Source organism: Calothrix sp. FACHB-168, from assembly GCF_963889195.1.
GTDB classification, from domain to species: domain Bacteria; phylum Cyanobacteriota; class Cyanobacteriia; order Cyanobacteriales; family Nostocaceae; genus Aulosira; species Aulosira anomala_A.
This window is the reverse complement of sequence record NZ_CAWPNJ010000067.1, coordinates 1-41,304: the sequence shown is the minus strand read 5'-3', so window position 1 is coordinate 41,304 and position 41,304 is coordinate 1. Positions and strand designations below refer to the sequence as shown.

At 40.9% G+C, this 41,304-nt stretch carries 39 protein-coding genes, 2 pseudogenes and 1 CRISPR repeat array; of the genes and pseudogenes, 26 read left to right on the top strand and 15 right to left on the bottom strand.

The window, feature by feature from the left end; genetic code table 11:
• Positions 1-318: 318 nt before the first annotated feature.
• Positions 319-2,949: a DNA polymerase III subunit alpha gene (locus AACW45_RS32470; RefSeq protein WP_190637188.1), complete on the bottom strand. Its 2,631-nt coding sequence runs from the start codon at positions 2,947-2,949 to the stop codon at positions 319-321.
• Between the two features lie 175 nt (positions 2,950-3,124).
• Here AACW45_RS32470 and AACW45_RS32465 point away from each other — a divergent pair, with 175 nt between their 5' ends.
• Positions 3,125-4,420 (top strand): dicarboxylate/amino acid:cation symporter, encoded by a 1,296-nt coding sequence (locus AACW45_RS32465; protein ID WP_190637186.1) that lies wholly within the window; start codon positions 3,125-3,127, stop codon positions 4,418-4,420.
• A gap of 24 nt (positions 4,421-4,444) precedes the next feature.
• On the opposite strand, the gene AACW45_RS32460 is transcribed toward AACW45_RS32465, so the two are convergent.
• Positions 4,445-4,624, bottom strand: a complete 180-nt coding sequence (locus AACW45_RS32460) for a hypothetical protein (RefSeq protein WP_190539347.1) — start codon at positions 4,622-4,624, stop codon at positions 4,445-4,447.
• A 225-nt stretch (positions 4,625-4,849) separates the two neighbouring features.
• Here AACW45_RS32460 and AACW45_RS32455 point away from each other — a divergent pair, with 225 nt between their 5' ends.
• From AACW45_RS32455 to AACW45_RS32445, 3 genes are all read left to right on the top strand, one after another.
• Positions 4,850-5,275 (top strand): DUF1636 domain-containing protein, encoded by a 426-nt coding sequence (locus AACW45_RS32455; RefSeq protein ID WP_190637183.1) that lies wholly within the window; start codon positions 4,850-4,852, stop codon positions 5,273-5,275.
• A 91-nt stretch (positions 5,276-5,366) separates the two neighbouring features.
• Complete coding sequence (locus AACW45_RS32450) at positions 5,367-6,107, top strand: cobalt-precorrin-6A reductase (protein WP_190637181.1); 741 nt, start codon at positions 5,367-5,369, stop codon at positions 6,105-6,107.
• A gap of 122 nt (positions 6,108-6,229) precedes the next feature.
• Positions 6,230-6,943: a Uma2 family endonuclease gene (locus tag AACW45_RS32445; protein WP_190637179.1), complete on the top strand. Its 714-nt coding sequence runs from the start codon at positions 6,230-6,232 to the stop codon at positions 6,941-6,943.
• A 412-nt stretch (positions 6,944-7,355) separates the two neighbouring features.
• Here the strand turns inward: AACW45_RS32445 and cbiE are convergent, their stop codons facing one another.
• A complete protein-coding gene (cbiE, locus tag AACW45_RS32440; protein ID WP_190637177.1) occupies positions 7,356-8,567 on the bottom strand; it encodes a precorrin-6y C5,15-methyltransferase (decarboxylating) subunit CbiE in 1,212 nt (403 codons plus the stop codon).
• 445 nt (positions 8,568-9,012) lie between these two features.
• On the opposite strand from cbiE, the gene cobG reads away from it, so the two are divergent.
• The 3 genes from cobG (at position 9,013) to AACW45_RS32425 (ending at position 11,871) form a co-directional block, all read left to right on the top strand.
• Positions 9,013-10,467, top strand: coding sequence for a precorrin-3B synthase (gene cobG, locus AACW45_RS32435; protein ID WP_277880455.1), 1,455 nt, complete (start codon positions 9,013-9,015; stop codon positions 10,465-10,467).
• Positions 10,468-10,536: 69 nt separating this feature from the next.
• Positions 10,537-11,163 (top strand): precorrin-8X methylmutase, encoded by a 627-nt coding sequence (locus AACW45_RS32430; protein ID WP_242045806.1) that lies wholly within the window; start codon positions 10,537-10,539, stop codon positions 11,161-11,163.
• 3 nt (positions 11,164-11,166) lie between these two features.
• Entirely contained in the window at positions 11,167-11,871 is a 705-nt protein-coding gene (locus tag AACW45_RS32425) for a precorrin-2 C(20)-methyltransferase (protein WP_190637175.1), read from the top strand.
• Between the two features lie 11 nt (positions 11,872-11,882).
• Here the strand turns inward: AACW45_RS32425 and AACW45_RS32420 are convergent, their stop codons facing one another.
• Together AACW45_RS32420 and AACW45_RS32415 are read right to left on the bottom strand one after the other, a co-directional pair.
• The gene (locus AACW45_RS32420; protein ID WP_190637196.1) at positions 11,883-12,068 is read right to left on the bottom strand and encodes a hypothetical protein; all 186 of its coding nucleotides are present in this window, start codon (positions 12,066-12,068) and stop codon (positions 11,883-11,885) included.
• A gap of 146 nt (positions 12,069-12,214) precedes the next feature.
• Positions 12,215-13,495 (bottom strand): GAF domain-containing sensor histidine kinase, encoded by a 1,281-nt coding sequence (locus tag AACW45_RS32415; protein ID WP_190637194.1) that lies wholly within the window; start codon positions 13,493-13,495, stop codon positions 12,215-12,217.
• A gap of 467 nt (positions 13,496-13,962) precedes the next feature.
• Between AACW45_RS32415 and AACW45_RS32410 the strand changes: the two genes are divergently transcribed.
• Genes AACW45_RS32410 through AACW45_RS32400 form a run of 3 tightly spaced genes read left to right on the top strand, consistent with a single transcriptional unit; the run spans position 13,963 to position 15,759 of the window.
• A complete protein-coding gene (locus tag AACW45_RS32410; protein ID WP_190637173.1) occupies positions 13,963-14,475 on the top strand; it encodes a DM13 domain-containing protein in 513 nt (170 codons plus the stop codon).
• Positions 14,476-14,507: 32 nt separating this feature from the next.
• Complete coding sequence (locus AACW45_RS32405) at positions 14,508-15,221, top strand: NADPH-dependent FMN reductase (protein ID WP_190637171.1); 714 nt, start codon at positions 14,508-14,510, stop codon at positions 15,219-15,221.
• Between the two features lie 49 nt (positions 15,222-15,270).
• The gene (locus AACW45_RS32400) at positions 15,271-15,759 is read left to right on the top strand and encodes a cupin domain-containing protein (RefSeq protein ID WP_190637169.1); all 489 of its coding nucleotides are present in this window, start codon (positions 15,271-15,273) and stop codon (positions 15,757-15,759) included.
• A 362-nt stretch (positions 15,760-16,121) separates the two neighbouring features.
• Here AACW45_RS32400 and AACW45_RS32395 read toward each other — a convergent pair whose 3' ends face one another.
• The 3 genes from AACW45_RS32395 to AACW45_RS32385 form a co-directional block, all read right to left on the bottom strand.
• On the bottom strand, positions 16,122-17,321 hold the full coding sequence (locus AACW45_RS32395) for a DUF4336 domain-containing protein (RefSeq protein ID WP_190637166.1): 1,200 nt from the start codon (positions 17,319-17,321) through the stop codon (positions 16,122-16,124).
• 1,011 nt (positions 17,322-18,332) lie between these two features.
• Positions 18,333-18,658: a CRISPR direct-repeat array (repeat unit 34 nt; unit sequence GTTTTCAATTCATCACCCCTCACGGGGATGGAAA).
• Between the two features lie 182 nt (positions 18,659-18,840).
• On the bottom strand, positions 18,841-19,632 hold the full coding sequence (locus AACW45_RS32390; protein WP_190637164.1) for an endonuclease/exonuclease/phosphatase family protein: 792 nt from the start codon (positions 19,630-19,632) through the stop codon (positions 18,841-18,843).
• Positions 19,633-19,726: 94 nt separating this feature from the next.
• Positions 19,727-20,167: a hypothetical protein gene (locus AACW45_RS32385; RefSeq protein WP_096643446.1), complete on the bottom strand. Its 441-nt coding sequence runs from the start codon at positions 20,165-20,167 to the stop codon at positions 19,727-19,729.
• A 394-nt stretch (positions 20,168-20,561) separates the two neighbouring features.
• On the opposite strand from AACW45_RS32385, the pseudogene AACW45_RS32380 reads away from it, so the two are divergent.
• From AACW45_RS32380 to AACW45_RS32370, 3 genes and pseudogenes are all read left to right on the top strand, one after another.
• Positions 20,562-20,772: pseudogene (locus AACW45_RS32380) on the top strand (3' terminal RNA ribose 2'-O-methyltransferase Hen1); the annotation flags it as partial.
• 109 nt (positions 20,773-20,881) lie between these two features.
• Positions 20,882-21,331 carry an ATP-binding protein gene (locus tag AACW45_RS32375; RefSeq protein WP_190637162.1) on the top strand — a complete coding sequence of 150 codons (450 nt, stop codon included), beginning with the start codon at positions 20,882-20,884 and terminating at the stop codon, positions 21,329-21,331.
• The gene (locus tag AACW45_RS32370) at positions 21,321-22,076 is read left to right on the top strand and encodes a tRNA(His) guanylyltransferase Thg1 family protein (RefSeq protein ID WP_190637159.1); all 756 of its coding nucleotides are present in this window, start codon (positions 21,321-21,323) and stop codon (positions 22,074-22,076) included. The genes AACW45_RS32375 and AACW45_RS32370 overlap by 11 nt, the downstream gene beginning before the upstream one ends.
• 354 nt (positions 22,077-22,430) lie before the next feature.
• Here AACW45_RS32370 and AACW45_RS32365 read toward each other — a convergent pair whose 3' ends face one another.
• From AACW45_RS32365 to AACW45_RS32355, 3 genes are all read right to left on the bottom strand, one after another.
• A complete protein-coding gene (locus AACW45_RS32365; RefSeq protein WP_190637157.1) occupies positions 22,431-22,820 on the bottom strand; it encodes a VOC family protein in 390 nt (129 codons plus the stop codon).
• Positions 22,821-22,955: 135 nt separating this feature from the next.
• The gene (locus AACW45_RS32360) at positions 22,956-23,450 is read right to left on the bottom strand and encodes an ureidoglycolate lyase (RefSeq protein WP_190637154.1); all 495 of its coding nucleotides are present in this window, start codon (positions 23,448-23,450) and stop codon (positions 22,956-22,958) included.
• A 13-nt stretch (positions 23,451-23,463) separates the two neighbouring features.
• Entirely contained in the window at positions 23,464-23,904 is a 441-nt protein-coding gene (locus AACW45_RS32355; RefSeq protein ID WP_190637152.1) for a DoxX family protein, read from the bottom strand.
• A gap of 376 nt (positions 23,905-24,280) precedes the next feature.
• On the opposite strand from AACW45_RS32355, the gene AACW45_RS32350 reads away from it, so the two are divergent.
• From AACW45_RS32350 to AACW45_RS32330, 5 genes are all read left to right on the top strand, one after another.
• Positions 24,281-25,351, top strand: coding sequence for a BMP family protein (locus tag AACW45_RS32350; RefSeq protein ID WP_190637150.1), 1,071 nt, complete (start codon positions 24,281-24,283; stop codon positions 25,349-25,351).
• Positions 25,352-25,429: 78 nt separating this feature from the next.
• Entirely contained in the window at positions 25,430-26,896 is a 1,467-nt protein-coding gene (locus tag AACW45_RS32345; RefSeq protein WP_190637148.1) for an ABC transporter ATP-binding protein, read from the top strand.
• Between the two features lie 38 nt (positions 26,897-26,934).
• Positions 26,935-27,138, top strand: coding sequence for a hypothetical protein (locus tag AACW45_RS32340; RefSeq protein WP_190637147.1), 204 nt, complete (start codon positions 26,935-26,937; stop codon positions 27,136-27,138).
• Positions 27,139-27,155: 17 nt separating this feature from the next.
• Entirely contained in the window at positions 27,156-28,196 is a 1,041-nt protein-coding gene (locus tag AACW45_RS32335) for an ABC transporter permease (RefSeq protein ID WP_190637145.1), read from the top strand.
• Positions 28,197-28,360: 164 nt separating this feature from the next.
• Entirely contained in the window at positions 28,361-29,278 is a 918-nt protein-coding gene (locus AACW45_RS32330; protein WP_190637143.1) for an ABC transporter permease, read from the top strand.
• Positions 29,279-29,320: 42 nt separating this feature from the next.
• Here AACW45_RS32330 and upp read toward each other — a convergent pair whose 3' ends face one another.
• Positions 29,321-29,968, bottom strand: a complete 648-nt coding sequence (gene upp / locus AACW45_RS32325; RefSeq protein ID WP_190637141.1) for a uracil phosphoribosyltransferase — start codon at positions 29,966-29,968, stop codon at positions 29,321-29,323.
• 188 nt (positions 29,969-30,156) lie between these two features.
• On the opposite strand from upp, the gene AACW45_RS32320 reads away from it, so the two are divergent.
• Positions 30,157-30,738 (top strand): pentapeptide repeat-containing protein, encoded by a 582-nt coding sequence (locus tag AACW45_RS32320; RefSeq protein WP_190637139.1) that lies wholly within the window; start codon positions 30,157-30,159, stop codon positions 30,736-30,738.
• Positions 30,710-30,841, top strand: coding sequence for a hypothetical protein (locus tag AACW45_RS32315; protein WP_277880454.1), 132 nt, complete (start codon positions 30,710-30,712; stop codon positions 30,839-30,841). The genes AACW45_RS32320 and AACW45_RS32315 overlap by 29 nt, the downstream gene beginning before the upstream one ends.
• A gap of 252 nt (positions 30,842-31,093) precedes the next feature.
• On the opposite strand, the gene AACW45_RS32310 is transcribed toward AACW45_RS32315, so the two are convergent.
• Positions 31,094-32,341, bottom strand: coding sequence for a URC4/urg3 family protein (locus tag AACW45_RS32310; protein ID WP_190637137.1), 1,248 nt, complete (start codon positions 32,339-32,341; stop codon positions 31,094-31,096).
• A gap of 52 nt (positions 32,342-32,393) precedes the next feature.
• Positions 32,394-33,653, bottom strand: coding sequence for a GTP cyclohydrolase II (locus AACW45_RS32305; RefSeq protein ID WP_190637135.1), 1,260 nt, complete (start codon positions 33,651-33,653; stop codon positions 32,394-32,396).
• Positions 33,654-33,928: 275 nt separating this feature from the next.
• Here AACW45_RS32305 and AACW45_RS32300 point away from each other — a divergent pair, with 275 nt between their 5' ends.
• The 4 genes from AACW45_RS32300 to AACW45_RS32285 all read left to right on the top strand — a co-directional run bounded on the left by AACW45_RS32300 (position 33,929) and on the right by AACW45_RS32285 (position 37,484).
• Positions 33,929-34,399, top strand: a complete 471-nt coding sequence (locus AACW45_RS32300) for a tetratricopeptide repeat protein (protein WP_096643428.1) — start codon at positions 33,929-33,931, stop codon at positions 34,397-34,399.
• Positions 34,400-34,432: 33 nt separating this feature from the next.
• Entirely contained in the window at positions 34,433-35,482 is a 1,050-nt protein-coding gene (locus tag AACW45_RS32295) for an ABC transporter substrate-binding protein (RefSeq protein WP_190637133.1), read from the top strand.
• Between the two features lie 355 nt (positions 35,483-35,837).
• Positions 35,838-36,605: an ABC transporter ATP-binding protein gene (locus AACW45_RS32290; RefSeq protein WP_190637131.1), complete on the top strand. Its 768-nt coding sequence runs from the start codon at positions 35,838-35,840 to the stop codon at positions 36,603-36,605.
• A gap of 24 nt (positions 36,606-36,629) precedes the next feature.
• A complete protein-coding gene (locus AACW45_RS32285) occupies positions 36,630-37,484 on the top strand; it encodes an ABC transporter permease (protein WP_242045805.1) in 855 nt (284 codons plus the stop codon).
• A gap of 764 nt (positions 37,485-38,248) precedes the next feature.
• Here AACW45_RS32285 and AACW45_RS32280 read toward each other — a convergent pair.
• Positions 38,249-38,542, bottom strand: a complete 294-nt coding sequence (locus AACW45_RS32280; protein WP_190637130.1) for a TRADD-N-associated membrane domain-containing protein — start codon at positions 38,540-38,542, stop codon at positions 38,249-38,251.
• Between the two features lie 232 nt (positions 38,543-38,774).
• Here AACW45_RS32280 and AACW45_RS32275 point away from each other — a divergent pair, with 232 nt between their 5' ends.
• Positions 38,775-40,214 (top strand): transcriptional regulator, encoded by a 1,440-nt coding sequence (locus tag AACW45_RS32275; protein WP_242045804.1) that lies wholly within the window; start codon positions 38,775-38,777, stop codon positions 40,212-40,214.
• Positions 40,215-40,348: 134 nt separating this feature from the next.
• Positions 40,349-41,304: pseudogene (locus AACW45_RS32270) on the top strand (hypothetical protein); the annotation flags it as partial.

Below are 41,304 nucleotides of genomic sequence, written 5' to 3'. Positions count from 1 at the left end.
GGGGAGATAAGACCAAAGATGGGGCGAAAGTCTCACCTGCGGCACTCGCCTGTGAGTACAGAAGCTCAGGGTGTAGCGAAGCGAAACCCTGAGTAGTTCACTTGAGTTGATTTATTAATTCTTTCACAAAAATCCAGCGCAAACAAGTAAACTGTGCAAATTGGAATAAATTGAGGCCACGGTGTCGAAACGGGAAAATAATACCAATGGAAGGATTTCACAGCTATGGCTGAGACTTTATAGCAGGAACTGAAAATCAGAAACTTAGGTTGAATTTTTGTGCTTTGAGAATTCAATATTAATTATTGGTATGAGTTCTTACGCTGGTAATCGCGGAACCTGTAACAAATCTAACCCCCGCTCAAAAATTTCATCAATCGCTAACATTTCCCCATCAGTAGTCATAAATTTGTGGTCTTTTGTCGCCCGAATTATTGAACCATCTTCTAAACAATATTCAAATACTTCTTGTTGACCGCGATTATGCCACTGTGCTACAGGTTGAGTATAAACATTGCCATTTTTATTAACACTATATACGCTACATGCCAATTGTTTCTCGACAATTTCCCCAATGGGAATTAAGCCATATTCTACTGTTAAAACTGGCGTATCATAGGTTAAACAATATTCGGCAAACTTCAACATATCGTCAAATAGCTTTTCAGCTACTTGCTTTTTCACGCCGTTTTTAGTCGCACCATCAATAAACTTTTCTTGCTGCTTTTGCATCTCGGAAACTTTCTTTTTACCCATCGCGCGACGCAATAAGTCAGCTTGTCCCAGGGAATAACCAGCCATATCTTGAGCAATTTTCATAATTTGCTCTTGATACACCATGATTCCATAGGTTTCATTTAATATTGGCTCTAAAATCTCCGTTTCATAGTCGATTTCTTCCCGTCCATGTTTGCGGTTAATAAACTTAGGAATCAAGCCTGCATCTAAGGGGCCTGGGCGATAAAGTGCTAAAATTGAGGAAATATCTTCAATATTAGAAGGTTTTAAATCTCTAACTATCTGCTTCATTCCTGAAGATTCTAACTGAAATACCCCTTCTAATTCCCCAGCTTCTAATAAATCATAAGCCTTTTTCACATCTTTAGGTAAGGTGGTATGCTCGCCTTTAGCTAATATCTTTTGCGCTTTTCTTTCTTGGGCTGTAATTTCATCAGGATCGATGGGATAACCTTTATTTTGTTCAATTAAATCTAAAGTTTTTTGAATCAAAGTTAAGTTCCGTAACCCCAAAAAGTCCATTTTTAACAATCCCATTGATTCCAAATCTTCCATGAAATATTGGGTAATCACGGAACCATCGTTATTTCTTTGTAATGGGACAATTTCATCTAAAGGATCGGCAGAAATGACTACACCTGCTGCGTGAACGCCAAAGGTTTTGTTAGTTCCTTCAATGCGCATCGCCATATCAACCCAATGGCGCACATGGGGTTCATTATCATATCTGGCTTTAAATTCTGGTTCTGGGGTTTCATCAGAAATCATCACTTTTAACTTAGTTGGTTTACCCCGCACCACCGGAATCATTTTTGCCATTTTATCTGATTCGCCATAGGGTATATTTAATACTCTAGCGACATCTTTTAACACTGATTTGGAAGTCAAACGGTTAAAAGTAATAATTTGCGCTACACGGTCAGCGCCATACTTTTCTGTGACATAATCTATAACTTGATCGCGTTTTTCAATGCAGAAATCCGTATCAATATCAGGCATGGATTTCCGTTCTGGGTTCAAAAAACGCTCAAATAGTAGCCCATGATGTACGGGGTCAATGTTAGTAATCCGCATGGCATAAGCTACTAAAGAACCCGCCGCAGATCCACGGCCCGGGCCAACAGGAATATTGTTATCTCTGGCAAATTTAATGTAATCCCAAACTACTAAAAAGTAGGTAGAAAATCCCATTTGCTGGAGCATTTTTAATTCATATTCCAGTCTTTCTTTATATATTCGGTCTACTTCATTACGAGATTTACGATTTAATCTTTCTAATAATCCTTGCCAAGCTACTTCTTCTACATAAGTATCGGCTGTATGTCCTGAAGGTATGGGATAATTGGGGATTCGCGGCTCACCCATAATTTGGTAAGGCTCGACTTTATCGGCTACTTCTTCGGTAGTGGCTACAGCTTCAGCAATGACATCATCGGGTAAATGATCGCGAAATAGCAGCTTCATTTCTTCGGCAGATTTGAGATATTCTGTGCCGCTATAACGCATTCGATTATCTTCACTAATTAGCTTGCCTGTTTGAATACAAAGTAAAGCATCGTGTGCTTCTACATCAAAGCAAGAAATGTAATGAGAATCATTAGTTGCAACAAATTTAATACCTAATTCTTTAGCAATTTTAATAATCTCAACATTGACGATTCTATCTTCTTGAGAACCGTGGTCTTGAATTTCTAAATAATAGTCATCACCAAAAACATCTTTATACCATTGAGCAACTTTACGGGCTGCATCTGGTCTACCACTGAGAATTGCTTGGGGAATTTCTCCGCCCAAACATGCACTAGTAACTATCAAACCTTCATGATATTCTTTTAATAATTCTTTATTGATGCAAGGACGAGAAAAAATGCCTTTTCCTTGTACACCTTTGAGATGGGAAATAGTAGTTAATTTGACTAAATTTTTGTAGCCTTTGGTATTTTTAGCTAAGACAATTTGATGATAACGGGGGCGGCGTTCTTGCTTTTCAATATCACCATTAATGATGTACATTTCGTTGCCAAGAATTGGCTTAATGTTCTTACTGCGACAAGTTTTGATCAGTTCTACTGCACCGTACATGACGCCGTGATCGGTGAGGGCGATCGCTTTCATCCCCAAGGCGATCGCGCGATCTACCAACTCTGGTAACTGACTCGCCCCATCAAGCAAGCTGTAGTCACTGTGAATATGCAAAGGGACAAAGGACATATTAATCTCCAACCACATACCAACGATAGCTCTTGAGGCTTGACCGTGACTTACCCCTTTGAGCAGGATTTTGCAAAGAAAGCAACGGGATCTTACATTAACCCGTTTGCGTAATTTTCACTTCCGCAACAGATGTTTAAATAAATACAGCCGTTGATTTAGCCCCTATTGAGACATGAGTGAACCAGATACCATAACTTCGCTGGAAACGAAAACCCGTCCTTGGTGGCTGCGTATCCCTCTGACATTACAAATTGCGATCGCCTTATTACTTGCTGTCAGCTTAGGAATCGCCCTTGGTGGAGGTAATCCCAGCCCGGAAAACGCTACATTCATCGCTAACCTAGCAATTCCCGCCGAATTAGTACTTAAAGCCCTACGCGCCCTAGCTACACCTTTAATTTTGGTCGCAGTACTGCACACCTTCATGACTACCACTATTCCCGGCACGGCTGGGAGAAGGTTAGCAGTTCTTCTGTTAACCAATACCACCATTGCCATTATCATTGGGTTAATAGTAGCCAACGTTTTACACCCTGGTAGGTGGGGAACTTTAGCCGCCCCAACAGGCGCAGAAGCAGTAGCCAGTCACAGTCTCGATCCTTGGGGTTTATTCAAAGATGCTGTACCTGATGCCATCCTCAAGCCACTAGTCGATAATAACGTTATTCAACTAATAGTTATTGCCCTTTCCTTTGGCATTGTCCTCCGAGCCTTAAAATCAGAACAAATTGCCCAAGGGAAAAATGCTTACCAACCTATAGAAGATGTCATCGCTATTTTATTTGAAGCAGTAATCCGCATTCTCAACTGGGTAATTGCCTTAGTTCCCTTAGCAGTGTTTGGTATTGTAGCGAAAACCGTTGCGGAAAAAGGTTTTGCGCCTTTCCAATCCCTAGCAGCCTTTATTATCGCCGTCCTCGTCGCCCTAGCTTTACAAGCTTGTTACTATCTCACTAGGGTACAATTCGGTTCTTGGGTGAATCCCATCAAATTTTTGATGGGTGGTTCCGATGCTTTTATGACTGCTTTTTCCACATCTTCCTCAACAGTGACAATGCCAATTACTTTTGAGGTATTGCAAACAAAAATCGGTTTAAGAGAATCCTCAGCTTCTTTAGGGGCGTTAGTTGGAGCCAATTTTAATAATGATGGTACAGCCCTGTATGAGGCAATGTCTGCATTATATATTTCTCAAATTATCGGACAACATTTAGATTTAGGACAGCAATTAATAGTTGTGCTTACCTCTATTTTTGCCTCGGTTGGCGCAGCCGGAATTCCTAATGCTGGACTAGTGACAATGACCTTAGTTTTTACTTCGGTTGGCTTGCCTACCCAATATATTGCCTTATTAGTCACAGTCGATTGGTTTTTAGATCGCTGTCGGACGGCGATTAATGTCATGGGAGACATGACAGTCAGCGCTTTACTGGATGGTAAAAAGCCTCGTACTCTAGACGAGGCTTAGTTTACACAATTCATTAATAATGATTTAATGCTGTTGCGGCCCCTTAGCATCACATTCTTTTGTCCAACACCGTTCTAAAAGCTGAATTCGCCAGATTGAAGCGAAAGTCCGAGGATTCCAGATTAATCTACTTTCACGGCTAAATAAAGGCTGATTGAGATAATGCCACAGAGGGAATTTAATTTTTTGATGTTTGGGAGCCATAGGAACAAATACTATAGGAGCTTGGTCGCTGTCTAGTTAAAGATTAAACAATGATAGATAACTTCGTCCTGGTGAAAATTGCGGAAAATTACTAAATTTTATTTCTGACGTAAGGACATCTATCATTAGTCAGTTTTCCTAGATTATTTTCCGTGTGTTGTTGTTCCAGTTCCCCGCCATTTCTACGGATTTTTAATTATTTTTTGTATACACCACGAGGTACGGATGACTGCTGCCGATAATGCTCTAAATAGTAACTCTGATGTATCGTCTCATACTCTATTTGTTTGCAAAACCTGTGCCAGCATTTGGCAAGATGGCAAACGTATAGGTGAAAGTGGGGGCGAAAAATTCCTGAAAAAACTGCAATTATTAGCACAAGAATGGGAATTACGAGAAAAATTCGCGATTCAGCCAGTAGAATGCATGAGTGCTTGTAACCGTTCTTGCGTAGTTGCTTTTGCTGCCCAAGGTAAAATTACGTATCTGTTTGGCGATTTAACAGTTGATGAAAGTGCTTCTGCGGTATTAGAATGTGCTAATAAATACTACAGTAAAAATGATGGAATACTGCCTTGGTCGGAAAGACCAGAAGCGCTGAAAAAGGGGATTTTAGCCAAGATTCCGCCGATTTTAGGGGCTAGGGGCTAGGGGTTAGGGAAGGAGGACAAGGAGGACAAGGGAGATAATTGTACAGACGCGATTCATCGCGTCTCTGACAAATGACAAATGACTATTTATCGTGAAACATGTTTTGATTTTGGGGGGAACGGGTGATGCAGCAGAATTAGCTGCGAGAGTCAATGGGATTCCAGGAATTGAGGCGATCGCATCTTTAGCCGGTCGTACTCGTCAACCCTCAATCCCGGCTGGTAATGTGCGTATTGGCGGATTTGGTGGGGTGGCGGGGTTGGTTAGCTATATACAAGAGATGAAGATTGATTTTGTCATTGATGCTACCCATCCTTTTGCTAATCAAATGTCTTGGAATGCGGCTGCGGCTACGGCAGAAGTTGGTATTCCCCGATTGTTGTTTAATCGTCCGGCTTGGGAACAGCAAAAAGGCGATCGCTGGATTGAAGTTGATAAGATTACAGATGCCGCCGCAGCTTTGGAAAATAAAGCAAAACGGGTGTTTTTAACCGTTGGTAGGCAAGAAATTAGCGCTTTTGCCCACCTAGATCATATTTGGTTTTTAATGCGGGTGATAGATCCGCCTAGCTCTGATAGCTTGGTACCGCCTGGTTTAATATTGTGCGATCGCGGCCCCTTTGCCTTAGAAAATGAACGAGAAATCTTGATTCAGCACCAAATCGATACTATTGTCAGCAAAAATAGCGGTGGTGATGCGACTTATGCCAAAATTATCGCCGCGCGAGAACTAGGGGTAACAGTCGTGATGGTAAACCGTCCTCCAGTACCGCCAGGAGAGCAAGTTAATAATATTGAAGATGCTATCACTTGGTTGCTGAATAATTTGTAATTAGGGCATGGGGCATTGGACATTATTTAAAAAAGTATAGAAAATAGTAATTGTTATTTATATTTATTAGCTTATTGATTAATTACAGCATAAAAAATCCACAATACTTTGAGTGATGTTATATGGTGAAAGAACAAGATTGGCAATTAAATATTCCTGAAAGTTCACCTCTAATTACACCTTTGGCAAGCGGAGAGAAATTATCGCGCTATGAATTTGAGCGTCGCTATCAAATTATGCCTAAACATAAGAAAGCTGAATTAATTGAAGGAGTCGTATACTTAGAATCTCCTCTCAGTTTTCTCAGCCATGCAGAACCACAGAGTAATTTAGTAGACTGGTTATGGAATTACCGCATTGCTACCCCAGGTATTAAGTTAGGAACGGAACCAAAGGTAAGACTAGATCAAGATAATGAACCTCAACCAGATGCGGTTTTGTTCATCGATAACAATTTAGGCGGTAATTCTCAATTAACACAAGATAATTATATAGAAGGCGCTCCAGAATTAGTTGTAGAAATTGCCGCTAATAGTGAAGATTATAATTTATCTGATAAAGAAAAGGTTTACCGACGCAATGGTATTCAAGAATATATTGTTTGGTATTATTTAGAAAATAAGCTCAATTGGTTTCAGTTAATTCAAGGTGAATATGTACCATTGAAACCAAATGAAGATGGAATTCTATGTAGTCAAGTGATGCCTGGTTTATGGCTAGCAATTTCCGCATTAATAGCAGGTAATATGTCTCATGTAATGACTGCGTTAAAAGCTGGATTAAATTCGCCAGAGTATACAGAGTTTGTGACTAGATTGTTAGAACATATTATGTAATTGATTAATAGATTATTCTGTGTAGCTTGAAGCACATTAACGCCCTCAGGCTAGAAGCCTGGGGCTATAAATACAAAGCCTGCCTGCGCAGGCTAAATTATCTACATTTTGATATTGAATTGGTGTTACAAACCTCGTCCATTTTGAAACCAGGAGTAGTGCGGGCAGCGTTCGACTGAGCGCTCACGCCGAAGTCTTGCCCGCTACTACCACCAGGGAGCAAGATGCTCCCACTACTTTTACAGCATCTTCCTGTAAATAGACCACGCTGTAGGGGCACGGCATCAGTAAAATTATTGTATGTACCAAAAGATTATCGGTGCCGTGCCCCTACGATAGATGTTGTTCAAATAGGTGAAAACTACTTTTAAAACTATGGTTCTCAAAATAGATGTGGTTTAAAATTAGAAAATTATAACTTTTGCGCCACCCATTGTGTTACCGGAGCCATCGCCCGCCAACCTAAAAATTTACCAATAGGTTCGGCACGTTGAATTGCAATGCGGGTGAAATTTCCCCCGACTTGTTCATACCATTTAAATAATGTTTGTTCGCCTTCAATGGTGACGACATTGGCAACTAATTTACCACCTGGTTTAAGTGCTGACCAACAAATATTAAATAAGCCTTCGGCTGTGACACCACCACCGATAAAAATCGCATCAGGTTGGGGTAAATCTTTGAGGGGATGTGGTGCTTTTTCCGCAATAATTTGTAGATTGGGTACGCCTAAAGCAGCTGCATTATCAGCAATGTAGCGCAATCTAGTAGAGTTTTGTTCAATAGCGATCGCTCGACAGCGCGGATCGGTGCGCATCCATTCTATAGAAATTGAACCACAACCCGCGCCTACATCCCAGAGTAATTGTCCTGGTGTGGGTGCTAAAGTGGCTAGGGTAATCGCCCTGACTTCATGTTTAGTTAATTGTCCATCGTGGTGATAGGCGTTATCTGGTAATCCTGGCACTCTGGGTAAAGAAACTACTCCAGAATCGGCAATACAATCAACTGCGATCGCATTTAAAGCAGCGATATCTGTTTCACTCCAAGTCGCAGCTGTACTTTCTCTCATCCGTTCCTGGGTTCCACCCATCCGTTCCAAGACCGTAATTTTACTGTTACCATAGCCTCGCTGTGTCAAAATTTGTGCCACAGTTGCGGGGGTGTCTTGGTTAGCGCTTAAAATTATTAGCCGCGCCCCAGGATAAATATAAGCTTGAATTAGCGCAGCTGGACGACCGCACAAGCTTAAAGTTTCTACTTCCGTTAAAGACCATCCTAGTCTGGCACAAGCGAGACTAAACGCTGAAGGTGCAGGAATAATTGTAATTTCAGATAGGGGAATTTGTCTGGTTAAAGTGACACCAATGCCGTAACACATGGGATCGCCACTGGCTAGAACACATACAGCTTTACCACGATTTTGGATAATTTCTGCAATTGAGGCGCTAATGGGGGAAGCCCAGGTAATTTTTGGGCGTTGATCGTCACTAGGAAGCATAGCTAAATGGCGATCGCCTCCAACAATAATTTCTGCACGATCTACTAAAGAACGAGCGATCGCGCTTAACCCCCCTAACCCATCTTCACCAATACCAACAATCGCCAGCCATTTATCTATCATTAAATGATTGTAATTAAGTTATGCCTTCTTCATATCAGGAATCTAATTTTAGGTTGAACAGTTGCATAGCTGCAAGGTATATCCAGACTGGATTTCGTTATGTATAGCTTGGTTAAAGAAATCTTAACCAGTTAATGAAAAATATAAACTATGGATAATTCTCACTCCCGACTCATGCTAAATTACTAAAGCTTGGGGTTGGGAAACACCGGTGAAATTCCGGGACTGTGCCGCAGCTGTAAAGCAGTTTTAGATTTTAGATAGCAATTTTGATGGTCGGGATTATGTTAGCAACCCGTGACTCAGACAAATCAGGAGTCAGCGAATTATCCAAAATTCAATATCCAAAAATCCAAAATTGAGTAAGTCAGAATGCCAACTTTCAAGCTGTTAAAGAACAGTGGTAATATACATCCCTGCGTTGCACAGGGAAGGAGTTCTAGTCTTGTTATCGTCTGGGTTTACTAAATGTCCTGGCTTATTTTACGCCACACCTGCTCAAGATGGTATATTATCTCGCATTAGAATACCTGGTGGCATTTTAACTAGTCAACAATGTCGCGCGATCGCAGAGATAGCTCAACAATATGGCGGTGGTTATATTGATGTGACAAATCGCGCTAATTTACAAGTGCGGGAAATCCATCAGGGGATCGATGGTGAAGTGTTACAGCGTTTACAGAATTTAGGTTTAGGTTGTAGTAACACAACTGTAGATCAAATCCGCAATATTATGACCAGTCCCACGGCTGGTATCGATCCCCAGGAATTGATTGATACTCGTCCTTTGGTAACATCTTGGGATAATTACATCACAGCGAATACCCAACTATCAGGACTTTCGGCTAAATTTAGCGTTTGCTTTGATGGTGGGGGAATAGTTTCGGTAAGCGATCGCATTAATGATATCGTGTTCGCGGCTGTGTTAATGGAGAATCAGGTTTACTTCCGTCTTTGTTTGAGTATCGGCGCAAAAGGTAAACCAGCCCAAGATACAGGAATTATTGTTACACCAGAACAATGTTTACCTGTTTTAATCGCCTTAGCAGATGTTTACCTAGCTCATATTCAGCCTAGTACTAAATACAAACTGCGTCTGCGAGAGTTATTAAACAATATCGGCTGGGAAAATTATCTGCAACAAGTCCAGCAAAGTTTAGATTTTCCCCTATCTAACCGTAAAATTGAAACATCCGTTGAGAAAACAGCAATAAATTATCACCATATTGGCATTCATCCCCAACGCCAGCCAAATTTATCTTATTTTGGCGTTGTTTTGCCTTTAGGTCGATTAGAAACAATGCAGATATTAGGATTAGCTGAGTTAGCCGAAAAATACGGTAGTGGAACTCTCCGCCTCACCCCTTGGCAAAATTTACTATTAACCGATATTCCCCAAATAGCGATCGCTGATGTACAACAGAAAATTGAAGCTTTGGGATTAGATTGTGCAGTCAGTAATATTAACGCTGCATTAGTTTCTTGTTCTGGCAAGAAAGGATGTGCCGCTTCTGCAACTGACACCAAAGGAGACGCTTTAACATTAGTAGCATATCTGAAAAATCATATTGCTTTAGATAGCCCTGTAAATATTCACTTTAGCGGCTGTAATAAATCCTGCGCTCAACATCATCAAAGTGATATCACTCTCCTTGGTGTCAGCATGGAAGAAAACGATAAAACAGTCGAGGGTTATCGAGTATATGTAGGTGTGGACGACAAAGAGCAAAAATTTGGTCGGGAATATCAATTTGTAACTGTTGCTAAATTGCCCGCTTTGATAGAGGAGATACTGCTAGTATATAAAACCCAACGCCTGAACCTGAATGAGACCTTTAAAGAATTTGCTCATCGGTATGATATGAGTCAATGGTCGATGGAGACAATGGAGACGCGATGAATCGCGTCTGTACAATTTTCATTGATCCTCCTTCCCTAGCCCCTAGCCCCTAGCCCTTAATCCCTACAAATGCCTGATTACATCCAAGATGCTAAGGAAATCTATCGTAATTCTTTCGCGATCATTCGGTCGGAAGCGAATCTAGAAATATTGCCGCCAGATGTAGCAAAGGTTACGGTGCGGTTAATTCATGCCTGTGGAATGACGGATATTGTCTCTGATGTGGGATACTCCCCCAGCGCAGTGCAGGCTGGACGGGTAGCTTTGGCAAATGGTGCGCCGATACTTTGTGATTGTCGCATGGTGGCGGAAGGCATCACCAGAAAGCGATTACCTGTGAATAATCCAGTTATCTGTACGCTGTATGATGCAGAAGTTCCAGAATTAGCGCAAAAGATGGGTACTACGCGATCGGCGGCGGCTTTGGAGTTATGGAGAAAGCATCTGGAAGGCTCAGTGGTAGCAATTGGTAATGCGCCTACAGCTTTATTTCGGTTGTTGGAAATGCTAGATGAAGGTTGTCCCAAACCTGCGCTAATCTTGGGTTTTCCTGTGGGGTTTGTGGGTGCAGCTGAGTCAAAAGCCGCCCTGGCAGAAGATAGCCGCAATGTACCATTTTTAACATTACATGGTCGGCGTGGCGGAAGTGCGATCGCCGCCGCCGCAGTTAACGCCTTAGCAACAGAGGAAGAATAATATATGTCTAAAAAAGGTCGGCTGTATGGAGTTGGTATAGGGCCAGGCGATCCAGAACTCTTGACTCTGAAAGCACTACGGCTATTACAAGCTGCGCCTGTCATCGCTTATCAATCAGCCACAGATAAAGAAAGTATCGCCAGAAAAATTATCGCCCCCTATCTTTCCGGGAATCAAATCGAAGTACTGTATCACCTCCCGCGCGCGTTGGAACCGGAAAAAGCCCAGTCAATTTATGATCAGGAAGTTGAACCGATTGCAGCACATCTCGAAGCGGGACGGGATGTGGTTGTAGTTTGTGAAGGTGACCCGTTTTTTTACGGTTCCTTTATGTATGTATTTACACGTTTATCTGAGCAATACGAAACCGAAGTAGTTCCTGGAGTCTCTTCCTTAATGGCTTGTCCGGTAGCTTTGGGCGTGCCTTTTACCTACTACAATGATATTCTCACAGTTTTACCTGCACCTTTACCCGCAGAAGAATTAATATCACAGCTATTAACCACCGATGCAGCCGCAATTATGAAAATAGGGCGTCACTTTACCAAAGTGCGGGATATTTTGCATCAATTAGGGTTAGCATCGCGGGCGCTGTATATTGAACGGGCGACAATGGCACAACAACGAATTGTACCCTTAGATGAAGTCGATCCGGCGGAAGTACCTTATTTTGCAATGATTATAATTCCGAGTAAAAGTAGGTTATAAATCAATACAGTTCAGTTAAGGATAAATGTAGGTTGGGTTGAACGAAGTGAAACCCAACAAATCGCCGAAAATGTTGGGTTTCGTTCCTCAACCCAACCTACTAGTGCTGCATGGCGTAAATAACCATACCATTTTATAAATTCATTTTGATAATCTAGAGTAGTGCGAGCATCTTGCTCGCGTTTGTCAGCGAGCAAGATGCTCGCACTACAATGGTATGCTCATTTCCGCCGACCTGTACTAGCTATTTCTTCTTCTCTCTGCGTCCTTGGCGTCTTGGCGGTTCATTAAAAAAATTGACTCGGATTTTTATAGATTCCCGACTTGTTAAAGAAGTCGGGGATCAATCGCCACTAACTGTAATAATAGGGAGTTGAACAGTTACAGTAGTCCCTGTTAATAGCTGAGACTGAATGCATAACTTACCATGATGAGCATTTACAATGCGTTTGCTAATAGCTAGCCCTAATCCAGTACCTTCAGGTTTGGTAGAAAAGAAGGGTTGAGATAGCTTGCAAAGAATTTCTGGAGGTATGGGGTTACCGCTATTATGAACATTAATTGTGACTGTATCAGTTAAAGAACTATCTATTTCTAACTTCACAATATCGCCGGGTTTAACTGCTTCACAAGCATTGCGAATAATGTTAATGAAAACTTGCTTGAGTTTATCGCGATCGCCTAAAATTTGCACTGGTGATAATGTCGGCAGAAATTCAATTTTTCTGTCTATTGCTTCCGGTATTTCACACATTGTTACCAGCAACTCGCCAATAAATTTATTAATCTCTAATTCCCTCAGTTGTAACACTTGCGGCTTGGCATAAAGTAAAATTTCACTCAATAGCCGTTCTAAACGACTAGCTTCGCCGAGTGCTAATTCTAAACGTTCTTGTGCGGCGGCAGTTAAAATAGTTTTTTGAAAATACTTTAATCCCATAATCATCGTAGTTAAGGGATTGCGAATTTCATGGACAATTATCGAAGAAAATTCCCCAATTGCTGCTAATCTTTCTTGTTCTAATAGCTTGGCTTGGGTTGTGCGTAATTCTTCTGTGCGTTTTTCAATTTCGGCTGCTAATATTTGATTAAATTGGCATTGCTGCTGATAAAGATGATAGTGGTCAATAGCTGTTGCTGCTCGTTCAGCAAATAGTTCGACAATTTGAATTTCATCGTCAGTAAATTTCCTTTTATGACGCTGAAAAGAGCAAATTGTCCCAAATACTTGACCTGCACAAGTTTGTAATGGTATGCCTAAATATGCTCGGTAACCTGATGCTGGTTTACCATATTTTGGATTAGCAATTGCATCTTCAACGGCTAAGGTACGCTTCATTTCTATGACTGTATTAGTCAACTGACCATGTAATGCGTAAATCCGGGGTGCATCTTCGGGAATTTCTATACTACTTGCTAATATAGTTTCAAATCCTTCTTGGCAATAAGTAACAACTGTCCAATCTATTCCTATCAGTTCGCTAACTCCACAGGCGATGTTATGTAAATAAGAATTAAGCTCGCCAGTACGGTAATTTAATGAAGAGAGAAGTTCTATTATCCGCCGTTCCCGGTGCCATTTTTGATTAGGGAATAAGATTTGACCATCTTTGGCTTGACTCATGAATGCCTGATACATGATTTAGTAAAAAAATTCAAAAATTGAATACTAAATTTTCTGTTTTATTGCGCTTCGCGAGTCATTTGTCAGTAGTCAGTAGTCAGTTGTTTTTGGATTAGTTTAATACCCCGTCTCCTTGTAGGCGATATATATTTCTTTGCCACTGACCACTGACCACTGACCACTGACCACTTAGTCTGATAAAAAGATTGTACTAGATATAGGTTTTTTCGTATACATTAATCTTGCGAGTTTCTCCTTAAAAAAATCTAAAATTAATTAACAATCGCAGAAAAATTAAATTTTGCTGAGAATTTGCTGAGAAGTTTATTGAGAAAATATCAGTTTGATTGATGTCAATTTTTAGATAGATATAATTTCCATTGGCATAAGTCAAGCAAGAATTAGTTAACAGCGCAGTTCCAGCGCGAAATCATCTTGCTAAGTTATGCATTGAGGAATATTAAGTCATGAAATTAGGAAATTTACTGATACTAACTACTGCGGCTTTAATTGCTGTTGGCTGTGTGGAACAGTTAGCCAAAAATCAAGCTGTTGTAAATGCATCTGTACTACCATCAGTGAATGCAGAAAAACCTGTAAATCAAGCTTTAATTGCTCAAAATGTGGCTATTCGGTCAGGATCTTTTGTTTCAGGGGAACACAAAACCCAAGGTGGCGTGAGGATTACAACGAAAGCAGGTAAATCTATTTTAGAGCTTGGGCAATCGTTTAAAACTTCTACTTCCGGCCCTGATTTAGTGGTAATTTTGCATCGTGCTGATAATGTACTTGCTTCAACTCAAGCACCATCTTATCCATTAAATAAGCGTGATTATGTGATTCTCGCGCCTTTACAAAAATATAGCGGCAATCAAAGTTATACCATTCCTAATAATATTAATTTGGCTGATTACAAATCTGTGGCTATTTTATGTCGCAAGTATAATGCTACTTTTGGCGCTGCAAAGTTGAATAGTTAATTATTAGTTGTAGATTTGGGGAGCGGAATATTATGCTAGATTCATCTTTATTTATTCCCGTAATTCTGGGTACTCCACGTAAAGGGCGTCAAAGCGAATATGTAGCGAGATTTTTGGTTGAGCAGATTTCGACACGCGATCGCCTGTATACTGAACTGATAGATATCAAAAATTTGGCGATCGCAACTGACGATGCTGGCGAATCCGTCAAAGATCCGCAATTTTCCGCCACAATGGAACGTGCTGATGGCTTAATCATCGTCGCGCCAGAATATAATCACGGTTATCCCGGTTTGCTCAAGCATGTACTTGATACCTGTTTAAAAGAATATATCCACAAAGCCGTCGGATTGTGCGGTGTTTCCGCCGGTTCCTTTGGGGGTACTAGGGTAATTCAAAATCTCTTACCTGTGATGCGGGAATTGGGATTAGTGACGATTTTTTACGATTTGAATTTTGCTAACGTGCAGCAATTATTTGATGAGTCAGGAAATTTAATTGATAAACCAACTTATATTCGCCGTATGGAAAGATTTATGAATGAGTTGATTTGGATGTCAACTGTTTTGAAATATGGTAGAGAAAAAGTTAGCTTAGATCAACAAAATAATCATCAAATTAATCTTCATGCTAATAAACCTTGTCCAGAAATAGCTACTCGCATGGGTACAGATGCAATGGATACTGTGTTGCAAGTTAGTCTATGTCCGGAAACTGGAAAGGTAGAAGCTACCCCAATGACCTAAGTGATATTTAAATATGATATCGGAAAACGTAGCATAGGAGGGAATAAAAATGACAGCAAATTTACAAGGTATATTACAGCAACCAGGACAAGGTAATTCATATTGGGTACTGGGGGATTTGTACACATTTAAAGCAATAGGGGAAGAAACCGATAAAACCTATGCTTTGATGGAAATTATTGTGCAACCACAAGGCGGTGCACCGCCTCATATTCATAGTCACGAAAACGAATCTTTTTATATTCAAGAGGGAGAATTGGAATTTCAAATCGGTGAGGAAATAGTAGTAGCAACTCCTGGTACTTTTCTCCATTCTCCCAAAGGTCAAATGCATAGTTTTATTAATAAAACTGACCAGCCTGTAAAATTATTATGTTGGGTAACACCTGCTGGTGCAGAAAAATTTTTCATGGAAATCGGTGTACCAGCAGTAGATATAATTAACTCACCTGGTATTAGTCCCACAGATATTGAAAAAGTCATAGCAACTGCGCCCAAATATGGCTTAGAAATTATTCCCCCACCTTCGCAAGGCTAAATTATTGGGAGCATCCCAAATGTGCAAAAACGCCCTCACCCTATAAGGGTGGGGCTAGAAATACCAAGCCTGCCTACCCTTCGGGAACGTCTTCGACGAACGCAGGCTATCAAACTTTTAGCAAAAGAAGGCAGGCTTTGTTGGTATAGCAATACCCTAGAAGGGTATTGCGTCAAAATTGGGAGGGACATCCAATTTTTTAAATACCCAATCAATTTGTAGTGCGAGCAGCGTTCGACTGAGCGCTCACGCCGAAGTCTTGCTCGCGGTTGTTCAAAAGCGAGCAAGATGCTCGCACTACGGAATATGGGTAATTTATTTTTTGTAAGTCCCGGATGCTCCCAAATTATTGGTACCATAATTTAAACTTTTGCTTTCGGCGGTGTAGCTATACCACGTTTTAGTAAATCGGCTTCAAGTTCTTGCATAAATTTTAAATCTGCTGCTGGGAGTGTGTGATTTACAGAAGAATTCTTCTCTAAAAAGGCGAATGCTTGACGGAATTGTTGAGGATTGGTTTTAATTAGCGAGTCAAAATGACAGCTAATAATTTGCTGAAAATCCCAACTTGCAACTTTATCAGCCCAGTCTAGTACGGCTTTTGGTGCTTGGGGAAGAATTAAAGTTTGCAAAATTGGCGCGACAAAGGGACGCCCATTACTGCTGAGGGCTGCAAATGTTTGTTGCCAATTTTCCCGCCATTTAAAGGGATATAATCCAAAATAAGCTTTTCTTGACCGATTTGGCGCTTGCAAAATATCGCGCCACATATCGCCCAAGCCAGTGATTTCTACAGCGCTAGGACGAAAGTATATCGCAAATAAGGAAATTCGCTGCCATCCTTTACGGCGGTTTACGGGATTATCGGCGATCGCATCTTGGGCGCTTTCCCTGGCATGGAATAATAAAGGATAGGGATCTAATTGGGCGATCGCAGGCGGTTCTTCAGATATAGAAAGTATGGTATCAGTAAGTAATAAAGTGCGCGATCGCTTGTGAAAAATTGCCACTTCGCCAAACGAACCCCTTCCCAAATTGATATCTAACACCGCATAGTCAAATTCATTTGCAAAGGGAACTTGGCTGTTGTCTTCCGGAATTTCCTGAGTACGTTTTTGGGGAAAACCCAGCCAGCTTAAAGGTAAATTTAGCGGAAAACTCCACTGATGAGGCGCTACAAATACCTGTGCTTGGGGAAAGCGTCTCGCAAAAGGCCCCACAAATACTTTATGTTCTAAACCCGAACTTGTGGGAAGTATAATGTATTTAATATCACCATGCTTTTCCACCAAATCATTAATTAAACGGATACATTCAGCAGTTGGGGCGACAGGTGCGTAAACCAATAAACCCCCAGCCTCTAGCTTAACTACAGTCATCCGAATCGGCACAATAGTGTAGAGAATGCCTTGCTGTTGATCGAATGTCCAAATAGTATCTTTTACTACTTCAGTGCGAATTGTGCGCCGTTTGCTATAGGGGTATAGTGGTACAGCCAGCCAAAACGGCCATGACCAATCACGCGGATTTGTCTGTAATTCTTGTGACCCCTGTGCATTCATAGTTATTTTACCGTTTAATGCTCCTTTTCAATTTCTACCATTAATGGGTTGACTGTTGACTGTTGACTGTTGACTGTTGACTGGTCAAAAGATTAAAGGTGTTGAATATACTTAAATGAGTAAGCAAATTGCGTTATGAGAAGGCAATATTAACTTTTGCTTGCTAAATATACTGAAATGAGAACTCAAACCCCAGTTTGAGAACTAAATATCAACTTTTGAGTGCTAAATATACTGAAATGAGAACTCAAACCCCAGTTTGAGAACTAAATATCAACTTTTGAGTGCGGAATACACTGAAATGAGAACTCAAACTCCAGTTTGAGAACTAAATTTGCAGTTTGAGAACTCAAACCCCAGTTTGAGAACTAAATTCTGCTAATGAGTAAGCTGTCGTAGTCGTAGGGGCACGGCGTCGATAATATTTTGGTACATACGATAATTTTACTGGTGCCGTGCCCCTACAGTGTGGTCTATTTACCTGAAAATAGCTGTAAGCGGTGATGCAAGAATTTATCGTTCGCATTTTACCAAGACTATCTAGTAGTTCGTCTCATTAGTTGTGAGAAGTTGATGGTGTTCAAATCCCCGACTTCTCGAAGAAGTCGGGGATCTGTTACCCCAGAAAGCTGAAGCTGAAAAAATTTTGTAAACAATCCAAGCCCAGTTTTAGATATGTTACATTCGCAATATATAGAGTAAAAATTTCCAAGTAATTTGTTATACTCTTTGATAAATTTACAGAACCTTGAAAACTGAATCTAACGTTTCCCAGTGAAAACAAAAGTATTTGTTTTGACTAAACACACGTAAATTTTTCGCGGGTGTAGAGCAATCGCTCAAACCCTGATTCTTTCGTTGACCCCCGCGAATCGCTTACTACATAAAGCTTTGAGGTGTCTGTATTGATGTTCCAATGTCAATAAATTATGCTTATTGACAGTAAATTTAGACCCCCCGCTAAAATGGCACCTTCAACCCCAGTTATAGCAACGGTTCTAGAAGGGTAGGGTTTTCAATTCATCACCCCTCACGGGGATGGAAACAAGCGTGAAGCCTATAACTCCAGAAATTGGGATTAATAGTTTTCAATTCATCACCCCTCACGGGGATGGAAACTTAGCAAATAAAAATTCGCCAAATGGTTCATATACGATTAGTTTTCAATTCATCACCCCTCACGGGGATGGAAACCATACTAAGGCTGCTAGCAAAAAGAACACGAACCAATGTTTTCAATTCATCACCCCTCACGGGGATGGAAACCCAGTTTTTGCAGCCGATTGGACTGCTTTATAACCAAGTTTTCAATTCATCACCCCTCACGGGGATGGAAAATGAAACATTAACCTAAATCAGTGAAAGATAAATTGTAGGTTGGGTTGAACGAAGTGAAACCCAACAAATCCGGGAAAATGTTGGGTTTCGTTCCTCAACCCAACCTACGCATATTAGGGTTTTTGGTGTTATGTGGATGGGTTTCAACACATTACCCCTCACGGGGATGGAAAACGAAACATTAACCCAAATCAGCCACAATGCCAAAATGATCTGAGGGATAAATATTAGAATTCTCCGGCGCAGGTTCAGTGAGAATCAATTGACAGTCGCGCACAGTCAAATTATTGCTAATAAATATGTAATCCAGAGTACCGCGCCAAGGTTTCCAGGTGCGATTAACATACAAATTCAGTAACCTCAGTGCAACTTTACGCCACAAGCTGCGGTTAGGTTTCACCAAAGGCGTAGGACAAGTATATTCTGGTTCTTCGCCATGATAACTGGCGTAAGCTGAGGTAAATTTTTCGCAGATAAATGCAATTTCGGGGGTGTCGGGAGTGGCGTTAAAATCTCCGACGGCGATAATGGGGATTTCTGGTGGTAGCTTACCCAGCCAATTGACTAATAGCTGTATCTGCTTCATCCGTTCTGGTGTAGAACCAGGTTGCCAATAATAATGTCCGTTGCAAAATATTATAGAGCGATCGCCTATTTTTACCTCTACATATTGCGCCAGTCTACCTTGACTTTGTAAATTAAGTTGCGCTTGCTGTATAAAAGGATAGCGGCTGAGAATGGCAATTCCGTACTCAATGCCAATTTTAGCAACTCGCTCTTGATAAGATACTAAATATAAATAAGGCATTTCTAGCTGTTCTGCTAGCCAAGCTGCTGTATTTGCTTGTAAATTAACTTCTTGTAATCCAATTAAATCTGCCTCAACTGCTTTCAATCCTTCTACTAATAGTTGTCGTCGCCTCTCCCATAAATCCATTTCAAATAAAATGTTGATTGTGACAACTTTAACCATTTGTATCAGGCTCCTATTTAGTTTTTGTCAGAGACGCGATGAATCTTTGTCAGAGACGCGATGAATCGCGTCTCTACAATTTTGCTCCTTCCCTTTAGAATTGCGTGACAGTGACGCTAATTCCAGAATCTAATTTCGGGACTTTTAAATATTCAATTGGTTCGCTGCTTCTGGGGGGAGGGGTTTGATTGTTGTTGAGTTCCTGACATTTTTCAAATGCAGCACCAGGATTTTCTAGGAACTCTAAAGGATTCATTTTTTGACATCCTTGTTGCTGGATGATGGAAATTCTATTGTTAGTTGGTAGCAAACTATTAGTAGGTTGAATGATGACATTTTGCCACTTACTATCAATGGTGGCTGCTTCTGTTGCTAAATTAGCTGCTTGATTAGTGTCTTGTATTGTTGATTCTGTGACGCCAATCTGATGATTTTCTACTGGTGTCAGAAAGAGATTTTGTTGTTGAGCAGAGGCTGTTTTTGTACCTGCGATCGCACTGATGATAACTAAAAAGAATAAGATGGAAAATTTCATTGTTACGTTCTCAATAAATAAATCAAACTGAACCGCCAAAAACGCAAAGTGCGCCAAGGATAGAGATTAAGGGAAGTTGGCGCAGTTTTATTAAAAACAATGTAACCAGTATAGTTATAGCAAATTAGCTTTAAAAATAGTATAAACTTTCCCATTGTTAGATGAATATATGATGATTATAGATATTTTCCTTTGCTTTTTGATGTAATACGTTCATATACTAAATATGTAATGCCTATTTCCTGGTAAATACATATTTTGGTCACATATGGCAAAAAATTAATACAATTACTAACTTTACATTCTGCTACAACAAGACTATTTTTTCCGTAATCGCTGAGTCGGAAACAGTATTAATAACTTAGTCCCCTTGTTTAGAATTATACATAAGTGAATGCTACTAACGATCGCCACCACAGATTCCCCAGCAACGGAGTTAGGTTTTTTACTCCATAAACACCCAGAACCCTGTACTGCGGCGTTACTGTTGGATGTCGATCCGGTGAAGTTAGTGCGGGGAAAGGGTGCTAGGCTAGAAAAATATGTAGCTTCTTCATTTTTAAGTTTAGCGAAATAAACCACAACTAGCACAAACTCCCATACCTGAAGACAGCATCTCTTCCTCTCTGCGTCTCTGTCTTGAAAAGTTCTGTTCGCCGGAAGCCGGCGCTCAGACTTTTCGCTGCGTCTCTGCGTGAAATTAAATAATTATCAATGGAAGCAATAATTTTTATCGGTATTCAAGGCGTAGGTAAATCGACTTTTTATCAAAAAAACTTCTTTAACACCCACATTCGCATTAACCTAGATATGCTCAAAACCCGCCATCGAGAGCAAATTTTTCTTCAAGCTTGTTTAGCAGGTAAACAACCTTTCGTGGTAGATAATACTAATCCTACTATTGAAGAGAGACAGCGTTATATTACTCCAGCCAAAGCTCAAAGTTTTAAAATCGTCGGTTACTACTTTCAGGCTGCATTAGAAGATTGCAAACAGCGAAATAATCAAAGACAACCTAAGCAAATTGTGCCTTTAGTCGGATTATTAGCAACTTATAAAAAGTTAGTTTTACCTATATGGGCAGAAGGATTTGATGCAATTTACACAGTCAAATCCGAATTAAATTATTCATTTATTGTAGAGGAGTGGCAGCATGAAATTTGATGAACTGGATAGTAGAATGCGGATATTTGAAACAGCACACGATCATTGTGTGTTGCCAGGAATTTATATTGTAGCAAGATTAGATGGTAGAGGTTTTACAAGACTCACAAAAGAAGTTCATCAATTTGAAGCGCCTTTTGATATCCGCTTTCGCGATTTAATGTTAGAAACTGTCGAACATTTAATGAATTGCGGGATTGATATCACTTATGGTTATACCCAAAGTGATGAAATATCTTTGTTGTTTGCTTACAATGAAAATACCTTCGGGCGAAAATTAAGAAAACTCAACTCAGTTTTAGCCAGTGAAGCTAGCGCCAAATTTTCTTTAATGTTAGGTTCTTTAGGCTGCTTTGATTGTCGCATTTCTCAGCTTCCCAATTCCACAGAAGTAGTCAATTATTTTCGCTGGCGGAGTGAAGACGCCCACAGAAACGCTTTAAATGCTCATTGTTATTGGTGTTTGCGTAAAGAAGGAAAAAACGCCACTCAAGCAACCAGCATGATGAAAGGTTTATCTGTAGCTGAGAAAAACGAATTGTTATTCCAACATGGAATTAATTTTAATCAAATTCCTAATTGGCATAAACGCGGTATTGGGCTATATTGGGAAACTTACGAAAAGCAAGGATTTAACCCGCTTAAAAGTGAAATTGTTCCAGCAACAAGAAGACGCCTTAAACGCGATTTAGATTTAAAAATGAAAGATGAATACAGCCAATTTATCGCTGAATTAATCTCATAATTATATTCATAAATAAATGTAGGGTGTGTTGTCGCGCAGCGCAACGCACCGAATATCTAAAAATATCCTACGCCGCATCCATCAATGCGTTTTTGGGATTTTAGCATGAGAAAGCTAACCAGTAGATCCGCGATTGTAATGCGATCGCATCACCCAGTTATATTACAGCAATTTTCAGGTAAATAGACCACACTGTAGGGGCACGGCACCAGTAAGATTATTGTATATACGAGAAGATTGTGGACGCCGTGCCCCTACTACGATTGTGGTTCAAATGCATGAATACTGCTGTAATCTAATAGTCAGTAATGCGATCGCATCTTGATGGCTAGTAAATCAATTTTGTATAATTATTTACGCCATCAAGCCATAGCTAATAATTGACAATGTAGCACCTTGCGGGTCTTGAATCATCGCAAATCTGCCAACATCAGGAATATCCATCGGTGCAAGGCAAACTTTTCCTCCCAATTCTTCTACTTGCTTGGCAGTAGTATCAACATCTTGAACTGTAACATATACACCCCAGTGTGGCGGGATTGCAGACATCTCATCTGGCATTTTCATCAATCCACCCACTTGTTGACGCGCTGCTGAGAGAACCGTGTAAACTCCTTCTGGGATTGGTTTATCTTCCATTGTCCAACCAAAGAGTCGGCTGTAAAATTCTTTTGCTGCGGTGGTGTTAGTTGTCATTAACTCACACCAACTAAAAGCACCATGCTGTTGAAATACATTAGTCATAGTTTTAAACTGCTCAAGGCAGGCTATAGACAACGTCGCATTTATTATAGTTCAATTGTACTATAAATCCGTGTAAGTACATCAAAATTTACCGAATTTGCGATCGCAACCTTGTGCATCAAATAGAAAAAACACCTAAAGCATCTCAAACTTTAATTGATGACTCTGAAAAAAATCATGAGTAAAATGATCTATAACATTGGTATCGCTCAATTCTAAATTATAAAAATCAACAAACTCATGATCAAAATAAGGGCCAGCGTGCCAAGTACCGACATTTAATTTAATAAAACAATTTCCAGGAATGCGAAAAGCCGCAATTTCTGCTAACACTGGTACATCTAATTCATTATGAGGCGGGCAAACTCCCATTAACCAATCTTTCCCAGCTAAAGAACCTAAACATTGAGTACATTGCACGTGGCGGGTAATTTTATGAAATTTGCGCCCGTTACAATGCAAGCGCATAATATAAAATCTCGGCGTACCATTTTGCAGATTTAATTGCGCATCTTCCGCATCAAAAGCTTTACCATCATCACTAGGAAAAATCACCTGTCCGAAAGGTTGAAAGTTTTCTGGTGTAATTAATTTCGCCTGCAATTGTTGTATGGTTTGTGATGTACTCATAATATTTATGAAATTACCAATCTAATTCTTGAGGAATTAAGGATTTAGGAATTATCGACGCTTGCTTTTCTTTATCTGAAGGTTGAGTATACCACCAAGCCCAAGCAATAAACACTGCTTGAAAGGGAAGGCGAATCGCTTGTACCCAAGGTGAATCTGAATAAGGTATGGTTTCAATCTTAATATGATTGACTGCCATATTGATATTCGCCGGAAAAACCGCAATAAATAGCAAAATTAATCCCCAAGCAGCAGCTTGACTCACAGGGGGAACTAATAAGCCGATACCGCCTAAAATTTCATAAAAGCCACTGAGATAAACTAATCCTAACGGATATGGCAGTTGTGGCGGCATAATTTTAACGAAAGGTTGAGGGAAAACAAAATGCGTCACACCCACAATAATTATTGATATCGCCAGGATGACACGCCAAAGTTCTTTATTTTTGTACATGAGATTCACCTAATTCTTAATTTAGTGACATTTCTTTAGTTTTATTGGCTAATCTAATTCTGTCTTCACTCTCCAGTGAGAAAATTTGCGAAAATGCTTCCAAAATCGCACTCGCGACTTTAGAGTGTTGAGATATAGCAATTCTATATAATTGGTGAAATTTGCAATCTCTCAGCTTGTTCTCTTATCCTTGGCGTACTTGGCGTACTTGGTGAAGCAGTCGCAGTCTTGGCGCTTTGCGTCGATTGCGTTAGCGCAGCGTTAGCGAGTCTTCGAGCGTCACTGCTGAACCCGAAGGGCGGTTCATTAAAAAAATATTTTCACAACTCATATAGGATTGCTATAAGTAAAATCGGTATCTAGCAAAAGGCGAGTTATGAAAAAAGACTTGAATCGGCGTCAATTTATCCTGTTTAGTTCCGCAGCGTTAGGTACTAGCTTAATGCTAAAAGCTTGTAGTAGTAACCAAACCACACCAACAGCAAAAACCACAACCACAGCAGGGGGTGGTACTTCAGGGTTTAAAATAGCGATCGCACTTCCTGGAATCATTACCGATAAAGCTTGGAATCAATCTGGCTATGAAGGAGTCACCCTCGCCAAGCAAAAGCTAAATGCAGAAATCGCCTATGTAGAAAAGGTAGCGCAAGCGGATCAAACAGAAGTTCTCACAGATTTTGCGCGTAAAGGCTACAATCTTATCTTTGCCCATGGCGGACAATTTGATGCCGCAATCGAACAAATCGCGCCACAATTTCCTAAAACTTTTTTTGTGGGGGTAAATGGTAATCTTAAAGCCGAAAATATTGCCTCATTAAGAATAGATCATTTACAAGCCAGTTATTTATGTGGAATTATCGGCGCTTCCATGACTAAATCGAATAAACTAGCTTATATTGCAGGCGAGAAATTTCCAGCAACCGAAGGAGAATTGAGAGGATTTGAATTAGGCGCAAAATCAGTGAAACCAAATATTCAAGTTACCTCTACTTTCACAGGTGATTGGAATGATGTCGCCAAAGCGAAAGAAGCGACTTTAGCAATTATTTCTTCCGGTGCTGATGTCATCTATCAATGGTTAGATAATGCCTCGGCTGTTGTTTTACAAACTGCTAGCGACAAGGGAGTATATGCTTTTGGCAATACCAACGATCAATTAGATATAGCACCAAAAGCTGTGTTAACAAGTGCAGTTAAACGCTTAAATTTAGCCATAGCTTATTTGGCAGATTTAGTTCAGAAAAAACAAATTAAAGGACAAATATATACAATTGGTTTAGAAAGAGCAGATATTTTATTTTTAGGAAAATTTGGAAAGACTGTACCCGAAGCAGTACAGGAACAAGTATTAAATGTTAAAGACGATATTGTTGAGAAGAGAATTATTTTTACAGATTGTCAAGAAGCTGGTAAAGATACACGCTGCGTCAAAAAAGTAGCAGAATAAGTTTATTAATTAATGTTGTTTTGGTGCGTTGCGCTACGCGACAACACACCCTACAATATGTGGATTATTTTTATTTACATGAACTATTTACGCTTAGAAAATATTACTAAACGCTTTGGTTCCTTTATTGCTAATGAGGCTATTAGCCTCGATGTTAAATCTGGAACTATTCATGCCATTCTGGGCGAAAATGGTGCAGGTAAGAGTACCTTAATGAATATCATTAGCGGACTTTACCAGCCAGATGCAGGAAAAATTTATCTTGCAGAACAAGCAATTACAATCACTTCGCCTCATCAAGCAATTAAATTAGGTATTGGTACGATATATCAACATTTCATGCTGGTACCGCAGTTAACTGTCACAGAAAATATTATTTTAGGTACAAAACCAAGCTGGCGATTAAATTTGCGCCAGAAACACCAAGAAATCGCTGCATTATCCCAAGCTTACGGATTAGAAATAGATCCGACAGCGAAGGTAGAGAATTTACCCGTAGGAATACAACAACGAGTAGAAATTCTCAAAGTACTTTACCGCCAAGCTAAGTTATTAATTCTCGATGAACCAACAGCAGTATTAACACCACCAGAAGTAAAATCATTAATTGCTATCTTGCGTCAACTCGCAGCCGCAGGTAATACCATTATTTTTATCAGTCATAAATTAGACGAGGTAATGAACCTCTGCGATACAGTCACAGTTTTGCGTCAGGGAAAAGTAGTAGAGACAACAGCAACTAAATCTACCACACCCCAGCAATTAGCAGCATTAATGGTAGGAAAAGAAATAAATTTACAATTAAATAAACCCCCCATATCTTCAGGAGAAGTTATCCTCACAGTACAAAACTTACAAGTTGCAGATGATAGAGGAATTACAACTGTAAATAACATCTCTTTTGAACTGCGCAAAGGTGAAATTTTGGGCGTTGCGGGTGTCGATGGAAATGGACAAAGAGAATTAGCTGATGTGTTAGCAGGGTTACGAAAAGTAAAGCAAGGTAACATAAAGTTTACACATCAACCTTGCATAGTTGGTTACATCCCAGAAGATAGACAAACAATGGGATTAATTATGCAATTTAGCATTGCCCAAAACTTAATTTTAAAATCTTTTAACTATTTGCCCTTTTGTCGTCGGTTTCTGTTACAACAAAAAGCGATCGCCCATCATGCCCAAGCTGCAATGGAAGAATTTGATATCCGCGCCACAGGGAAAGATATCAAAGTCAGTCAGCTATCGGGAGGAAATCAGCAAAAAGTAGTATTAGCGCGAGAATTGGCGCGAGAACCAGGGTTAATTATCGCCATGCAACCTACACGCGGCTTAGATGTTGGTGCAACAGCAGCCGTGCATAGTCGAATTTTAGCAGAACGCGATCGCGGTGCCGCAATTTTGTATATTTCCACCGAATTAGAAGAAGTCATGGCAATGAGCGATCGCCTTGCCGTAATCTATAGAGGTGAGTTTGTCGCTATTTTAGATGCAGCAACAGCGACGGTAGCAGAGATTGGTTTATTGATGGCTGGGGAAGGAAGGTGACGAAAATCCAATTTGGAATCAAATTAGAGGAGACTAATATGCCAGATCAAGAATTAAAATTTCTATCTAGCAAAATTGATGTTGGAGTCAAAGCAGCAATTGCAGCCGCGATTGAAAGACATCGCCAGCTTGGACAATCAATTAGTGTTATGAAAGATGGTAAGGTAGTGACTTTAACTGCTGATGAGATTTCAGCAATTCAAGTTAATGAAATGGATAAAACATCCTCTTTCCAAAGCTAAAAATCGCAATTAATGGCATGAAATTCCTGCTACCAATCCTATCACCGCTAATTGCGATCGCATCTGCTTTACTTGTCGGTGCTATCCTCATCCTAGTTGCTGGAGCGAATCCCCTCACAGCCTACACAGCTTTATTTCAAGAATCCCTCTCTACCTATTTTGGATTTGGTAACACCCTCACAAAAATGACACCGCTATTATTCACCAGCTTAGGAGTATTAGTAGCACTGCGGGCTGGACAATTTAATATTGGTGGCGAAGGACAAATTTATTTAGGTGCATTAGGCAGTACTTTAATTGGTTTATATGTAACCGGATTACCTGCTTTCATTCATATTCCCTTAGCACTGTTTGCTGGATTTCTGTTTGGTGCAGTTTGGGGTTGGATTCCTGGTTATCTTAAAGCCATACGGGGAGTAAACGAAGTAATTACCACCTTATTACTCAACTATATTGCAGTGAATTTAGTTAGCTATCTCGTGCAAAATCCTTTAATGGCTCCAGGTGCGCCTAGCCCTTATTCGCCGTTAATTGCCAACACCGCCCGCCTAGCGATTATATTACCACAAAGCCTAGCTCATGCAGGAATTTTATTATCATTACTTGCCGCCGGGATATTGTGGGTATTGTTAGAGCGATCGCCCTTAGGTTACCAAATCACCGCCGTAGGACAAAACCCAATAGCCACCCGTTATGCTCACATCTCCGTAGAACGAACAATTATGCTAGTAATGGCATTAGCAGGAGGATTAGCAGGATTAGCTGGAATTTGTGAAGTAATGGGGTTAAAATTCCGCTTATTTGAACAAGTTTCCCCAGGTTATGGATTTGACGCCATTGCGATCGCTTTTTTAAGTCGTGGTAGCATCTTCGGTGTCATCCTCACATCCTTATTTTTTGCCGCCCTGCGCAGTGGTGCAAACGTCATGCAGCGTAGTGCTGGCGTGCCAGTCACAGTAGTTTATGCAATTCAAGGATTAACAGTATTATTCATAGCTATCAGCCTAGCAGTAGAAAGACAGATAACAGTAAAAACGCAAAGTCACGCCAACAGTTAACGCACTAAAAAAACTGGCATTGCTGAATTAGGGGATGAATTTTGAGCTATTGAAATTTTCCACTCCTTATTCTCTCTGCGTCTCTGCGCCTCTGCGTGAGATAAATCATCCCACAATTATGCAACGCCAAAAAACTTTGCGAACCTTTGCGTTTAAAAACAGATATGAACAATCTCAACTTCTTCTCTGATTACCTCATAGCAACCTTACGCCTCACCATCCCTTTAGGATTCGCTGCTCTAGGCGGATTATACTCCGAACGCTCAGGAGTCTTAAACATCGCCCTAGAAGGAATGTTACTCACAGGTGCTTTTACCAGCGCTGCTGCAACTTTCTACACTAATAACCCTTGGCTTGGTATCCTAGCCGCCTTATTAGCTGGTGCTTTGGTGGGATTACTCCATGCTATTTTATGTATCACTTTGCGCATTGACCAACTAGTCTCTGGACTAGCAATTAATCTCGTCGCTGCTGGGTTAACATCATTTTTAGGCAGGTTAGTATTTAGCGGTAGCAGTACACAGCAATTACCAGGAATTCCCGCAATTATCATTCCAGGTTTAGCGAATATTCCCGTGCTAGGTTCGCTATTCTTTCAACAAAATATCCTAGTATATTTACTAATATTTTTAGTATTTCTAACAACCTATATTTTATATCAAACCAGCTTTGGCTTAACATTGCGGGCTGTAGGCGAATCGCCCAAAGCAGCAGATACAGCCGGAATATCAGTAGAAAAAGTCCGTTATATTGCTGTAATAATTAGCGGCTGTCTAGCGAGTTTAGGCGGTGCTTATTTAACTTTAGTCCAAGTCAGATTTTTTGCCGAGGGGATGAGTGCAGGTAAAGGATTTATTGCGATCGCAGCTTTAATATTTGGCAGATGGCATCCTATATATAGTGCCTTAGCTTGTATGCTATTTGGCGCTACAGAAGCCTTGCAACTGCGAATTCAAGCCTTAGGTGCAAATATCCCCTACCAATTTTTAGTAATGTTACCTTATGCGATCGCTTTATTAGCATTAATTGGATTAGCAGGGAAATCTACACCGCCCAAAGCCTTAGGTAATCCATACAAATAATTGGGCATTGGGCATTGGGCATTGGGCATTGAGTCTTTATGCTTACTTAGTTCCAAATAGGCGATCGCCTGCATCGCCCAAGCCGGGGATAATATAACCATGTTCGTCTAAATGGTCGTCAATTGCGGCTGTGTATAAAGGTACATCTGGATGCACCGCACAAAAATGCTCAATTCCTTCCGGTGCAGCAAGTAAGCAGACGAACTTCATTGATAAAGGATTAGTAGATTTTAACCGTTCTACCGCCGCTACAGCCGAATTCCCCGTTGCTAACATCGGATCAACAACAATCATGTCTCGATGTTCCACATCATGGGGGACTTTAAAATAATATTCTATGGGAATCAAGGTTTTCGGGTCGCGATATAAACCCACATGTCCCACCCTAGCTGAAGGCATTAACTCCAGCATCCCATCTAAAATACCCTGTCCTGCCCGCATAATCGAAACTAGCACCAACTTTTTATCAGGTGCAAGCACAGGCGCATTCATCGGTGCGAGTGGCGTTTTAATTTCCTCGTATTTCAGAGGTAAATCCCTAGTTACCTCATAAGCCAACAACAAACTAATTTCTTTCACCAGATTCCGAAATTTTGTTGTACTAGTTTCCACCCGCCGCATCAGCGTTAACTTATGCTGAATCAATGGATGTTCAATAAGCGTTACTTGATTTTGTTGGTCAATTGTCATTTTTTAACGTGTCGCAGAAGTCCCCACCTTAAATGTACTCATAAGGTGGCGATTGTGAGTGGGGGGTGAGGAACGATCGCCGAAGTCCCAAGTCATTGTATGGGTATCTTTGATACCTGGGTCGATGAAGCTACCGTTGAAGGTAATAGCTGTACTTTATATGTGTTATTTGAAGCGGGAGGCAAATTATGGATGCTGAAGAGTTGTTGCAGCGTTATGCTCCTGGGGAAAGAAACTTTCCTGGAGTCAGACTCAGGGGTGTTTTTTTGGATAACGCTAACTTGAGGGAAATTAACCTCACTAAGGCTGACTTGAGTGGAGCTAACTTGAGTGGAGCTAACTTGAGTGGATCGGACTTGAGTGGAGCTAACCTGAGTGGAGCTAACTTGAGTGGAGTTATTTTTATTGGAGCTAACCTGAGTAAAGCTAAGTTGAGAGGAGCTAATTTTAAAGACAGTGGAATTATCGATTGTAACTTGACCGAAGCCATTTTGGATGGGGCTATCTTCGGTGGAGAAGAAAGTACTATCCAAGGATCTAATTTTAATAAAGCTTCCCTACGTGGTGCTACTTTTATCATGGCTTCCTTGTGTATAACTACTATGAGAAGTGCTATTTTGGATGGTGTTGTTATTGATACAGATACTGGGTTGAAGGATGTTGATTTGACTGACGCTAGTTGTAAAGGATCTAATTTGGTCGAGCTTAACTGTGCTTGGGGTGGAACTATTATCCTGCCCAATGGTCAGTCGATTAGTCGGCAAGACTAAAGAATTCTCTAAATCACTATCAGTGCGATCGCAATCTCCCGTAGGTTGGGTGGAGGCTTTGCGGAACCCAACACATGATATCAAGAAAATAGAAATTATTTAAATAACCAAATACTTAATTCAACGCTCAAAATCAACGCTTCAAATATTGTATAAAATGTTGGGTTACGCTACGCTGCACCCAACCTACGAATCTTGATTTGTCATTTGTCATTAGTCATTTGTCATTAGTCAGTTTCCTTGTCCCCTTTCCCATCTTCCCAATCAGTCAATCACGAGAACATCTCACAACTAAGTATGAAAATCTGTTTTCCCAATGCCCAATGCCCAATGCCCCATGCCCAATGCCCTCAAGCTAGAATACCGTCCCATCACTCTCTATTTGTATGGGGGGTATCCCACCTGTTCTGAGTTCGGCGGCGATTTTGCGTCCAGCTGTCCATGTTCCCCCTTGGAGGATTTTCACTAAAGGTAGTTCCTCTGGACTCATCCCCAACTTTTCCCGGACTGTCGCCGCAATTCTATCTAAAAGAATCACAGTCAAAGCCCGCCATTCAACTATAACTGCTGATGCTACCGAGTGAGATGTGTGTAAAATTTCTGGATTTTTCACGCTTATCACTCCCAAATCCAGACATAATCCCCCATTACGATATTCTGGTAAACCAGTGAGTCGATCCAAACCAGTAATTGTCAAACCAAGTTCTTGCAATGGTTCTAACAAAGAATATGTTAACCACTGAGATAATTTATGGAAAGGGACTAAACCATCATCACTAATCGCTGGATGTTCCCAAACATCGCCTAAATTTACCCCAGCTATCTCTAATCTACCCGGCCAGATATCACTTAACCCTTCCAACACTGCACTTAATACAATTGTCGCGGCTAACTGTCCATTCTCCGACTTACCCAAGAGATATGTAACCAAATTCCCCGGACGAGGATTTGTATCACCAAATAAATGGGGGGAAGCCAGTAAAACTTGTCCTAATTTTTGCAATAAATTCAACCTTCCGCCAATCCCCACCAAAGGATTATCAGCAGTTACCTGGAACCCTGCTGCTAATTCCGCCTCAGTTAATTGTTGTAACCGAGAAGCATCAGCCTGGGGTAAACCATCACTAGCAAAATTTCCTTGACAAAACATCTGGAAACTCGCCACCGCTAACCCTTCCGAACGCCCCAACCTTAAATTAGTTTCCTGCTCATGATAATGCCATCTATCCCCAGCACCAGCATCTAAAAGCACGCTAATAATCGCCAAATCAAACTTCGCCGCCGCCTTTTCCTCTGGAGATAACCCCGCCAACAGCGTATCTAACCTAGCTAATCGCCCCACACCCCCAACTTCAAAATGTCGCCAGCGACTGTGAAACGGAACATCCAAATTCGGGTATTCTCCCCGTATCACCTCCATCACATAATCCGCCACCCTTCCCAACTGATTCAAATCGCACAGAAAATTCTCTGACTTCCCCTCACACACCCAGGAAAACAATTCTCCACACCGTTCCCGAATCGCTGCCGGCGAACGAATATATGCAACTAACTTCTCTTCCTCTCTTGGCGTACTTGGCGTCTTGGCGGTTCGTATTTCCACTTTTCACCTCCTAATCCAGGAGACGCGATGAATCGCGTCTCTACAATTTGTTTTAACTTTCCAAATCTCGCCCTTTTACTTCTCCTAAACTTTCTGTGTCTAATACCTCGCCTGTGGTATAATATCCTGCCGCTTTTTTTGCCTCAATTTCTACCCGCGCATCCTGGGGAATTAAATCTTCTGGGATAGGTACTCTTTCGACAATTTCAATCCCCGCTTGGGTGATGGCATTGTATTTCATATTACTCATGGATACCATACGGTCAATTCGGGTAATCCCTAACCAATGCAATACATCGGGCATTAACTCTTGAAAGCGCATATCCTGCACACCCGCGACGCATTCTGTCCGGGCAAAATAGGCATCAGCGCGATCGCCTCCTTCTTGACGCTTCCTGGCATTGTAAACTAGGAATTTGGTAACTTCTCCCAAAGCCCGTCCTTCTTTACGGCAATAGACAATCACTCCTACACCCCCTTCTTGGGCGGTTTGCACGCAAACCTCAATTCCATGCACTAAATAAGGACGACAGGTACAGATATCGGAACCAAACACATCAGAACCGTTACATTCATCATGTACCCGCACTGCTAAAGGTTTATTCGGATCGGCGATCGCATCAATATCACCGACAATATAAACAGTGACACCGCCAATTGGCGGCAAAAATACCTCTAAATCAGAACGTGTCACCAATTCCGGGAACATTCCCCCAGTTTGCTCAAATAAAGCACGGCGTAAATCGGTTTCTTTAATGCCAAACCGCTTGGCAATTCCTGGTAAATACCATACAGGCTCAATCGCCGCCTTTGTCACCACCAAATCGCCGCCAGGCTTCATAATTTTGCCATCTACCTGCAAGCGCCCTTTATCCACCGCATCTTGCAGTTCTGGCATATTAATATGCGCTTGGGTAATCGCAATCGTCGGGCGGATGTCATAACCTTGGGCGTAATAAGAGCTAAATACCTCACTCCCTACCGCCCCAAAGGGGTCAAGTGAAACAATTTTATCAGCATCGAACCAACTCGGATGAGGGCCAATGTGAGTTACTGGCGCTGTATTCGTTAAATCAGCCCGATGATCTGATTGTAAAGCACCGCTAGCTACTGCTAAAGCGCGATACACCGCATAACTACCAGAGTGAGTGCCAATGACATTTCTATGTGCTTGCTTTGTTAAAGTCGCAATAATCGGCCCCCGTTCCAGAGGATTACTCGCTCCCCAATGAATCGGAATGGGCTTAGTACCACCGCTATTGGGATGGGATGTGAGAACAATATGCCGGGAACCGCTATTTTGCTTTGGCATAATTAATTAATTTTTTTTGTGCTGTTTTTATCAAGTATTAGTCAATAGGGTTTTGTCAACTATTGGTAAATATATGATGTCCTAATGACTAATTTTGGATGAATTTATTTGTTTAAATCCGTATTAATAGTATTACTGAATACAACTTAAATACAACACGGAAAATGCGTAATTTACAACTGTAATAAGAGAATTTAAAGTTAACTTTAAAAATGCCTAAGTAGAGAATTTTGTGCGAAAGTTGATATATAAATACGATTACCTAGATCACATTTATGGATTCTTTATCGATCAGATCTTTACTTGAAGATTTGAAAAATGCTGACGCTACAGTTCGGGAACAGGCCACAAAGAAATTATGGCGGATTTGGTTTCAGCAAAAGGGAATTTATGGCTTAGAGAAAATAGATAACAGCCAGAAGTTACTTGATGCTGGTGAAACTACGGAAGCTGAAAAAGTCCTAAGCCAACTAATAGAAGAACAACCAGATTTTGCTGAGGCATGGAATCGTCGTGCTTTTCTTTACTACAGTATCGGTGATTATCAAAGATCCTTAGCTGATTGCCAAATGGTGATTAATTTAAATCCCGTACATTTTGGCGCACTGCATGGTATGGGATTATGTTATGCCGCTCTGGGAAAATATCGCGAAGCTATCCAAGCTTTTCAAAACGCGCTGAAAATTCAACCTTATTCGGTGGTGAACCAAAAGCTGATTTTAGAATGTACATTCAGAATCAGCTAAAATACCACAGATTAAGGAGCGTTATCCTGTTCCATGAATCAATCTCCATGCTCATCAACTGCAATTTCTCGCCTTAGTCGCCGTCAGTTTCTTCAGTACAGTTGCATCGGTATAAGTAGCAGTTTGCTTGCGGCTTGTACTAATAGCAATCCAGCTTCAAATACAAGTTCAGGGTTAGATAAAGTTACCTTTGGTACAAATTGGCTTGCCCAAGCAGAACACGGCGGATTTTACCAGGCGATCGCGACGGGAATCTACAAAAACCACGGGCTAGATGTCACAATTAAAATGGGTGGCCCCCAAGTACCTAGTGGTACCCAGTTATTGATGGGAGGAGCAGTAGATTTTTTCATGGGTTATGGCATTGATGCCATAAACGCCGTAGCACAAGGAATTCCCAAAATCACGGTAGCGGCAATTTTTCAAAAAGATCCCCAATGTATTATTTCCCATCCCAACACAGCAATTAAAACTCTTGCCGACCTCAAAGGCAAACCGATTTATGTCTCAGCCGCCGCTAACCTGAATTATTGGCCTTTTCTGAAAGCTAAGTATGGTTTTACAGATGCACAAAAACGCCCCTATAATTTCAATCCTGCCCCATTTTTGGCAGATAAAACCTCAGCCCAACAAGGCTACATTACATCCGAACCTTTTGCTGTGGAAAAGCAAGGTGGATTTAAACCATTAGTATTTTTACTAGCAGATTATGGTTACGAACCATACGCCACAACAATTGAAACCAAGAAAGAATTAGTCGCCAAAAATCCCGATTTAGTCAAGCGATTTGTTGATGCTTCGATTAAAGGTTGGTACAGTTACTTAGAAAATCCCCAACCAGGTAATCAATTAATCAAACAAGAGAATCCCGAAATGACTGACGAGCAAATTGCTTATGGGATTGAAAAGCTCAAAGAATCGGGAATTATCTTGTCAGGCGACGCAGAAAAACAAGGCATTGGCGCAATGACACAGGCACGCTGGAAATCATTATTCGATAGCATGGTAAATACCGGACTGTCTCAGCCCAATGTTAATTATCAAGATGCATTTACCTTACAGTTTGTCAATCAGGGTAAATAATTTGTCATTGGTCATTTGTCATTTGTCATTTATAAATGATCCCCAATTGTAGGGGCGGGAAAACCCCCATTGGTGTCAACTTAAACTAAAAGCTATACAGGGCGGGCGTTGTACAAAAACTCTCGCCCTCATCCCCTAACCCCTTCTCCCAAGGGAGAAGGGGAATTAAATCTCTTGCTCCCCTCTCCCGGTGGGAGAGGGGTTGGGGGTGAGGGCAAAAACCTTGCAACAAAGCGGGTTTCGCGTTAAGTTGACACCAATGGAAACCCCCGCCCCTACTAGTTTCTTCCCTGGGCAAATTTTATGATGAGGGTATGTGTTTTTATCTTCTGCCCTCTGCCCTCTGCCTTTTACAATGAATCACCCTCCCGTAATTAAACTCAGCCACATTAGCAAAATCTACGCTAATGGCACAGTTGCCTTAGAAAACTTAAATTTAGCTATCCCAGAAGCCCAATTTGTCAGCTTAGTCGGCCCTTCTGGCTGTGGTAAAAGTACAGTTCTGCGACTAATTGCCGGATTAGGACAAATGAGTTCTGGTACTATTGATTGGGGTTTACCTGCCCAAGCACGTAAACTAGCTTTTGTGTTTCAAGATGCAGCACTGATGCCTTGGGCGAATGTGAAAGAAAATGTCCGTTTACCGCTAAAGTTGGCAAAGGTAGCTGTAAAAGATGCTGAGAGTTTAGTAGAGAAAACTTTGGCATTGGTAGGATTAGAGAAATTTCACCATAGCTACCCCCGCGAATTATCTGGGGGAATGAAAATGCGGGTATCAATTGCGCGGGCTTTAGTTACCCAACCAAATATTTTATTAATGGATGAACCATTTGGTGCTCTAGATGAAATCACCCGCAGCAAGCTAAACAGCGATTTACTGGATTTATGGGATCAACAGCGTTGGACGGTAGTTTTTGTCACCCACAATATTTATGAAGCGGTATATTTATCCAATCGCGTTTTAGTGATGGGGACAAATCCCGGACGAGTAGTCGCAGATATAGAAATTGCTGCACCTTATCCCCGTAACGATTCTTTCCGCACATCATCAGTATATATGGAATATTGCCGCGAAGTTTCTCAAGCTTTAGCGATCGCAATGGACTATAGCAATTCTATTTGACTCTTGCCCAATGCCCCATGCCCCATGCCCATTTTCCAGCTAGTAATTAAATTAATGTTTACTCGTCGCCCAAAGTTAAAAAACTCGCCAGCAAAAGTTATCTCGCCTGATATTTGGGCACCAGTATTAGTAGGGTTTCTCGCCCTGGTATTATGGGATATCTTGGTGCGGGTAACACAATTACCGCCTTATATTCTTCCAGGCCCCATCTTAGTATTGCAAACCTTAATTAGCGATTGGCGGGAATTGTTCGCTTCTTTACTAGTTACCTTGCAAATTACCGTAGTCGCCTTTATCGCGGCGGCGATATCCGGGTTACTGATAGCGATATTGTTTACCCAAAGCAAATGGATTGAACGCAGCTTATTTCCCTATGCTGTGATTTTACAGACAACTCCCATTGTTGCGATCGCGCCTTTAATTATTCTCTGGTTCAAAAACAATACCTTCGCCGCCCTAGTAGTTTGCGCCTGGATAGTCGCCTTTTTCCCCATCGTCTCTAACACTACCTTGGGACTCAACAGCGTAGACCGCAATTTACTTAACTTATTTCAACTCTACAAAGCCTCCCGTTGGCAAACCCTGTGGTATCTCCGCTTACCCAGTGCCATGCCATACTTCTTAGGGGGATTAAAAATTAGCGGTGGTTTATCTTTAATTGGCGCAGTTGTCGCGGAATTCGTCGCGGGAACTGGTGGCGCAAAAGCTGGTATTGCTTATCGCATCTTAATTTCTAGTTATAACCTGCAAATTCCCCGGATGTTTGCGGCATTATTACTAACAACGGGGTTAGGCGTGTTAATTTTTGTCAGCTTGAGTGCTTTATCAGATTTTATATTAGGTAAATGGCACGAAAGCGCCGTTAAACAAGAGAATTAACACTGCTAACTTGTGCCCTGAGCGAAGTCGAAGGGCACAATCATAATTAATAAGGTAGTTTCTGGAAATATTTGACTAAACTTTCTCGGATTTTAAAACAGCATTGGCGTATCCCATCGTAGACATTGCCTTTTTGACTCAAAGTTAGCGTTAAAAACCTAAAACTGTGTAGGTTGGGTTGAGGAACGTAGACGCGGAGCGGCTTCCCGCAGGGTAACCCAACATTTTCGCCGCTTCGAGTCTAGGGACTTCCAAATAAAAAAATATACAGCTATTTATTGTGGGGTGGGCGTCTCGCCCGCCCATAGTCAAAGGCGGGCAAGACTTCGGCGTGAGCGCTCAGTCGAACGCTGCCCACCCCACAAGATTGGATAATTTATTTCTTGGAAGTCCCCTAGAACATGACAATTGAGGTTTAAAACGAGAATGTTCCTGTTTTGAAGGCGAAGTTTCATATTCCAAACGAGAACGTTGGTGTTCGGAAGGCGAAGTTTCATGTTCCGAAAGAGAACGTTGGTGTTCGGAAGGCGAAGTTTCATATTCCAAACGAGAACGTTGGTGTTCGGAAGGCGAAGTTTCATGTTCTCAACGAGAACGTTCCTGTTCGGAAGGCGAAGTTTCATGTTCTCAACGAGAATGTTCCTGTTCCAAACGAGAACTTTCCTGTTCTCAACGAGAATGTTCTCGTTTGCAAGGCGAAATGAGTAGATAATTGCTCCAACTTTCAGGTTATTTTAAGGATTATGGGGCAATTATCCGTAAATTTACTGCTCTGCTTGTTCTATTATCTCTAATAGTTCCTCTTTAGTTTGCTTGGCGAATTGAATGCTGGTGATAGTAGCCAGTGCGCCACCTCCGGCTGTGAGGCTGGCTTCGGATACTTTGTTGAAATACAGCAAACCTACACCGCCTAAAGTCATCATGGCAGAAGCGGCGGTGACACTCAAAGCTAAATTGAAGGTTAATTTTGCCTGTCTTAATAGTTCTTGCATAAATTCCTTTTTTACATCATTGATGTTTTGGTTTGTTTGTGTTCTGTTGCTAGAATTAACTTTCATAATTACCTATCTTTATTTTTGTTTGAGATTTTCTGGTGGTTTTTATCCACACCTTTATCGTGTCATCATTTAGCAAGACTGAAATTTGATGAAAGTATAAATATAGGTCTAATTAAAGTAGATATAAGAGAGGTATAACCAAGGTCTATTCAAGGTATATATCGGGAAAATTAGGCAATATAAGCGACAGATAAGTTATAATTTTTGCTAAATTGAACGGAGAATCACATTCATGGCTTGGCAAGATTTTCTTCGTCAAGAGGCGGGTAAACATGGCTTGTCACCAGAGCAAGAAGAGACTTTATTGGCTGCACTACCTTATGAAAATGCCCAAATCAGCCAAGTCAAACTTGCAACTGAATTAAAAATATCTGAAGCTACCGTCAAAAGTAGACTTAAAATTATTTATGATAAATTTCGCGAGAGTTGTCCTGCATTAGCTAACCAAGAAGGTGCAGGAAAGTTTGAGCTTTTGCGAACTTACCTGAAGAAAAATTATTATCCACCAGATATAAATAAAGTAATTCCCAACCCTGTTGCATCATCAACAATTCCAGCAGAGTTTGAGCCACTAATTAAAGAAAAGATTCGCTCGTTTTGTGGGCGGGAATTTGTATTTAAAGAGTTTGTAGATTTCCTCAAAAAATATCCCAAGGGGTATTTTACCGTAATCGGTGATGCTGGGATGGGGAAAAGTGCTATAGCAGCCAAGTATGTTGATGATAATAAAGCGATTTGTTATTTTAATGTCTTGCAAGATGGACGTAATCGCCCGGAATTATTTCTTAAAAGTATTCGTCAACAGCTAATTAATCGCTACCAGTTAGAAAATGCTGAGAATGATGATTTATCAGCTTTGTTAGTTAAAGCTAGTAGCAAAATTCCTGCTGGTGAAAACTTGGTGATTGTGGTTGACGCTTTGGATGAAGTAGAACAAGAACCAGGCGGAGAAAATATTTTATATTTGCCTAAGACTCTACCAGATAAGGTTTATTTTTTGCTCACGAGGCGACGCTATGAACCCAGTAAAAAGCGGTTATATACTGAAGGTGTCGAGCAAGTAGAGTTAGATTTAACTGCAAATCATTATATTGAATTCAGCCGTGATGATATTCAAGAATATATTCACTTCATTCTCAACCATGACGCAGAGTGGAAAGATGGTTTGAGGAGGTGGATGCAAGAACGAAATATTGCTGATAAAACTTTTATTGAGCAGGTGGCAGAGAAAAGTGAAAATAACTTTATGTATCTGCGCTATGTTTTACCAGCCATTGCGCGGGGTTTTTATAATGACTTGAGTTTAACGCAATTACCAGATGGTCTTCAGCAATATTATCAAACCCACTGGGCAAGGATGGGGATGAATAAGAAAGATGAAGAGATTAAAGTAATTATTTTGTTTATTTTAGTGGAGATTGGCACGCCCATACCTTGTGAAATGATTGCTAAGATTGCTGGTAAAGAGGAGTTTGAGGTGCAAAAAGTTTTAGATGACTGGGTAGAGTATTTGAAAAAACAGAATATAGAAGGAGATGATTGTTACAGCATCTATCACGCCAGTTTTTTAGATTTTCTCCAATCGCAAAGAGCATTGCAAGCCAAGCGACAACTATTTACAGAGGTAAATCAACGCATTGTTGATTATTGGGATAGGAATATGCAAAATTAGTCAGATGTAGGGTGTGTTATGCCGCAGGCTAACGCACCTTAATTCTTTTTTGGTCATTAGCGTTAGGGAAAAAGTTGTTGGTTGTTGGGTTTCGTTCCTCAACCCAACCTACAGATTGAAAAATATAAAATGAAATGGTTGAAACAACTGATAAATCTTTATCTAAAAAGTCTTACGAAGTCAAAGCTTATCTGGGTAGGTATCCTTATAATCTGGTTAATTCAGGAAATTTAGAGAAGTATTACCAAACCCTGACTGATTTTAATTTCATTAATGCCAAAATTAATCATCCTGAGTTTGGGGTGCAGTCTTTAATTGAAGATTATGATTTGATTGATAATGCTGAAACATCTGAGAAAGTCAAAACTCTTAAATTGCTTCAAGATGCATTGAGACTATCAGCCCATGTTTTAGTCACAGATAAGCAGCAATTAGCGAGTCAATTGCACGGCAGGTTACTACATGAGAAAATGCCAAAAGAAATTCAAGCATTATTAAAACAAATTCAGCAACAGATAACTAATACTTGGCTGCGTCCCGTAACCCCAAGCTTAACGCCACCAGGGGGACGCTTAATCCGCACCCTCAGTGGTCATAGTGACTCGGTAAGAGCGATCGCCGTTACTGCCGATGGTCAACGGGTGATTTCTGGTTCATCTGACAACACCCTCAAAATCTGGAATCTGCAAACTGGAGCAAAACTGTTCACCCTCAAAGGTCATAGTAGCTCGGTAAATGCGATCGCCGTTACTGCCGATGGTCAACGGGTGATTTCTGCTTCCGATGACAAGACCCTCAAAGTCTGGAATCTGCAAACTGGAGCAGAACTGTTCACCCTCAAGGGTCATAGTAACTGGGTAAGAGCGATCGCCGTTACTGCCGATGGTCAACGGGTGATTTCTGCTTCCGATGACAACACCCTCAAAATCTGGAATCTGCAAACTGGAGCAAAACTGTTCACCCTCAAAGGTCATAGTAGCTCGGTAAATGCGATCGCCGTTACTGCCGATGGTCAACGGGTGATTTCTGCTTCCGATGACAAGACCCTCAAAGTCTGGAATCTGCAAACTGGAGCAGAACTGTTCACCCT

What these genes read in the sequence shown, in the direction of transcription:
- AACW45_RS32470 (WP_190637188.1), bottom strand. Translation starts at nt 2,949, where the DNA reads ATGTCCTTTGTCCCTTTGCATATTCACAGTGACTACAGCTTGCTTGAT.
- AACW45_RS32465 (WP_190637186.1), top strand. Translation starts at nt 3,125, where the DNA reads ATGAGTGAACCAGATACCATAACTTCGCTGGAAACGAAAACCCGTCCT.
- AACW45_RS32460 (WP_190539347.1), bottom strand. Translation starts at nt 4,624, where the DNA reads ATGGCTCCCAAACATCAAAAAATTAAATTCCCTCTGTGGCATTATCTC.
- AACW45_RS32455 (WP_190637183.1), top strand. Translation starts at nt 4,850, where the DNA reads ATGACTGCTGCCGATAATGCTCTAAATAGTAACTCTGATGTATCGTCT.
- AACW45_RS32445 (WP_190637179.1), top strand. Translation starts at nt 6,230, where the DNA reads ATGGTGAAAGAACAAGATTGGCAATTAAATATTCCTGAAAGTTCACCT.
- cbiE (WP_190637177.1), bottom strand. Translation starts at nt 8,567, where the DNA reads ATGATAGATAAATGGCTGGCGATTGTTGGTATTGGTGAAGATGGGTTA.
- AACW45_RS32430 (WP_242045806.1), top strand. Translation starts at nt 10,537, where the DNA reads ATGCCTGATTACATCCAAGATGCTAAGGAAATCTATCGTAATTCTTTC.
- AACW45_RS32425 (WP_190637175.1), top strand. Translation starts at nt 11,167, where the DNA reads ATGTCTAAAAAAGGTCGGCTGTATGGAGTTGGTATAGGGCCAGGCGAT.
- AACW45_RS32415 (WP_190637194.1), bottom strand. Translation starts at nt 13,495, where the DNA reads ATGAGTCAAGCCAAAGATGGTCAAATCTTATTCCCTAATCAAAAATGG.
- AACW45_RS32410 (WP_190637173.1), top strand. Translation starts at nt 13,963, where the DNA reads ATGAAATTAGGAAATTTACTGATACTAACTACTGCGGCTTTAATTGCT.
- AACW45_RS32405 (WP_190637171.1), top strand. Translation starts at nt 14,508, where the DNA reads ATGCTAGATTCATCTTTATTTATTCCCGTAATTCTGGGTACTCCACGT.
- AACW45_RS32400 (WP_190637169.1), top strand. Translation starts at nt 15,271, where the DNA reads ATGACAGCAAATTTACAAGGTATATTACAGCAACCAGGACAAGGTAAT.
- AACW45_RS32395 (WP_190637166.1), bottom strand. Translation starts at nt 17,321, where the DNA reads ATGAATGCACAGGGGTCACAAGAATTACAGACAAATCCGCGTGATTGG.
- AACW45_RS32390 (WP_190637164.1), bottom strand. Translation starts at nt 19,632, where the DNA reads ATGGTTAAAGTTGTCACAATCAACATTTTATTTGAAATGGATTTATGG.
- AACW45_RS32385 (WP_096643446.1), bottom strand. Translation starts at nt 20,167, where the DNA reads ATGAAATTTTCCATCTTATTCTTTTTAGTTATCATCAGTGCGATCGCA.
- AACW45_RS32375 (WP_190637162.1), top strand. Translation starts at nt 20,882, where the DNA reads ATGGAAGCAATAATTTTTATCGGTATTCAAGGCGTAGGTAAATCGACT.
- AACW45_RS32370 (WP_190637159.1), top strand. Translation starts at nt 21,321, where the DNA reads ATGAAATTTGATGAACTGGATAGTAGAATGCGGATATTTGAAACAGCA.
- AACW45_RS32365 (WP_190637157.1), bottom strand. Translation starts at nt 22,820, where the DNA reads ATGACTAATGTATTTCAACAGCATGGTGCTTTTAGTTGGTGTGAGTTA.
- AACW45_RS32360 (WP_190637154.1), bottom strand. Translation starts at nt 23,450, where the DNA reads ATGAGTACATCACAAACCATACAACAATTGCAGGCGAAATTAATTACA.
- AACW45_RS32355 (WP_190637152.1), bottom strand. Translation starts at nt 23,904, where the DNA reads ATGTACAAAAATAAAGAACTTTGGCGTGTCATCCTGGCGATATCAATA.
- AACW45_RS32350 (WP_190637150.1), top strand. Translation starts at nt 24,281, where the DNA reads ATGAAAAAAGACTTGAATCGGCGTCAATTTATCCTGTTTAGTTCCGCA.
- AACW45_RS32345 (WP_190637148.1), top strand. Translation starts at nt 25,430, where the DNA reads ATGAACTATTTACGCTTAGAAAATATTACTAAACGCTTTGGTTCCTTT.
- AACW45_RS32340 (WP_190637147.1), top strand. Translation starts at nt 26,935, where the DNA reads ATGCCAGATCAAGAATTAAAATTTCTATCTAGCAAAATTGATGTTGGA.
- AACW45_RS32335 (WP_190637145.1), top strand. Translation starts at nt 27,156, where the DNA reads ATGAAATTCCTGCTACCAATCCTATCACCGCTAATTGCGATCGCATCT.
- AACW45_RS32330 (WP_190637143.1), top strand. Translation starts at nt 28,361, where the DNA reads ATGAACAATCTCAACTTCTTCTCTGATTACCTCATAGCAACCTTACGC.
- upp (WP_190637141.1), bottom strand. Translation starts at nt 29,968, where the DNA reads ATGACAATTGACCAACAAAATCAAGTAACGCTTATTGAACATCCATTG.
- AACW45_RS32320 (WP_190637139.1), top strand. Translation starts at nt 30,157, where the DNA reads ATGGATGCTGAAGAGTTGTTGCAGCGTTATGCTCCTGGGGAAAGAAAC.
- AACW45_RS32315 (WP_277880454.1), top strand. Translation starts at nt 30,710, where the DNA reads ATGGTCAGTCGATTAGTCGGCAAGACTAAAGAATTCTCTAAATCACTA.
- AACW45_RS32305 (WP_190637135.1), bottom strand. Translation starts at nt 33,653, where the DNA reads ATGCCAAAGCAAAATAGCGGTTCCCGGCATATTGTTCTCACATCCCAT.
- AACW45_RS32300 (WP_096643428.1), top strand. Translation starts at nt 33,929, where the DNA reads ATGGATTCTTTATCGATCAGATCTTTACTTGAAGATTTGAAAAATGCT.
- AACW45_RS32295 (WP_190637133.1), top strand. Translation starts at nt 34,433, where the DNA reads ATGAATCAATCTCCATGCTCATCAACTGCAATTTCTCGCCTTAGTCGC.
- AACW45_RS32290 (WP_190637131.1), top strand. Translation starts at nt 35,838, where the DNA reads ATGAATCACCCTCCCGTAATTAAACTCAGCCACATTAGCAAAATCTAC.
- AACW45_RS32285 (WP_242045805.1), top strand. Translation starts at nt 36,630, where the DNA reads ATGCCCATTTTCCAGCTAGTAATTAAATTAATGTTTACTCGTCGCCCA.
- AACW45_RS32280 (WP_190637130.1), bottom strand. Translation starts at nt 38,542, where the DNA reads ATGAAAGTTAATTCTAGCAACAGAACACAAACAAACCAAAACATCAAT.
- AACW45_RS32275 (WP_242045804.1), top strand. Translation starts at nt 38,775, where the DNA reads ATGGCTTGGCAAGATTTTCTTCGTCAAGAGGCGGGTAAACATGGCTTG.